Genomic DNA, 57,671 nt, shown 5'->3' with positions numbered 1-57,671 from the left:
GGGGTAGCGATGTACGTTGTAAGAATCCATTCTTTATCGGTACATTTACTGCACGTCCGGATGCTGCATGAAGCGATACGTCTTACACGCCCCTTTTAGTATTTATCATTTTGAGGCTACTACCTGGGCGCACGCTACCCATAAACACACCTACTTCGAAATTATTTTTATCCTCAAGGGCCGTGGGACACATTTTATCAACGGGAATGCGTTCGGTTACGAGGCTGGCGATGTGTTTTTATTGGGACCCGAAGATTACCACCATTTTACGATCGACACCCTGACCGAGTTCAGCTTTGTCCGCTTCAACGAATCGATCCACAGCGAAGCATCCGCTGGACAGGATGGCTCCTGGCAACCCGTGATCAGGGCGTTGCTGACCACCTCTTCGCAGAGTCGCGGGTCTATCGTAACCGATCCATTGGAAAAGCAGAAGCTGCATCACCTACGGGCGGTGCTGGAAGAAGAAAGCCTGCGGCAGCAATCTCCTTACTTTGACCCCATTCGCGACAGTTTGCTACGTAGCATGTTGCTGATTCTGGCCCGAAACCTGTTCCGGCATGTTCCGGCCAAACCGGTTGTGAGCGCTTCGCTAGAGGCAATCCTGCTGTATATCCGGCAGCACATTCACCAGCCCACGATCCTGAGTATCGACCATCTGGCCGATGCCTTCCACTATTCACCGGCCTACATTAGTCTGTTCTTCAAGAAACATACCGGGGAATCCCTCAAACAGTATATTACCAAATACAAAATTAAGCTGATTGAAGCCCGGTTGTTGTATAGTTCACGGACGCTGGCCCAGATTGCCGAGGAATTTGGCTACACGGACGAAAGCCATTTTTGTAAACAATTCAAGAAGTATACTGGTCATACACCCACCGCTTTCCGCCGGGGACTCTAACGTCAACTCTCCGAAGAGACTGAAGCCTGAGTAGGCTTTTTCGTTCATCGTCAACGATGTGCACATCGTTGACGATGAACGAAAAATCAGAATAGGTTCCGGTTATAAGTTCTGCCTTTTCAATTCGCTGACGGCGTAATCGGCCGCCCGGGCCGTCAGAGCCATGAGTGTGAGCGACGGGTTCTGACAAGCTACCGACGCAAATGAAGCGCCATCGGTAACGAAAACATTCTTGGCTGCCCAAAGCTGATTGTGCGCGTTGAGCATTGACGTTTTGGGATCACGGCCCATGCGGACCCCGCCCGTTTCATGAACTGCCATACCGGGTATCGAATGACGATCGTACGTAGCGATATTTTTCAGACCAGCCGCTTCAAGCATTTCGGCGGCATCATTCATCATGTCCTGACGCATACGCTCCTCGTTTTCCCGGAATTTTACGTCGAATACAATCGTTGGCAACCCCCACTTGTCAAGGCGGTTGTGATTAAGCGTGATCGTGTTGTCTTCGTAGGGTAGGCATTCGCCGAATCCCATGATCCCCATCGTCCAAGGACCTGGCTGCGTGGCGTTTTCCTTCAATGCGGCTCCAAAACCCTCATCAGGACCAGCGGCTTCTGCAATCAGTCGCTGCCAGCCAGACCGGGATGCTCCGCCCTGATAGCCAAAGCCTCGCAGGTACGTCCGTTTGTCGGTGCCGATATTCCGGTAGCGGGGAATGTAGATGCCGTTCGCCCGGCGCCCGTAGTAGTATTTATCGTCGAACCCCATACCATCAGCCTGGGCATTGGCGCCGACCTGAAAATGATGATCCATGATGTACTTCCCGAGGGTACCACTTTCATTACCCAATCCGTTCGGAAACCGAGTTGAAACCGAGTTGAGTAGAATGAAGTTTGTGGCCATCGCCGACGCATTCAGGAAGATAATCCGGGCGTAGTATTCGGTTGTCTGATTCGTTCGGGCGTCGATGACCCGAACGCCACTTGCTTTCCCTTTTTTCTCGTCAAACAACACCTCCGACACAATGCTATCAGTCCGAACCGTAAGCCGGCTAGTGCTGCGGGCGGCTGGTAATGTAGACGACAGGGAACTGAAATAGCCACCGTATGGGCAGCCTCTGGCGCAATGATTTCGGTACTGGCATGGAGCGCGACCAATTGAGGTGTGCACCGGGTTGGCTTTCGACAGGTTGGCGGTTCGGCCGATTGTCATCACGCGATTCATGGTACTTTTCAGTTTCCCGCGAACGTGCTCTTCCACGCAGTTCATATCCATAGGCGGTAAAAACTCACCGTCGGGTAACTGGTCCAGCCCTTCCTTATTGCCCGAAATCCCGGCGAACGATTCGACATAGCTGTACCAGGGAGCCAGATCCTTGTACCGGATCGGCCAGTCGGTACCGAACCCATCGCGGGCGTTGGCTTCGAAATCCATCTCACTAAATCGATAGCTCTGCCGCCCCCACATGACCGACTTACCACCCAGAATGTCAGGGCGGTACCAAAGAAACGGGTGGGTTTCTTTGTAGGGTGCGTTTCGGTTGTCGAACACAAAATGGCCGTTTTGCTCATTGTAGCCCATCACCCGAAAATCAGGGGCTGGATCATCTTTGGGCAAGATAGTACGATCGCGATGGGCAAACTCCCAAGGGGCCATCATTGCCGTGTCGTAGCCGGTAACGTGCTGAAGATCGCGCCCTCGTTCGAGCATCAGTACCCGCAATCCTTTCTGTGTAAGTTCTTTGGCGGCCCAGCCGCCACTGACGCCCGAACCAATCACAATGGCATCGAACGTGTGGTTAAGTTGTGCTTTACGAGTCAGGTTCATAAGGGTTTAGGAAGTTGGTGTACCTGTCGGTTGGCTGGCACACCGGCTTGTCTGTTTAGGAAACAGGTTACTTACTAAAAAGACGATGCGTGCGGATTATACCTGCCTGATAAAAAGACGAGACCGGTAAGCCGGTCTCTTTTCGGCTTCGTGCCGGTTTTATCAGAATAGTGTTCGTCAGGTAAGCCCGATGCTTCCCCAGGACGATCCGGGGAAGCGTTCCAACTCGCTGAAACCCAAACGAGGGTAGTGACTAATTCAACGATGACTCGTTTCGCAAAACAGTTCGCAATTGCATGCCGCCTTTAACAGGAAATACGAATGGGAATCGCTGGTTTAGGCTTTTATTCGTCTTCGCTGTTTTTGAGTTTGGCGAGCAGACTGTAAGCGCCATTGATCACAATCGGTGTCACGGCTGGATCTATACCAGCGGGCAGCGTTACAGCTACGTAGCCATTCTCCCGAACGGCTGTTTGAACCTCTACCTGCTGGAACTGGTAACGGGTTGGGTTACTGTATTTCTTCGCGAGAACATAAATTAGCGACTTGCCTCCGTACCGAACAACCGCCGATTCGGGCAGAGTGGGTAAGGGCTGCGTTTGTACTTCGATAAGGGCTGATACATAGCCTCCCGGAATAAAATCAGCTGCGTAGCCGTCCGGATGAGCCAGTACAGTAATAGTCCGGTCAGCTGCGATGGCTTTTCCGATCAGGAAAATTTCTCCCTGATGCACGTAGGAGGAGTCTCCGCCCAGGCTGAAACGGACCCGCTGGCCCGCGTGAATCCGGCTGATGTCTTTTTCGTAAATATTGAGCTGAACGTGCAGGTGGTCGACGTTGGTGATCTCAACCAATACGTCAGATGGATTCAAAAACCGACCGTTGTTGACGGGTACCTTGGTAACAAAACCGGATACGGGCGATGGGATCGTAACTACGCGGGTCAACTGGTTTGGACTGAGCTTTTTGGCCTCGATGTGCATCATCGCCAGGCGCTGGGACATACCTGCCAGTTGAGCTTGTAAGCTCTGTCGGCTGGCTCGTACCTGCTGAAAAACCTTTAACGCGTTTACGTTTTCGCGACTCAGTTCCTGCTGGCGGACGAAGTCAAGATCTGCAAATTCCAGCTTGGCTTTCGTATCCAGATAATCCTGCTGGAGCTGGATAAAATCGGGGTTTTCCAATTGGACCAGCGGCTGCCCTTTCCGTACCTTCATGCCCGGTTCCAGATCGATTTTCCGGATGTATCCGCCGAAGGGAATGGCAACAGAAACCAGGTTCGACGCAGGCACATCAATCGTTCCGGTCGCTTTCAACGTAGAATGAAGGGTGCGCACTGTAGGCTGGCCCAACTGAATGGCCGCTACGTTGTACTGAGCCTGCGTGAGCGACACCTGAATCGGGCCTGCGGTGGCGGAATCGTTCGTAGGCTCGGTCGCTGTCGCCTGATCCGTACGTTCTTTACTGCCCTGATTGTCAGTCGAGCGGCACCCGGCAGCAACAACTATAATCAGAACCGCCAGCAGGCTATACGCGTATAGTTTGTAAGTCATGTGGTTCATCAGGGATTACCCAGTAAATAATTGATGTATAGAACCGATTGGTTGTATTGATTGAGCAGGTCAAGGTAGTTTGACTGGATCGTGAAGGCTTGTTGAAGCGCCAGTGAAAATTCTACGTAACCGATATCGCCACGGCTGAAACTGCTGCGGGCATTTTGCTGCATCAGTTCGGCCTGGGGTAGTCCATTGGCTTCGTAATAGGCCAGTGCCTGCCGAAATAGCCCATATTGCTGAACCGCCTGGCTCAGTTGCTGACTAAGTGCGAACTGCTGATTCTTCAGTTCCGTCCGGGCAATTTGCTCGCCGATTCGGGCGGCATTGATGCGGGCTTTCTGCGGCTGACCGGGCAGGGGAAGTGTAATACCAATCTGTCCCCCATTGAACCGATAACCGGGTCCAAAAAAAAGCTCCTGTCCGTTAATCAACTGATTGCCAATCAGAGTCTGGCTAAACAAGCCCACTAGAAAATCTGGTTTCATCCGGGCCTGCTCGACAAGCCGGCTCTGTTCCGCAACTTGGATCTGCTCCTGCAACTGCAGGAGCAGCGGGTTGCGGGCCAGCGAAGCACTATCCTGGATGGCTTCAATGGCCGGTTTGGGCAGTGGCTCCGCCGAAATATCAATCGGCTGCTGGTTGTAAAGAAACGTTTGCAGCTGGACCCGGCTCGCCATTATGGACGCTTCGTGCTGCGCTAATCGTACCCGCTGCTCGGCCAATTGACTTTCGGCCGACGCTTTTTCCAGACTACCCGTTTCGCCTGTTTTAAAGCGTAGCCCGGCCGCCTTTACAAACTCCGTCAGGACGGTATCCTGCTGCTGAAAAAGTATTCGCTTCCGGTAGCGATAATTTAACTCGTAATACACTGATTTAACCCCGTACAGGATATCTTGCTGCGTTACGGCTACCCCAGCCTGCCGGGCGCTTACCAGCTGGTCGTTTAGCTGGGCCAGTCGACGCATCAGGGTTGGATTGGGAATAGTTTGCGTAAGGGTGAGGTTGTTGTCGAACCGGCGGCTGTTGTATTGGCCCAGCATAAGCGAGGCTGACAGGCGACCGGCATCGTAGGCTGTCCGGCGTAGGGCCTGCTGCTGGCTCACGCCCAGATTGGCCGTCTGCAACTGACCGTTCCGGTTCGTAGCCTGCTGGATTGCCTGCTGAATCGTAATTTGTTGCGGTCCTTGAGCCCGGCTGGTGGTAGTCAGCGCTACAAGCAGTATCACAACTAGTCCTGCCGCCGGGCCGGGCCCTGACGAACTGGCGGCTCTGGCTTCCTTAGCTACCGCTTTTCGTTCGATCAGCGAATAAAGAATGGGTAAAATAAGGAGTGTCAGCACAGTCGCCGTTAGTAGTCCGCCGATCACGACGGTGGCCAGTGGTTTCTGTACTTCGGCACCGGCTGAGTTCGAAACGGCCATCGGAATAAAACCAAATGAAGCGACCAGTGCCGTCATGATCACGGGCCGGAGTCGTACTTCGGTACCCAGCCGAATGATTTCGGCCATATCGGTCAGGCCCTCTTCGTGCCGCAGCCGGTTAAATTCAGCGATCAGCACGATGCCATTCAGAACCGCAACACCAGAGAGGGCAATGAATCCAACACCGGCCGATATGCTGAAAGGCATTCCCCGGATCAATAAGGCAAACACACCCCCAATGGCCGCCAGCGGAATTGCCATGAAAATAAGTAAACTCTGCCGGACGGAGTTGAAGGTAAAAAAGAGCAGGGCGAAAATCAGGGCCAGGGCAATCGGTACGGCAATGCTCAATCGTTTTTTTGCATCGACCAGATTCTGAAACTGCCCCCCGTACGTAATCGAATAACCGGGAGGAAATTTGATATGCTGTCCTACTTTCTGCTGCAATTCCGTAACGATGCTTTCCACATCGCGGCCTCCTGTGGATTCGCTCCGCGCAGATGCGTCTGGCGTGGACTCGCCCCGGACGTTGAATCCGAGTGTGATTCGTCGATGCGCGTTGTCCCGCTGAATCTGATTAGGTGCTTCCTGCATGGTTACCTGAGCAAGCTGACCGAGTGGAATCTGCTGCGCGGGTCTGGTAGCACTGGCGGCAACCGGTACGTATACGTTGCGAATGTCATCGATGCTCTGGCGTTTGTCAGCCGCCAACCGAACCACCAGATCAAAGCGTTTTTCACCTTCGAACACCTGGCCTGCCGATTGTCCGGCAAAGGCCGTATTGATGACCCGGTTTACATCCGCTACGTTCAGCCCAAACTTGGCAATCTGTGCCCGGTCGAGACGGATCAGGATTTGGGATAGCCCCCCTACCTGCTCGATATACAGGTCCTTGGCACCGTCAATTGTCCGGATCAAACTACCCACCTGGTCGGCCAGTTTAGTGAGCTGGGCTAAATCCTCCCCGTATATTTTCAGGGCTACGTCCTGCCGTGCGCCGGTCATCAATTCGTTAAAACGCATTTGCACGGGTTGCTGAAAACCAAAGGTTACGCCCGGAATAACGGCCAGTGCGTCCGCCATTTTCTCCGCCAGTTCGTCACGCGTGGAAGCCGATGTCCAATCAGCCTTCGGCTTGAGAATAACCATCAGATCAGCCGCTTCGATGGGCATCGGGTCGGTCGGGATTTCGCCAGAGCCGATCTTCCCCACTACCTGTTCGACCTCCGGAAACTGGTTGAGCAGAATGCGCTGGGCTTTCTGCGTCGCGTCAATCGTTTCGGAAAGTGAACTGCCCGTGAGCGTGCGCGTATCGACGGCAAAGTCGCCTTCATCAAGCTGCGGAATAAACTCACCGCCCATACGGGAAAATGCATAAACCGCTACGACCAGTAGCCCGGCGGCACCGCTCAGAATCAGCAGACGATGCGCAAGAGCCTTCACCAGAATCGGCTCATACACCCGATGAATGCGTTTGATGATGCGATCCGAAAACGAAGTTTTATGTGTGATTTTTTTGTTGAGCAACAAGGCCGAAACCATCGGTACGTAGGTAATCGAAAGAATAAACGCGCCCAGAATGGCAAACGCTACCGTCAGCGCCATGGGACGGAACATTTTTCCTTCGATACCCGACAGGGCCAGAATCGGCAGGTAAACGATTAAAATAATGATCTCGCCAAAAGCGGCAGATGACCGGATACGCCCTGCTGACAGAAATACTTCGTCGTCCATTTCACGCTGCGTGAGCAGCTTATCCTTGTTGCGAAGCGTGATGTGATGCAGCGTCGCTTCAACAATGATCACGGCTCCATCGACAATCAGACCGAAATCAATAGCGCCCAGACTCATCAGGTTGCCCGATACGCCGAATAGATTCATCAAGGAGATTGCGAATAGCAACGCTAGCGGAATGACCGAAGCAACGACGAAGCCCGCCCGGAAATTACCTAGCAGTAGAACCAGCACAACGATCACAATGGTAGCTCCTTCCAGCAGGTTACGCTCAACGGTTCCGATAGCGCTGTTCACCATTTTAGTACGATCCAGGAAAGGAATGATCTGAATACCAGGGGGCAGCGTCTGCTGAATCTGGGTAATCTTTTCCTTGACCCGCTGAATGACTGCCGAGGAGTTCTCGCCTTTAACCATCATTACAACAGCTCCCACGGTTTCGCCCTGTCCATTCCGCGTAACGGCCCCGTAGCGCACCGCCGATCCGATGCCTACCTGAGCAACATCCCGTACCCGCACGGGCAACCCCTGCGCGTTCAGCTGGACAACAATGTCGGCTACGTCATCAGGTGAATGAATAAGACCGTCCGACCGGATAAAAAACGCATTCGGCTTTTTGTCGATGTAAGCGCCACCGGTGTTCTGGTTGTTTTGCTGAAGGGCGGTAAAAAGATCGGTCATCGTGACCCCGGCACTGCGAAGTCGGTCGGGGTCGACAGCGATTTCGTACTGTTTCAGCAGACCACCAAAACCACTCACGTCGGCTACCCCGGGCGTACCCAGCAAAGATCGTCGGATGGTCCAGTCCTGAATAGTGCGGAGATCGCTCAAGGAGTAGCGGTTTTCGTAGCCTTTTTGGGGAACCACCGTATACTGAAATATTTCGCCCAGGCCCGTCGTTACAGGTGCCATTGTCGGTGAGCCAACGCCGGGGGGAATTTGCCCTACAACCGTCTGTAAGCGCTCGCTGATCTGTTGACGAGCCCAGTACACATCCGTCGCGTCGGTAAAGACTACGGTTACAATCGACAGGCCAAATCGGGAAAAGGAACGGAGTTCTGTAATGCCGGGAATGCTGCTCAGGCTTACTTCGATAGGAAACGTGACCAGTCGTTCGATATCTTCAGCCGCTAGCGACGGAGTGCTGGTGATGACCTGCACCTGATTGTTGGTGATATCAGGCACGGCATCGATCGGCAACTGCGAGGCCGACCAGATACCCCAGCCGATCAGCGCCAGCGTAAACAGACCAATGATTAATTTATTACGAATTGAAAAATAGATGATAGCGTTCAGCATCGTGACGACAACCAATGAGTCAGGATAAGATTAGGCGAGGATACAGACGCGCAGAGCGCTGTCTGGTGGCGTGCAACCGGCAGCTGTAAGCCGTCGGGCAAACAGGACATATAGCCGGATCGACCCGGCTGCTTAACAGGAATGTGTTATGGAAAAAACAGGAAACTGGTAGGAAAACCAGTCCGCATGGATACAATCCGGCCAAGAGGTACGCTTACATCAGCGTCGGGGCGGATTGATCAGCGTATTTACGCTGACGAAAGAGTATAGGTTGGCGTAACGAAAGCAGGCTGATCTAGCCAAGATCATCAGACATACGGGTGCTGATAAAAGCAGCACGACGGCAGGAGCGGTAAATACAGGCGCGGCATGACCGGCGGCTGGCAGATTATGGTGACTGTGGTTGGGGTGCTTCTGATGGGCGGAATCTGCGCCGTAATGCATCACCATAAAATCCAGGAAGCCAAGGTCAGGGTTTGTTGCCTGGTGTTGCTGAAAATGCTGGACCAGATCGATCAGCCGACTGGACTGATCGATACCGAAGCCTGGAAGCAAACTACTTCCCAGGAGTTGTATAGCCAGCAAAAAAGCAACAATTGACTTCATTGTCTCGATTCCCTTACCTGCTTTAGCGCAAAGGTCAGCAGAAAGTTCAAGAAAGCCCTGCACGGATCTTAATTTAGAAATAGACCAGAATCGACTTGGTAAACTTGTTTCAGGACAGATCATCCAAAACGATACGAACGAAATCCTGTCTGGGTGCGCCTTCGGCTTAGTATGGACCCGGTTGCTGTCATACGGTGCAGGTCGATTAGTGTGCTTGGTATAACCAAAAAAGACCGGTAGACCCTAGCTGGCAGCTGATTTGCTAATCCGGGCGTCCGAGGCAATCGCTTATCAGGTGTATGCTTGTTGATGGTATTGGTCGAAGCTAGGGGCTGATCCTGAAACCGGTGGACGAAACCGCTTTACAGAGGAATCATATTCTCAAAAAATCACAAAGCTAAGTACTATGAAAACCGTTGATTAAAAGAGAATAATATGTTGTATGTCACGATTTTAATGGTGGAAAAGCACAGGTTCATTGCGAGTCAAATACTGACTTTTGTAGTAAAGCAAACCGACTTTTGGGGGGAGTTAGCCGAAAGCCGGTACTCATCAATTAACCCTTGTAACTATAGCTTACTGTATTAATTTAGCATTATTATATACTATATTGCTTTGGAGCGCTATATTTTATTGGTTCTTATTTGCTTCGCAGCTGATTCAGACTCAATTTGAACGGACGATAGTCCTTGAAAAACCAACTTTCTGGAGTCTATATACGCAGAATCCTCCTAAAAGTCGGTTTATAACCGGAAATGCAGGATCACAGTTCGCATATGTGCCCTTCCATAAAGGATCTAAAGATGATCAATGGTCGGCTCTCTACTGAGAATGAGGGCTATTTATCAACTAAGCCGCATCCATCCGTTTTTGTGAAAAAAGAGTCGATCCTGTTCGGTCCATTTTTCTTTAAATCATCTTATCTTTAGAAGAAATCATTGTGTTTATTTAGCCTTCGCTTTCCGGATAAAGTGGATCAATCGAAACGGCTTTTTCTACTGGTTTTTAGAATACAGCCGGTAATGCTGCTAACCGTACTGCTGACTCACGTAAGCTGAGCCCAATTTACCATTCAGGGCCGGAAAGGATCAGCAATCGTTGCCCTTCGCCACGGTCTTTCTGCCTGGTACCACCAAAGGAACAGTTACCGATCAGGTGGGCTCTTTTACCTTATCGAACGCTCCCACCGGCAAGTTCGATCTGATCGTTTCCTACCTTGGATTCGCTACGCTGAAGACGACAATCGAGACTTAGGATCAGCATACGTACCGGTTTGAGCTTAAGCCCGTTGATAGTCAGCTGGACGCTATTACGGTCAAAGCACACCGGCGTCGCGGGCCTGACTGGCGAAAGCAACTCCTGTTGTTTACCAACAACTTTATTGGGCAAAGTCAGAATGCTGACCTGTGCCGGATCGTTAATCCAGACGTTCTGATGTTTAACCAAAGCGGGCAAACGCTGATTGTTTCCGCTCAGCAGCCACTGGTTATTGACAACAAGGCTCTAGGCTATCGACTACGGTTTCAATTAGATTATTTCCGCTACAGCTATGATTCCTTACTCGTTTCTTAGGAGGGCAATTCGGTCTTTGAGCCGTTGATCCCCAACGACACCCTTGAAGCACAGTGCTGGATGGTGAATCGGCGCAAAGCTTATTTTGGTTCGATAATGCATTTTGGCCGGGCCTTGTTTACCCGGCAGTTGACTCAGCAGGGATTTGTCATTCAGAAAGTGATTGAACGAAAAAATAGCTGGGGCGACGTTCGCCTGATCGGTTTACCCGGCGACAGCCTGCTGAAAATACGCTCGTTGACTAATCCCAAGAAGATACGCGCTTTGCCAATGGCCTCGAACAAAGTAATTCTGGATACCGTTCGCTCAACAGCGCTTGAACCCATTGTTTATTTCACCGATCTGATTCAGGTAACGTACACGAAAGAGCAGGAGCCTTATGCTTTTCAGCGCGCCCGCCGTTCGGCCAGCACGGCCAACGGATCTGGCTTCCAATATTCTTTGTTGCGAACGCTGGAAGCCAGTGTGACGGTCGATGCCACCGGTCAATTTTGGCGTCCGCATGGTATCCGCAGCGAAGGGTACTGGACTTGGGAATTAATAGCGCATGATCTGCCGCTGGACTATAATCCGGATGAGCAAATTCGTTTACCAGAATAGTATCACTGAAAAAGAAAGCCGTATCTATCCGTTTCTCTTTATACAGGGTAACGTTTATAACCGGGCGGATATGAAAATTTCGCTCACTAAGCCATATCCGATTAGCTGGTCGGCAATCCCTTTGCCAGATCGGCGCTGTTTCTAATGACTGGCATTGGTTGCTGACTACTAAGACGGAGCGCAAAATACCTGACAGAACACTAACCCTGATTCACCTTGCCGTTGTCCAATCATGATGGTCTGATAGGGACAGCCCGGCTTGTCGTTCAGGTTGATTGTGTTTCTCTGCGCTCAATGTACTTATGGCGTCAATAGTCTAATTACCCTGCTACGGAGGTAAGTAAGATCAAGATCAGAAGAGTATCGGGAGCGGGTTCAATAGAAAGACTTCGATGCTTTGCTGATAATTACTTCAAAATCGGTACGAAGGTCGAAAACCTGACTCGATCCGATTGATTGAAAGGTCCGGTTTTCTTGGGATCAATGCAGACAAACCGCCTGTTTTAACGGACCTTAGGTACAGCGGTATGTTTCTGATTTCAGAGTGTATGCTTGAGCGAATTTAGCCTGTGTTCGATATCGCCCAATGGTATAAACTACCCGGTTAAACCGCCTACTCAGACGAAATGTCATCTATTGGTGATAGCCGCCAACACTCGTCTGAGCGGGTGGCGATTTGGTCGAAAACTCCTTTTCATCGGTCGAAAAAAATAGATGATGGTCTATTAGGACGCTTTTTTTATACCTAAATGACAGGCAAAACATTGAACGGCTTTAGTTATGAACATTTTTAAACGGCTTTTTAGCGATAAAAAGAAAACCTCCCTCTCCGACCGGGATGGTTTTTTACGACTGCAAACCGAAGACATGGAAGCCATTCTGGGAGGACGACCGATTGGATCCGCAACCGTTTCGCTCGACATAGAAACCGAACGGACGAATGGACAACTTCCTCTTCCCCCATACTCACATTCTGAAAACAGTCATTAGTCGATACGGCTGGTGAAGTGGTCGAAATAAATTGATTGATGGGGTGGAGCTATGTTGCTTTGGTAGAGAAAGATGAAGAGACAATGGTAAATACATGACTACTTCTTGATCATTAATGCGTATGAAAAAGGCCTATAAACTATTATTTATCGGGTGTGTGCTAGCGTTAGCAGACATCAATGCAATGGGGCAGGGCAAAACCCGACTGGTTGGTTTGGTGCAGGGGCAAAATGCGGCTGTTGGGCCAGTGTCCTTTGCAACCGTTGCCGTAATGCAGGCCACCGATTCGGCATTCGTAAAAGGAGGAATTGCTGATGTAGATGGACATTTTAGCATTGATAACCTCGAGCCAGGCAGTTATCGGTTAAATGTCAGCTTTGTAGGTTACCAGAAATATACCGGCCAGTCATTCACGATCAGCAATGAAGCCGAATACAATGCGGGGACCATTCAACTTTTGTCCGAGGTTAAACAACTCACGGAGGTAAAGGTAGTAGGCAGTAAACCTTTCGTCGAAAAGAAGTCAGATGGGTTTGTTGTCAACGTCGAAAACAGTGTCGTCAGCTCGGGCAATTCGGTTTTAGATGTTCTCGAACGGTCGCCCGGAGTCCTTGTCTCAGACAACGGGAAGGTGTCAATGCAAGGAAAAGCGACGATGGTGATGATTGACGGCAAACAAGTTCAGGTATCCGGCGAAAGCCTGAACTCATTGCTTAAGAGTCTGAAGTCGGACAACATAGCCACTATTGAACTCATTACGCAGCCCTCGGCGAAGTATGACTCATTTGCTGGAGCCATTATCAACATTAAGACGAAAAAAAATACAAGACCGGGCTTTAACGGCAACCTGAATATAGGGATGACGCAGAGCGTCTACAACAAATACACAGCGGGCGGAAGTTTTAACTACAAAGCCGGTAAGTTGAATTTGTTTGGAAATTACAGCTATGGCAACAACCGCAGTTGGCGGCAAGGCGAAGAACGGAGTCAGTTTCAGAACCAGCAAGGGCCGATTCAATTGCTGACCAATTCTAAATCATCGGGGCAGGCGTTAAGCCATACGGGTAAGCTGGGCCTGGATTATTTCTTGTCGGACAAGCATGTAATGGGAGTAAGTGCTGACGGCAATTGGCTTCGGAGCAACGCAGATCAATTTTCCACAACAGATTTCAGCCATATGGCTTCTCAGGTCGATTCAAACCTGACCACAACAGGCAAACGCAATGCGCGACAGAATTTCCTGGCCTACAACTTTAATTACAAAGGAACTCTCGACACCAACGGGCGGAGCATCGAAGTAAACGTCGACTACGGGCGGGATTACTTTTCGAGCAATTCCTTCTATATCGGACGGTTGAAGTACATGAATCCTGACGTCTCGCTCTACCGCGACGGGTTACAGAACCTGCCTGCCTATACGACACAGTTTACGACTTACAAAGTCGATTACAGTATGCCGTTTCGGAACGGACTCACCGTAGAGATTGGGGCAAAGTCGGCTTTTGTCACGACCAGTAATGATGTGCGCTATAACGTACAACGAATTGATGGCGGCCCTTGGCTTAACGACCCCAGTCGAACTGATAATTTTGCTTACAAGGAAAATATCAACGCCGGCTACGTTACGTTCCGCAAAACCATCAACAAATGGCAAATCCAGAGTGGGCTTCGGGTTGAACAGACCAACGCTGACATTAACTCAATAACGACTAATACGCTGATTCGCCGGAACTACACCAACCTGTTTCCTAACGTATACATTGAGCGGGCTTTTGGCGAGAAAAACCAGTTGTCGTTCGGCTTTCGCCGGGAAATTGACCGACCCAGCTACAGCAACCTGAACCCGTTCATTTTATTCACGAATCAGTACTCCTACTTTCAGGGAAATCCGTACCTGAATCCGGCAAAAGCCTACGTGTTTACACTGACGCATACGCTAAACAACAGCATTACGACGACGCTCGATTACAGTTATCAGCAGGATGCATTCTACGAAACCTTCGAGCAATTTCAGGACACCAAGATTACGCGTCACTTTATCACTAACCTAGGCATAGCCAGTGGTATTGGTTTAAACATCAATTTCCCGGTACAGTTGGCGAAATGGTGGGAAAGCTCAAATAATATCTACGGTACATACGGAAAAGTGAAAGACCGTAATTTTCTGGGTAATAACCTGAACGTGGTTTCGTGGGGGTACTACGCGAGTTCGGTGCATACGTTTACGCTGAATAAAGGGTACAAAGCGGATGTATCCATTAATTACCAGGGGCCTTTCCAGTATGCGACGACCACGCAACTTAGCACATTCAACGTAAATCTGGGCTTGCAGAAAAGTCTGTGGAACAATAAAGCCAGCCTGAAAATAAACGCCAACGATATTTTCTGGACCCGTCGCTATGGGACAAAAACGCTGGCAAACAATCAGAACGTAAGCGATCTGGTATACCGTGACACCCGGCTTGTTCGAGCGACACTCACCTACAAGTTTGGCACAAAGGGGCTCAAGACGCGCCAGCGCAGCCTTGGTAGCGAAGCCGAACTGAACCGCATCAATCATTAAATCTGCAACAGGTACTTATGGGAGCTTTCATCGAAACAGATGTAACCACCACCATACATCGGATTGCGGACTGCCTTGCTCTGCCAACCAACCAGTTAACGGCCTTCGGGTATACCAATGGATTGCTGGGTAAGGTTCTATTCTGGGCATATTACGCCGATTTTGCCGGGGACGAAACCGCGAATAAGCATGCCCAAACGCTGCTGACGGAGGCTATCCACCGCGTAACACAGCCTTATCTGGGACGTAACTATCCCAAAGAGCTGGCAGAACTTGGCATTTTCTTGGAATATGCCCGGGCTAACAACGTCATTGAGATAGAAACCAATGAGTTACTGAGTGGATCAGATTTCCTGTTGACCAATGTTATGAAGAGTGCGCTCGAACGGCGGGACTTCGATCCGTACACCGGCGCATTGGGGCCAGGGTTTTACTTTCTGAGCCGGGTAGCTTCACAGGATTCGGTACGTCAGTCGATCGCTGACCTGGTGGTTGGGTTGCGCGCGATTGCCGTAACAGATCAAGTCGGCCATCTGTTCTGGCCGTCTAAACTGTTCGGGGATGATCGCATCTATCTCGGTCTTTCGCATGGTTCGGCTGCCCTGATTTTATTTTTGTGTCGTGCCGTCGAACTTGGTATTCAGGCCGATTTGGCTGCCGACACCATTCGTCGGGCTGTGGGCTTCCTGTTCGTGCAGAAGCAGAATTACCAGCAGGTAGGGTCATACTTCCCAGATATTCTGAGTGAAAAACCGGAGCGGTCGCGATTGGGATTGTGCTACGGCGATATGGGTACGGGCTACAGTTTGCTGCGGGCTGCTCAGGTATTGAAGGACACGCTGATCGAAGAGGAAGCACTGGAAGTGCTGACCTTTTCAGCGACCCGGCGCACAACCACCGAAAGCGGCATTCGGGATGCTGGCATTCTGTACGGCGCGTCGGGAACGGCGCTGATCTTCGACAAAGTCTACGAGCTGACCGGTCAGCCGGAGTTTGATGAAGCTGCCCGGTACTGGTATGAGCGAATTACTGACTTTGCTACGTACGACAACACGACGGCTGGTTTTCAGGGTGTTTTCAACCAGCATTTTTCTCATACAAACACTTCGTTTATTGAAGGAATTGCGGGCATCGGTGCTACCCTGATGAAATACAGCCAACGTGATAATTATTCTTTTGACGAATTAATCTGGTTATTATGATTGCCCCTGAGCGTACTTCCATGGTTGTTGAGAAAATCGCAATTGAGCGAAAACTGGCCCAACTCCGCTACCAGATCGAAACGTCGGTACCCAAAAACGATACACTGTTGTCGGGGCGCATTGGGCGGATGGTCTATTATTTCTACCTGTTCCGCTATTACCAGGATGAACTTTTTGGCGAACGGGCCGTGGCGATTCTGGAAGAAATCGTGTCGAACATTCAGGAAAAAACCTCCCCGTATCTACTCAAATACCCATTTTCGTTCGGGCTTTCGGGTTTCGGCTATGTAATGTCGTTGCTGATCGAAGAAGGCATTATCGATATTGACTTCGAAGATCAACTGGTCGAATTCGACGAACTGATTTACCAGGGGGCCTTACCCGAGTTGGCCAAAGGTAATACTGATTACCTGCATGGCGGCATGGGCGCGGTGCTGTATCTGACTCGTCGGCTGAAAAACCCGGCGGTTCGGCCTTACCTGGAGACGATGGTAAGCATTCTTGATCAACTGGCGATTCGCGACGAGCGGGGCCTGCGTTTTCCGAACACACATATTGCGCGCATGAACCAGTCCGATAACATAAATCTAGGTCTGGCACATGGTTTATGTGGTATCCTGCTGATTCTGATGCGAATACACGAGCAGGGCATTGCTCAGCCACTGATCGAAACGATGGTTAGTGAGGGCATTCGGTACCTGATGAGTTTCCGCACACCACCTGATCCACAGCAAGGAAAATATTCGCAGTTCCCGTTGACCATTGATGAAAACAGCCCCCTGGATTCGCCCGAAAACAGTAAAGAATATGGCGCCCGTTTAGGTTGGTGTTACGGGGATCTAAACGAGATGATGCTGCTCTATCAGGCGGGTAAACGGATGCATCGACCCGACTGGACGGCACTTGCCGATGATATCGGGGCTGTAGTCATTAAGCGGCACTCACCGCGCGAAACCATCATTCGGGATAGTCATTTTTGTCACGGCACTGCCGGAGTGTCTCAGTATTATAAACGATTTTATGATTTGACGGGCCAGACCGTCTATCTTGAGGCCTACCGGCACTGGATCGCCAAAACTGTAGATTTTCTCGAAGAGGAATTGACCAGTCCTGTCTATGCCAGCCACGCAGGCGAACTGCTTGAAGGATTTGTTGGCTCGTCGCTCGTGTTGCTCTCGTCGGTAAGCGACGAAGACTATGCCTGGGATCGTATTTTTCTGCTCTCCTAGCCTCATTGTCATGTGTTCCCACGCCGTGGGAGACCCCAGATAAACGTTGAACATAGCTACATCATAACTGCTTCAGCTTATGGAACCAATTCGCGTAGGCTTACTGGACTTTGGCCTTCGACATAGTAAACTTAATAGTCTCCGGGTCATCGAAGACCTGGTCGAATACGCGAATTACGCGGACCAGTTGGGCTTTAGCCGGTTCTGGATTGCTGAACACCACGTTCCGCAGGTGCGTTCGGCCTGGTCGAATCCGCAGGCATTGGTTCCGCTGCTGGCGGGCATGACCCAGCGGATTAAAGTGGGTGTAGCCGGTATTCTGCTCAGCCTCCATACGCCTTATCACGTTGCCAGTTCGTTTAAACTGTTGGCCAATCTTTTTCCCGGTCGAATCGATCTGGGCGTCGCCAACGGCGTAGTGAGCGAAACTGTAGCGCAGTACTCTATTCAGCAGAGCAACCAGACGCTACGCGGTATATTCGACGATAAACTGACTGAACTGGTTCATTATCTGCACGATGAAGAAGAATTGTTCCAGAACGGTAAAGGTGTGATTATACCGCCCTACAAAGGGTTGGTGCCAGCGGTCTGGACGCTGGGCGTTTCGTACGGTAGTCTGAACCGGGCGCTTAGTCTGAAAACGAACTTTGCCCGGTCTATTTTCCACAATGGCTCCGATATGACCTACGAAAAAGAAAAATTACAGGCATTTCGGGAAGAATATTACCAACGACACAAGGTGCAGCCGCAAATCACATTGGCTGTGGCAGGCTGCTGTCATCAGACATCGCAGAAAGCCCGGCGGATTGCTAATGCGCTGAATAAAAAAGCATCGGTAGGGAGAGGGGATGTATTTGGCAGCCCGGCAAAATTCTACGACGAAGTGATGACTCTGCGTGAGCGCTATGGCATCGACGAAGTCATTTTTATGAGTGCAGCTCTGCAACCCAAAGACCGCATGGTAGGGCTCGAACTAATCAGTGATACGTTTAAGCTGAACGCCAATTAACCATGCTGTTTCCTCACTACCGGCAACTTGATGCCATGGATTGCGGGCCGACCTGCCTTCGGATGATCTCACGGTTTTACGGCCGAACCTACACGCTAAATACCCTGCGTAACTTCACCAAATACAGCCGGGACGGAGTATCACTGCTCGGCATTAGTAAAGCGGCTGAGAGCATTGGTTTCCGAACCATGGGTACTGTACTCTCCATCGATAAGCTTGTTACCGAGGAGATACCATTACCTTGCATTGCGCACTGGGACCAGAACCATTTTGTGGTGGTGCACAAAGTCAAAAAAGATAAAATCTTCGTTGCTGATCCAGGTCGCTCGCTTATTACGTACAAGCAGCAGGAATTTGCTCAGCATTGGACTAGCACGCAGAAAAACGGCGTTGGACAGGGCGTCGTGCTACTGCTCGAACCGACGCCCCGGTTCTACGAACAGGACGGCGAATCGGAAACCAGGCTGGGCTTACAGAAGTTGTACAGCTATCTTCTGAGCTACAAAAAGCTGCTGCTCCAATTGCTGGTTGGACTCATTGTGGGGAGTTTACTGCAACTGATCTTTCCTTTCCTGACCAAATCAATCGTCGATGTCGGGATCAACACGCATAACCTGAGCTTTATTTATTTGGTGCTTGGGGGACAGCTAATGCTAGCGCTGGGGCAAACCTCCCTGGATTTTATCCGGGGCTGGATTCTACTTCATATCAGTACTCGAATACGACTGGCGATTCTGTCGGATTTTCTGGTCAAGCTCATGCGATTGCCGCTGTCGTTTTTCGACACCAAAATGACCGGCGACATTATGCAGCGCATGAGCGACCACAACCGCATTGAAGCCTTCCTGACGAATACCACGTTGAATACCCTGTTTTCGCTAGTTAACTTACTTGTCTTCGGCGGAGTGTTACTAGCGTACAGCGTGCCCATTTTCGCTGTATTCATCATCGGAAGTTTATTATACGCAGCCTGGGTCGTCATTTTCCTGCGGTACCGGAAAAAGCTAGACTACAAGCGGTTTGCGATCTCGACGCAGAACCAGAATCAAATTATGCAGCTTGTGAGTGGCATTCACGAAATCAAGCTCAATGATTGCGGGACCCAGAAAATATGGGAATGGGAGCGAGTTCAGGCCCGGTTCCTCCGACTTAATACACAGAGTCTGGCCCTGAATCAGAACCAACAGGTAGGGGCATTTTTTATAAACCAGGGTAAGAACATTGTCGTCATCTTTCTGGCTGCTAAAGCCGTTCTGCAGGGGCAACTGAGCCTGGGCGAAATGCTGGCGGTCCAGTACATCATCGGGCAGTTGAACTCGCCCATTGAGCAGCTCATCCAGTTGATGCAAGTCACGCAGGATGCTAAGCTAAGCATGGATCGTCTGAACGATATCCACATGGTGCCCGATGAAGAGCCCGACGGCAAACCGCTGATGCATTACTTGCCCGAACGACAGGATATCATCCTGCGAAATGTGTCTTTCGCCTATCCGGGTGCGGGTAATGTGCCGGTTCTGAAACATATTAACCTTACCATTCCGGAGGGACGTACCACCGCCATTGTGGGCACGAGCGGAAGCGGTAAAACGACTGTTCTTAAACTGCTGTTGCGGATGTACGAACCCGACGGGGGCGAAATTCGGGTAGGCGAGCAGCATTTCGGCTCGATCAGCCACCAGTTCTGGCGTCGGAAGTGCGGAGTCGTTATGCAGGAAGGCTTTATTTTCTCCGATACCATAGCCCGCAACATCGCTATCGGTGACGAAAGTATTGACCATTTACGACTGGCACACGCCATCAAAGTGGCTAACTTACAGCAGTTTATCGAAGATGCGCCACTTGGTTACAACGTAAAAATCGGTGCCGAAGGTAATGGTATTAGCCAGGGGCAGAAGCAACGCATTCTGATTGCTCGTTCGGTCTATAAACAGCCAGACTACATCTTCTTCGACGAAGCTACGAGCGCACTGGACGCCAATAACGAGAAAGTTATTATGGGTAATCTGGAGCAGTTTTTTCAGGGACGGACCGTCGTTGTGGTTGCACACCGACTCAGTACCGTTCGCCATGCCGACAAGATTGTGGTGCTGCACCGGGGCGAAGTCGTTGAAGAAGGTACCCATGAGGAACTGGTCGGGAACCGGGCTCACTACTACGAACTCGTCAAAAATCAACTCGAGCTAGGAAACTAATGTCGAACCCTTTATTTATTATACGCCATGACAACGAATTCCTCGCTGGCTTGGGAAGGACTGCTGGACGCTACCCGAACCTTAAAGGCGAAGGCCGACAGCCGCAAGCCTATCGTCTTTCCTCCCGATGCACTACGCTCGATTAACCAAGTAGCCCGACAGCGGTTAGGTGATACCGTGTTCGCGCTGCTCGACGAGCGCTGGAGCGACGGCGTCCGGGCACTCGCCCTCTGCAAAAAAGGCGACCTGTCGGCGGCAGGTGCTGCATTTGCTCATGCTTATCAGCGCCTGGATGATCTGACGGGCGAAGCACGCCAGCTGGCCGAAGTGCTCTACTGCTCAAAGGTGGCGTATTACCAGTATCGGATGGGCCAGTATAGTGCGGCAGAAGATAGTGTAGCCCGTGCGCTTAGCATTGACGATACGTTGCAATCTGTGTACTACGCCTTTCACGGCCACAAATTACACGTGCTACAAAACATGAGCCGAACGCTCGCCTTCCGCAAGCGTTTTGATGCTGCTGCTGATCTGGTGCTGAATATATTGCATTACATGATTATGCCTTGTCATAAACCCTTACACGTAGGCAACTGGGGAGCGGTTTACCTTCGTCAGTACAGCGAAATTCAGCCGATTGATACCATGTTTGAGTTTGCCTTCTTCGATTTTTGCCGGGACTGTTTTCGCTTTCCAGCACTTGAGACATCCGTTATTCAACGATCGAAAGCGTTTACAGAAGCACTCAAACGAGTTGCCAATTCTTCTGACGTATATACAGTAGCGTTAGATTGGTTTCAGACAAAGCGTAGTTTGTACGTACGCGACAGTGCGAACGCTTATCTGCGTCGGTCAACGACGTTTCTTAATGGCTATTCGGAGCGCTATGACGCGTTTAAACTGCTCTTGCTCTGGGATGCGGCCCGGGTAGCTGAATTGCTGAACCAACCTACCGAGAAGCAAGCTATTACGTCGTTCATTCATGACTATTACGAGTTAAGATTAGTCGGCTGAGAGCCTCAATTAGTCTAAAAGCAACCTCGTTTAGTCGATTTTTTTTCGACAAATTCAGTTTAATCGCGTGCTTCGTAACGAAAAGAAAAAATCAATAAAGTCTTAATAATCAGTTCTAAAACTATGAAAAAAAAGCCCGTTAAGATCGATCAACTAGATTTAGACAAGGAAACCATCTCGCGACTCAGTGACAACCAGCTTATGCAGATTGAAGGTGGCGAAGAACGCCAGACCCTTTCCTGTGCGGGGCGTGATGAAGCCGCGGAAATCGTTACGCAGTCCTGCTGTTACTTAACTTGTAATGATACAAACTGAGGACTGGTAGAGGAGCTACGAACGGATACTAAATAAGCTATGAAAAAGAAATCAATCAAAATTGAACAGTTGAGCCTGGATAAAGAGACGATCTCCCGGCTGAATGAAAAGCAGCTTGGTGCAGTTGCCGGCGGGCAGACGGTTCCACAATCCTTATCCTGTAACGCCGAAATGGAAGCTGAATTAGCCCTGGAGTTTCCGGAGTCGTGCTGCCGTGACAGCTGCAAAGGACCTAACTTGTAGATTGAAATTCTTCTGACGCTCATCATAGTTGCTTCAATTACCTCACTATTCAATAGTATTGTGCCGCTCAGGCATTGATCATCAACCGGATGAAGAAATTTAACGCATTCAGTAAACTGGGTAAACTATCGCTTGACAAAGAGACGATCCTGATCTTGAATGAGCAGCAGTTGAAACAGGTGATCGGTGGGCAAACGAACACCATGCAAAGCCTTTCCTGCCATGCAAATGACGCAGCCCCAGAGACAATGATTGATCAGAGTTGCTGCGGAAATACCTGCGATCGAACAGCTGACTATTAAACCGGGCTATCAAGCCTGCTCAATGCCTTTACCAATTACCTATTTTTTCACTTTTAATAATTAAGCACAATGAAAAAGAAAATTGATCTGATCGGCAAACTGTCACTGGACAAAGAAACCGTTTCACGGCTCGACGAAGCCCAACTTAAAGCCTTGGTAGGTGGCGCAACTGTTAAGTCAATCTCCTGTAATGGCGGAGCGGCCAACGTTGAATCGGATGAAGACGAGACGCTGGAAGTAGAATCCTGCTGTAATAATTCCTGCAATGGCGGAGTAGCGGCCTAATCGCCGTAAAAGGTAGTGTTACCAGAAGTATTTTTTTACTTTTAATAACTAAGCATAATGAAAAAGAAAATCGATCTTGGCAACAAGTTGTCACTGGACAAAGAAACCATTTCACGGCTTGACGAAGCCCAACTTAAAGCCTTGGTAGGTGGCGCAACCGTGCAGTCAATCTCCTGTAATGGCGGAGCGGTTGCGGAAAATGCTGACGATGAAGAAGTACTCGAAGCTGGCTCCTGCTGCGATAATTCCTGCAATACTAAAGCTGCATAGTCTCTAACTTATCTATCCTTTACTTTTAATAACTAAGCACAATGAAAAAGAAAATTGAACTCGGCAATAAATTAGCATTAGACAAAGAAACCATCTCACGGCTCGACGAAGCTCAACTCAAAGCCTTAGTCGGTGGCGCAACCGTGCAATCTGCTTCCTGTAACCAGCCTGCGGCTGTCGAAGGTGCATCCGACGAAGATGATAAGCTCGAGTGGGATTCATGTTGTAACAACTCCTGCAATACGAAAGCCGCGTAGTTGGTGACTGCCCTATAAGACGTACCGAGCGGTACGTCTTGTAAAAAAGTAAGCCGCACCGATTGGTGCGGCTTAACTAGTGAGCCATTCGTCTGAGCAGAAAAATAGCCTTCACTTTCAATAAATAAGCAATACAAATATCTGTAGGTAAATCTATTTTTCAATAATCAAACGCATTATTCTGCTTCGTAAATTATGAAAACAACGCTTACTATCGGTTCACATGATTTTTACCTACTGCGAAATCCGCTTTGCTCAATTGACGAATTGCTGGCCTTCAACGATACCGTCAATGCCGGCGACCGGGCCGCCTTTGAGGAGCGATTGCGCAGTCGCTTTGCCGACCCCCTGTTTCAGGAAGCCATTTACGTCGCTTCGCCGGAGCTGTATCGGGAATTTGAAAAGTGGTTGAATCAGGAAACAGCAGCCGGTAAGGATAGCGAACAGTTATTATTAACGCTTTATAAATATTACCATCGAATGGGAAGCCGCTGTACGCCCTACGGGTTGTTTGCGGGTTGCTCCGTTGGTACACTCACCGATGAACCGACGGCCGTTCGGTTCGACGAATCAGCCCGGTATCGGAAACACTCCCGGCTGGACATGAACTACGTAGCCGAGCTGGCAGAAGCGATCTGCCAGGACCCTGGTGTAAAAGCTCAGCTTCGCTATTTTCCGAATACAAGCCTGTATCGACTGGGCGACAAACTGCGTTACGTCGAGTTTCGATTGAAGAACAAACAGCGGTCCTATTTTTTATCGTCGCTGGTGCGTACGGACTACCTCGATACCATTCTGACGGCTGCCCAGCAGGGCGCTTACCGGCGGGACCTTGCTCAATCGCTGGTGTCGGCAACGATTACACTGGATGAAGCGCTGAACTTTGTGGACGATGTCATTGCCAGCCAGGTGCTGGTCAGCGAACTGGAGCCTACTGTAACCGGTCGGGAGTTTTACGAAGTACTGCTTGAGCGGCTTGGACAGTTTGATAACTGCGAATCCGTAACACAGAAACTGTTGGAAATTAAGACTTTGTTGCAGGATCAACGCGATGATCCACACAAATACATAAGCCTGAATAAACTCATCAACAGCAGCTTTACGCATACCAACGCGAAAGATCTGATTCAGACGGACCTGTTTTTCCAGACTACCCGAAATCAGATAAACGAATCCGTTACCAATGTACTTACCCGCGATTTCGACAAGCTGTTCGTGCTGAGTAGCCGAAACGCCAACCCAACTCTCGAATCGTTCAAGAAGCGGTTTTATGAGCGCTATGAAGAGCAGGAAATACCCTTGCTTCTGGTGCTGGATGCTGAAACTGGAATCGGCTATGGCGAGGTATCCGGTAGCCGGGCCGACCACCTGCCCCTGATCGATGATTTAATCTTTCCAACGAATGCTAAAAAAGCGACAGCTGCCTGGGAAAAAGCCGACCGGTTTAAATTTGAAGCCTTTAAAAAAACCATTGCCTGCGGTCGGCAGAGCCTCGAACTGACCGACGCCGACCTCGCTGCGCTGGCAACTACAACGGGCGAGGTGCGGATTCCAGATAGTTTTTTCCTCTTCGGTAGCTTACTAGCTAACTCGCCCGAAGCGCTGGACCAGGGACAGTTTCAGTTTAGCCTAATGTCGTGCAACGGCCCGTCGGCGGTGAATCTACTCGGTCGGTTCTGCCACGGGAGCGAGTCGCTAACCCGGCAGGTGAAAGAATGCATCGCTTACGAAGAGCAACACAACCCCGATGCGATCTACGCCGAAGTGGTTCATTTGCCAGAAGCCCGCATTGGCAATATTCTAATGCGGCCAACGCTGCGGCAATACGAAATTCCGTATCTGGGAACGGCTTCGGTCGAGGCAGAAAACGTGATTCCGCTCGATGACCTAATGGTGTCAGTACCATACGGTTCCCGGATTGTTCTGCGGTCGAAAAAACACAATAAGGAAGTAATTCCTCGGTTGACGTCGGCACATAATTTTCACCGGGGTCTTGCTATCTATAAGTTTCTGTGTGACCTGCAAGCATATGGTCTGAACAGTAGTGTTTTCTGGGACTGGGGTTTATTAAGCGATCAGTCGTTTCTGCCCCGCGTTACGTACAAGCATGTCATCCTGAGTAAAGCCCAATGGCGGTTCAGTCTGGATGAGATGCCGGAACTCGCGGATAAAAAAACGGACTTTTTTGCTCGCTTTCAGACGCTTCGGCAGGAGCGGCAGATGCCTCGCTACGTAACCCTGGTGGAAGCTGACAATGAGTTACTGATCGATCTGGAAAGTCAGTACGCCTGCCAGATCCTGCGGGATAAACTGCGGAAACGCCGAAAAGCGCTGCTGGCCGAGTTTTTGGGAACACCCGAGAACTGCTTTGTCAGTGATGCGGCCGGCCGTTACACGAACGAGCTGATCATTCCCTACCGTAAGTTTCATACTGCCAGTAGCCGAACGGCTACCAAACCTCCTCAGCCGATTCCGGTACGACGCGTGTTTGCGCCCGGCAGCGAATGGCTATATCTAAAATTGTATGCCGGCACGAAAACCGCCGAGCGGCTGCTGACATCGGCTATAAAGCCGCTGACCGAACAGCTCCTGACGGCGGGTGTGATCAATAAATGGTTTTTTATCCGCTACCGTGATACCGACGAACACCTGCGTCTACGATTGCACAGTGGTACAGATGAACGTTTCTATAAAAAAGCCATGGAAGCGGCCTACGATGTGCTTCAGCCTTATTTGCAGGATGGGCTTATTTATAAGCTGCAAACCGATACGTACCAGCGCGAAATCGAGCGGTATGGCGTGGGAACAATAGCCCTGACCGAGGATCTGTTCTTTAACGACAGTGTTGCAATCGTCAACGTGCTGGATATGCTTGAAGGTGATGCGGGTGAAAGTTATCGCTGGCGGCTTGCCCTACGCGGTATCCATATGCTGCTGGAAGACTGTCAGTATGCGTTACCCGATAAACACCGACTGATCACACAGATGCGCGATAATTTTTACCGCGAATTTGGCGGAGGGACCCCGCTCATGGTTCAGCTGAACGATAAATACCGGGCGCATTCAAAAGAGATTCAACGTTTTATGAATCCCGAACACGACGAAGAAAATGGTATTACTGAAGCGATTGATATGTTCCAGGTTCGGTCGGTGCAAAACCAACGGGTAGTGCGGGATATTTTTGCCGTACAGCACAGCCACGCCGATGCCCTGCGCCCCGACGACCTGATGCCTAGCTACATCCATATGTTTGTCAACCGCATGTTTATCTCCAACCAGCGGGCGCACGAACTGGTGATCTACCATTATCTGAGTAAATACTACGAATCGATGATTGCCCGGAGCAAAGCTAAACCTGTTCGTCAGGTTGCGCTTGCTCAGGCCGAGCTTATCGTTAACTCTTGACAACCATGCCTATACAGCCCGAAATCAGAAGTGAGGAGATGCAGGACATTATGCATCGGACCCCCAGCTGGCTCACTCGCTGGGGCATTACGATCCTGCTCACGATCGTTGTTGCTCTCCTTTTAGGCGCTTCCTACATTGCTTACCCGGATACGGTTACGGCTAAAGTGGTCATCGAGTCCTATGCTAAACCGGTAACAATCACCGCACCTGCTCATGCGCAGGTCAGGCAGATGATCATTCAGGATCGGACACGGGTGAACCCGCACGCAGCCCTCTGGGTCTGGACGACGGGTGATACCCTTCGGGCACCCATTGCGGGAACGATCCACCTGATGGGTCGGCTAGATAGCAAAAATCAGGTTGTCGCGGGAGAAACACTGGCGATTATTGTTCCGATCGACGCACCGTACCGGATTCGAGGAGACTTACCTGTTGAGGGATCAGGGAAAGTGGGTGTGGGGCAGCCGGTGGTTATCCAGCTAGATGCTTATCCACATCGGGAGTTTGGTTCGCTGCTGGCTTCTGTGGAGACAATCTCCCCCCTGGAAGTAAACGGCTATTACGATATCCGCTTTTCATTGCAGAACGGTCTGGTTACGCAGCAGGGAAAGCCAATCAATAGCCGGACGTACCTCCGGGGGAAGGCCAGTATTCTGACCAGTCAACGAAGCCTGTTAAGTCGGATTTTTGACATCATCTAAGCTACGCTCTATGATAACGCATGCTACCTCGCCGAAACGAGTGGGCTTTCTGATCGGATTGTTCATGCTATCAGCGATCGCCCGGGGACAGGAAGGACCAACCTACCAGACACCGCCGGCCGAAATGACTGACCTGTTACTGGCTCCGCCCACTCCCAGCGTGAAACTGTCGCCTAAGAACGATTACATGCTTTTGCTGGAACGGTCAGCAATGGCTGGCATCGCTGACCTGGCCGAGCCAGAGTTGCGGTTAGGGGGCTTGCGGATTAACCCAGTCAATAACGGACAGAGTCGGGTTGGGAGCTACATAAAACTAACCCTCAAACGGACAAAAACCTCGGAGTTAGTTCCTATTCGGGCGTTTCCGGCGGGGCGGTTCACCGATTTGAGTTGGTCGCCCGACGGAACGAAGTTTGCTTTCGTATTGCTTAAGCCCGCGCAGCTCGAACTATGGATGGTCGATGTCGTTCGGCAGCAGGCGCGTCGGCTGATCGGTGGTTTGAATGACGTGATTGGTGGCGAACCGTTTCAATGGGCTCCCGACAGCCGTTCATTGGCCGTCAAAGTCATCAATCATCAGCGAAAAGCGCCCCCGCAACCTACCAACGTTCCGAAAGGGCCCATTGTGCAGGAAAGCCTTGGGAAAAAAGCACCAGCCCGGACGTACCAGGATCTGCTGAAAAATCCGTACGACGAAGCGTTGTTTGATTATTATCTGTCGGCCCAGTTGGTCAGCGTAACCCTAACGGGGGAGGTGCATGAGCTTTTACCAACCAGCATCCTGACTAGCTTCAGCTATTCTCCCAATGGGCGGTACCTGCTAACCGTACAACTACACAAGCCATATTCGTACTTAACTCCTTATGCCAACTTTCCAAAAAATATTGACATAGTAAGCGCAGCTGGAAAACCCGTCAAACGACTTACAGCCATTCCGCTTATGGAAACTCTGCCGCTTGGCTTCGACGCTGTTCGGCAGGGCATGCGTGCCATCAGCTGGCGAGCCGATGCGCCGGCTACGTTGGTCTATGCCGAAGCGCAGGACGGCGGTGATCCGGCGAAAAAGACGACAATCCGTGACCAAGTGTATCTCTTACCGGCCCCTTTTACAAACCCTCGACGGCTGGCAACGTTGAACGGTCGCTTTCAGTGGGTCAGCTGGGGAACCGATAGTCTGGCAATGATCGCCGAAGGTTGGTGGAAGACCCGGAACCAGAAAATGTGGCTGCTGAATCCGGCAGACACCAGTGCCCAGGCCCGGCTGCTGTTTGATCTGAATACCGAAGATGTATACAAACATCCAGGCTACCCGCTGGCAAAATACAATCAGGCAGGACGCGAGGTGTTGCTGACAACCCCCGACAATCGCTGGCTTTATTTTGTCGGCGACGGCGCGTCGCCGGATGGGAAGCGGCCATTTGTCAATCAGGTAAGTATTGGGGGTAAAGAACAGCGTGAACTCTGGCGGTCGCAGGCACCGTACTACGAAACCCTTGTCGACGTGCTGGACCCCGTAACCAATCAACTGCTGATCCGGCGAGAATCGGTCAGCTCGCCCGCCAATTATGTGCTACGGAACCTGAGCCAGCAAACCGAATCGGTGCTGACAAACTTCCCGCACCCGTACCCGGCACTAAAGGACATCCGCAAGGAGTTGCTGACCTACGAGCGCAACGATGGTGTAAAGCTCACTGCGAAAGTGTATCTGCCTGCGGGCTATTCGCTTGAAAAAGGGCCTTTGCCAACTCTAATCTGGGCTTATCCACGCGAATATAAAAATGCCGAGGCTGCCGGACAAGTAAAAGATTCACCTTATCAGTTTACGCGGCTGGGCTGGGCTGGTCCGCTGTATTGGCTGACGCAGGGATACGCCATCGTGGATGACCCCGACCTTCCCATTATCGGCCAGGGTGATACTCAGCCGAACGATTCGTACGTCGAGCAACTAACTGCTGGTGCTGAAGCGCTGGTACGGGAACTGGTCAAACGGAATATCGCCGACAAAAACCGGATTGCAATTGGTGGCCATTCGTACGGGGCGTTTATGACGGTCAATTTGCTGGCTCACACCAATTTGTTTGCGGCTGGTATTGCCCGGAGTGGTGCGTATAATCGAACACTAACGCCTTTCGGATTTCAGACTGAAGAACGAACGATCTGGGGTGCGCCGGATGTATATATGCGTATGTCGCCATTTATGTACGCAAACAAGATTAAAACGCCTTTGCTGATTTTACATGGAGAAGCCGATAATAATGCAGGAACATTTCCCCTACAGAGCGAACGCTTGTTTAATGCTGTTAAAGGCAATGGTGGAACGGTACGGTATGTGCAGTTACCACTTGAAAGCCACAGCTACTCCGCTAAAGAATCGGTTTTACACACGCTTTACGAAATGAATAATTGGCTGGACAAGTACGTCAAGAATCGTCCCATCCTGGAGGCTGCTCTAAACTGATTTTATCAAAAACTACACTTCTCTCAGTTACCAGATCACTCTCGTAGTAAACGTAGGGGTTATGTAGTCTTCATTCAGTGCCCGTTCCGGCCTCCGAGTCATTCGGTACCCTCCGCGACTGCGGTTGGTTCGCTGAGTGAACTGTGAGGCCGAAGGTTTTTACTATTTGTGTTATCTATTAAATAATGAGATGGCTACTTCCGCAGCGCTGGTTTGCTTTGACGCATTTGCCTGTCGAGGTTCGGATCCGCAACCAACAGGATTAGCTAATTTTTTTTCTCCATCTGGCGTAACAGACGAAGTTTAAGGGACACGCACTTCAATGTTGCTTATGCTGTAGCGCTTCAGTTCCAATTGTAGACTCGGCCTTGCTTCTGATTTACTTCGGCAACTTGTGCACATGGCTCGCGTTGTTGAAGCGAAAAAATGGTGGCAGCAGCCAACCGTCTAGGTTTCGGCCGATTTAACGGCCCTCGTTGCGCCCGTCTTTAAGACACTGAAAGAGCGCGGTATCGATCGTCAGACCGAACTTTCTGCGTTGGATTGGCTTCGTTTTCCGGGGAAGGGTTGACTACAGTAAGGTTTGAGGTTAAGATCCTTTTCCCTAGAGCTTATCGCTTAGAAAGCTATAAATTGCGGTTATCCAATGTATTCTGCTGGTGAAATCGAATGATTACTTAGCAAAGGCTTCTCGAGAAATCAATCGATTTATATCATTCTGAACCTTGTTGTTACATGTCAACTGCCCCACAAACGCTGGAGAAGAAGCTTTACGAAAAAGACACCTTTTACCCCAATGGCTGGTGGCGTTTAGGGGCTCATCTGCTCTTATGGCTTGTTTTGTTTTTGTTTATTTTCGCTCAGTATGAATGGGTGAATCAAAGCTCAACGACTGGAGGATCTGCTGTTTTATGGCTAACGGTAGGTAATCTAAGCCTTATGTGCATGATCTTTTACTGGGTGGCTAACTATGTGCTACCTCAGATATACCAGAAACAATGGTTGATTTTGTTGATAAATGTCCTTTTCGTATATGTGATCAACTCGTTCGGCAATTACTTTATATTTGTTGAAACCGATCGGTTATTAGGCACATCTTCAGGTATCCATCGAGTAGCAGAAATATATCGTAACACTGGGCTCATTGGTGGATTAGTTAGCCGGACAGTTTTTGTTCTGAACTGGTCTTTTATGCTAAATACGATTATACCCATTAGTATTAAGTTCATGAAAGACGTCTTGGCTACCCGAAATCAAACAACCCAACTTGAACGAGACAATCTAATACTGGAGCTCAATTTTCTACGCTCTCAAGTTAATCCACATTTTTTTTTTAATGCGATCAATAACGTTTATGCTTTGATTGTTGACAAGGATGAGCAGGCGTCTACCATCTTGCTTAAGCTTTCCAGTCTCATGCGGTATGTGTTGTACGAAGCAGGAACGGCCTATGTGACCCTTCAGCAGGAAATAGATTTTTTAAAAGATTACGTAGATTTAGAAAAAATCCGACATGGTGACAGTGCATCCATTTTATTGCAGATAGAAGGCGATGCCGAGAACCTACTGATTCCACCGCTTGTGCTGATCACGTTTGTTGAAAACGCCTTTAAACACGGCATCAATGCTACCATCCGTGAATCGTGGGTAACCATTGATTTACGGATCAAAGACAATTCTCTTAATTTTCTTATCCGGAACAGTAAGCCAGCTGTCCGGCAACAGGCACGATCGAGTTCGTTACCAAAGGTAGGGGGAATCGGTCTGACGAACACCCAACGCCGTCTAGAACTGCTCTATCCAGACAGGCACCAATTGCAGATTCAGCAAACGCCAATCACTTATACCGTTGATCTAACCCTATTACTTGATGGAACGCGAACTAACATGCCTTATCGTGGATGATGAACCGTTAGCCCGGGAGTTGATTAAAAAATTTGTGGCCCGCGTACCAACGTTGTCACTGCTAGGCGAAAGCAGCAATGCCATTGAAGCAATTGCTGTCATTCATAATCAGCAGCCAGATATCATTTTCTTGGATGTCGATATGCCCGAAATGACAGGCATCGAATTGTTAAAATCGTTTACTGCAGCCCGTCCGCAGGTGATTATGACAACTGCTTACCCTGGTTATGCTTTAGAAGGTTTTGAATATGATGTGACCGATTATTTACTGAAACCGATTCCCTTTGACCGTTTTCTAAAAGCCATAAATCGTGTACGAGACCGAATAAATAACGCAACGCCATTTGCGCAGCCTGCTCCTGTAAACGAGCCTGCCGCTGGTGTCAAAAAAGATAATCCCGCACGTAACAATAAATTTCTGTGGGTAAAAGAAGATAAGAAAATGGTCAACGTAAACACAGATGACATTCTTTATGTAGAAGGAATGAAAGACTACGTGAAGATTTTCCTATCTGATAAATTGGTAATTACTCATATAACGATGAGTCGGATGGAGCGGCTTCTTCCTGAAAATGAATTTATCCGAGTGAACCGATCCTATATCGTTCGACGATCAGCTATCCGAGCCGTCAATGGGAATACAATTGAAACCATCAACAAGAAAGAAATTCCAATCGGTATCAGTTACCGGGATTCCATTAAAGATATAACAAAAGATTAGCTGCTCTTGATAGTTGACTACATAGCGGCTTATTATACATCTATCTATCAAAATAGGTAATTGGTCGAATTTATTTTCTTTTACTATTTATTAACCCAATCTTTAACCTGTTATTTATATAAAGACTTAAAACTTCTTCTTATTATGAAAACCACATCTGTACTTTCTTCCTTACAACTTAAAAAAGAAACAATCAGCTTATTGGACAACAAAAGTGCCAGCAACAATCAGCGAACAGGAACAATGTTAACGACAGGTTATTAGGTAAGGCTGACGTTCCAAGGTTAGCTTAAATAAAAACTCGGTTTGAGAAGAGTAGTCGCTCTTTTTAAACCGAGTTTTTATTTAAGTGGATTCGTCGACAATGGGTAATTCGAAGATATCAGTTGATACCTAGTTGGTCGAAGAATGGGTTGCCTTAGTCGAAAAAAATTTCGGTTCCAGTTAAGTCATCTTACCTTTCTCTTGTCCTAAAAACTACTTATGAAAACGATAATAGACTTCTGGAAACGACGCTTCGAAACGGGCAAACGAGCAGAGTTGGAAAATACGTTTGGCGATGTGATTAGTATGCAGGAAGCGCAGCAAATACGCGGAGGAGACAAAGAGTACACGCCATTGTATGACACAGAACAGGAATCTCAACTCCGAAATCCGTCCATCTTACTTGATTTCATGTAAAAACTAATGACTTATAAAGCCATGAACAATAAACGATTTTCAATAGCTCCAAAAAACGAAGAAGTGGTCAAAAAAGCACTGGATCATTTCGATCAGGAAGACCAGAAGATCAATGGTGATGACGTTCGGGGTGGTAACTGGACCGAATATGGGGGCGGACAGGATAAAGATGATCCAACAACTACTTCTAACCGTCTGCTAAAACCTTGATCGTTAAAGGGGCCATCGTTAAAGTAGTGAGTCTTTGTAATCTGAATTGTACCTATTGTTATATGTACAATGCTGGTGATGACTCATACCGACGCCAACCAAAGCGTATGGATGACTTCGTTCGTGATGCATTGCTACAGCGGGTAAAAGCCCACGGTACTAACTATGGAATCACAACCTTTGATTTTATCTTTCATGGGGGGGAGCCGCTTTTGGCGGGAAAACAATTCTTTGAGCAGTTCGTTCGACAGGCCAGTGTAGTATTGCCACCACAGGTAGAACCTCGCTTTTTCATGCAGACGAATGGTGTCTTACTGGACGAAGCCTGGTGTCGGCATTTGGGTAGTTTAGGGATTCGGCTGGGTATCAGCCTGGATGGACCAGCTCCGATAAATGATCGGTACCGGTTGGATCATCAGGGAAATAGCTCTTTTCGAGCAGCCGAACGAGGGCTGCGATACGCCCTGGAGTCCGACTCGTTGATAAACCAGCCTGGTGTGCTGATAGTCATTGATCCAACAACCGATCCCATTGAGGTCTACGACTATTTTCAATCCATTGGGGTCGATGTACTTGATTTCCTGCTTCCCGATGCCACATTCGATCACCCTCCCCTACGCATCTCACCTGGCGATACGTCGTACGCTGATTGGTTAATTCAGATCTTCGACCGCTGGTTTATGGTCAGCAAGCGACCTCGAATCCGGATGTTCGATCAGCTGATTTCGTTGATTATAGGTCGTGAAGTAACGTCGGAACGGTGGGGCACGGGCAATAATGAGTACATAGTAGTAGAAACGAACGGCGGGATCGAACCATCCGATATGCTAAAGATCTGTGGCCCGAACTTTACGAAAACCAACGTCAATGTCCATACGCATGAGCTGATTGACGCATTGGGAGAAGAACTTCTGTCACTACATCGAAACAGCCACCAGAAGCTAAGTCCAGTTTGTCAGAAATGTCCTATTGTGGCTGTTTGCGGAGGAGGCTTTCTTTCTCACCGCTACAGTCAGCAAAGTGGCTTTAATAACCCATCTGTGTACTGCTGGGATCTACTTAAACTCATTACCCATATTCAGAACCGCGTCTACACGTTTTTACCGGACGAGATTTGTCAGGAAGCGGATCTGGCACCAATCTCATACGAGGAAGCGCTTCTGGTGCTTGCTGACAAGTAACTAATCTGCCTGGCTGAAATAACGATTTTACTGCTCAACCAATGAAAGCACGCTCGTATAAGTATTACCGGCAGTTGGACTACATGGATTGTGGGCCAACCTGCCTGAAGATGATAGCGGCTCACTACGGGAAAGATTATTCCATGGATTTTTTGCGAGCGAATTCGTATATCACTCGACAAGGAGTCAGTATGTTAGGCATTAGTGAAGCCGCTGAAAAGATTGGTTTCAAGACGTTAATGGTAAAGTTAACGTATGACCAGGTAATTAATGAAGCGCCATTGCCCTGCATTCTGCACTGGAATCAGGAGCATTTCGTCGTGCTTTACGAAGCGGGAACGTCTTGGTTGGGTTTGATACCTTTTCTTAAAACACAAACCCAATTTCTGGTAGCGGACCCCGGCCACGCCCTGATTCGAGTCGATCGCGATACGTTTCGTAAGTGCTGGATTTCATCCCACGACCAGAAAGGCGTGGCCCTGCTGCTTGAACCGACACCCCACTTTTACGAGCAGCAAGAGCCGGAGACTCAGAAAACACAAGGATTCCGGTTTTTGCTCAACTACCTGACGCCTTACCGTCGCTATCTGGTGCAGATTATGCTTGGTATGTTGTTCAGCAGTTTGTTGGCGATGCTATTCCCTTTCCTGACGCAAGGTTTAGTTGATTATGGTATTCACCGCCATAATTTAGACTTTGTTCACCTCATCTTATTGTCTCAACTGTTGCTGTTTGTAGGTAGTACAGTCATTGATATTATTCGAAACTGGATTCTACTTCATATTAATACGCGAATCAGCGTTACGATCATTTCTCATTTCCTGATCAAGCTGATGCGGCTGCCCATCAGCTTTTTCGATACAAAAAACATTGGTGACATTTCTCAGCGTATTAACGATCACCATCGCATTGAATCCTTTTTAACGGGGTCTACTCTGAATACACTGTTCTCTCTGGTAAACCTCATTATTTTTTCTGTTGTCTTTGCCCTTTACGACACTAGTCTTCTGGTTGTTTTTCTGGTGGGTAGTGGCTTATCCATTGCCTGGGTGTTACTTTTCTTGAAGCATCGGAAAGAGCTGGATTACAGACGGTTTCAACGATTGCGTGATAATCAGAATAGCCTGTATGAATTAATCACGGGGATGCAGGAAATCAAATTACACAACAGCGAACGGTCGAAACGCTGGGAGTGGGAGCGAATTCAGGCAAAACTATTTAAGATCAACATCCGGGGACTGGTTCTGGAGCAATATCAGGAAATAGGATCTACGTTTTTCACGCAACTCAAAAACATTCTCATTTCCTACATGGCCGCTTCGGCTGTCATTCAAAATGATATGACGCTCGGAATGATGCTTAGCATTTCCTACATCGTGGGGCAGATGAACGGACCGCTTAGCCAGATTTTACAGTTCTTACGAAGCATTCAGGATGCGAAAATCAGTCTGGAACGACTAAGTGAAATTCACAATCGACCCGATGAAGAGATTGATGAAGAATTAACGATTGGGAAATTATCTATTCGGCGCCCTCATGATACCGGACCTACTCCGGTAAGTGTGTATGCTCAATCTGAAGAAGCAGGTATCTCCTTGAACAATGTTTCGTTTCGGTACGGTGGACCCCATTCGGCCTATGTGCTGAAAGACATTAGTCTACACATCCCAAAAGGAAAAGTCACCGCTATCGTCGGTAGTAGTGGTAGTGGCAAAACAACGTTATTGAAACTGTTACTTAAGTTTTATCCTCCAACAGAGGGGGAAATTCGGGTTGATGGTAACGATCTGAACGACGTATCCGCTAAGATGTGGCGTAACAATTGCGGATCGGTGATGCAGGATGGATACGTTTTTTCTGACTCTATTGCCCGCAACATTGCGGTTGATGGCGAACGGATTGACGAACTTAAGCTTGTTGAAGCTGCTTCGGTAGCGGCAATTCACGATTTTGTCAAGCGATTACCACTAGGTTTCATGACGAAAATCGGGAATACGGGTGCTGGATTGAGTGGGGGCCAACGCCAGCGGATTTTTGTCGCCCGGGCGGTTTACAAAGATCCGAAGTATCTCTTTTTCGATGAGGCTACCAGTGCGTTGGACGCCAACAATGAACGCGCTATTATGGCTAATCTCGAACAATTTTTTGAAAATCGCACCGTGCTGGTTATTGCGCACCGACTAAGTACGGTACGCAAGGCGGATCAAATCATCGTACTCGATAACGGCATGATTCGAGAACGAGGAACTCATCTGGAACTAGTTGCCAAGCGAGGCTACTACTACGAATTAGTAAAGAACCAACTTGAACTGGCGGAAGCTTGAGAATTCTATGCCGCAACAGCCATCTCACATCGTCCTAAGCGACGAAATTCAGGAAATTATTGGCTATGTTCCCCACTGGGTTGTGCGATGGGGAATCTCGGCCATGTTTATTGTCTTCCTGATTCTGCTAGCATGTTCATATCTGATTCGGTTTCCCGACACCATCTCGGCACCCGTAACTGTTAGCGCAACCGTTCAACCTTTCAGGATAAGCTGGTATAAGTCGGATGTAAATGTTGACTACCGTTGTATGGTTCGAAACGGGCAGTCTGTTCAGATTGGTGATACCGTTTTACTGGAGGAGAATATTACAAATCACAGTCAGGTCGCCTACCGAAGCACGGTGAAAGGAAAGGTGCACATCTTGCGGGGCAGTAAGAAGGAAATAAAATTGTCAACCATTCTAATTATGCCGCAAGAGGTGTCGGGTTATGAAGTGCAAATCCGGTTACCAATTCGTGGCTCTGGTAAAATAAAGGCGGGGCAGCACGTCTTGATTCGACTCGACGAATATCCAACGAATGAATTTGGGTATCTGGAAGGTTTTATTACCTCTTTCATTCCTGTTTCCATTGACCAACATTATCGAGTAAACGTGCAGTTGAGTAAAGGGTTAATGACAACACTAAATAAAAAATTACCCCTTCAGCCAGAGCTCAGGGGGACTGCTGAAGTCATGCTCGATGAGAAAAAGCTTCTTCAACGGATGATTGATTTGCGTTAACTTTTTCGGAATAATAAGATTTCCACCATCAACACCCCATTTGCTGTCTCCTCATTTGGCAGCCAGCAGCGTAGTACTAGCTAATGCGGGCTACGCTACACATTGACAATTGGTGCGACACATACACATCGTATCCGTACTAGCTGTGATACGGCAATTGCTAGTGTTTTATTAGTGGGAATGAATGTTTCTCGACAGCCGCACGGTTGTTGTGCAGAAAACAGGTGGGTAACCTGTTAATTGATCAATCGATAATTGTCTTGTTAGGTTAAGACATAGTCAGCCCCCAAAGCGAACAATGGATAAACTCAACCAGTAACCCATATTTTACAGAATCGAATGAAATACGGATTAAGCCGGGTCACCTGATCTTGGCCAATATACCGGCACAGTGTGCCTCCATCTCAAGATGAATGGTATTTCGTTGATAAATATGTGTTGCGTAATCCGAAAGATTATAGCAATAAGGTTATCAAAAAAAGTTTTGTACTTCGCTTAAAATATTGATTTGTAGTGGGTATCGATGTGTAAAGAAATGCACAAATAAAGAAATGCTTTTTTACAGATTTCTTTATTTGTGCATTTCTTTATTTCTTTAAATCATCGCTGACTAGCTTGATGATGTGATCGCGAACCGAACTCTCGCCCAGAATTTTTATCCTCATTGCTTTGTACAAATCCATCGGCAGATCAATGGTTAGTCGATGCACCTCCGGCTTCTTCGAATGAATTTCCTTCACCGCCTTTTCTGTCTGCTCAACGTCAATCTCCGACTTCTTGATCTCAACCTTGGGACTGAGACCCAGGCTGTTCTTTAATCCTAATTTCTCCTTAGCCATTGCTGTATCGATTAAAGATTTTGAATGATATTCGTTAGCTCATTAAATAACGTCACTGTTTCCTGCTTTGCTTTCTCATCTTTGTACTCGATCACTCCTAACCCTTTAACTACGGCTTCCCGATAGGCCGTACGCGTTTTGATGGTTGTACACAAAACTGGAATCGGCTCGTCCTGCAAGACCTCCATTACCTCCTTGCTCATATTGGTAGCAGGCTGGAACTGATTCATCAGAAAATAAGCCGGTATCTTTTTTTCTTTCTCAGCCTCGGCATCCTGATAGCGTTCCAGAAACTGTCGGGTTGCCCATATGTCCAAGCCACTGGGCAGAATCGGTATCAGCAATAGGTCAGCTAATAGAATGATCTTGCTAGTAAGCTTATTCAGCGACGGGGTCCCATCGATGAGAATGATCTCGTAATCTTTACTGATGAGCTTAACGTTTTTGGAAAGCTCAATACCGTCTGGCCAGCCAAAGACGGGGATAGCGGGGGCGTCTTCCGGTCGTAAGCCTGACCAGTGAATGGCACTCTGGTTTGTATCGACGTCACAGATGCATGTTTTGTAGCCAGCGTGGGCAAAACAAACGGCAAGGTTTTGTGTGATCGTTGACTTCCCTACTCCCCCTTTAAGACTGGTTACTGAAAGAATCATGTTGTATTTAGTTGCTGGGTGGGCAAAGGTATTCTATTACAGAAATAAAGAAAAGCGTACTTCTGTATTTAAAGAAGTAAAGAAACACGATTATACGACAATGTGTAAATACAGAAATAAAGAAAGACAGGAAACCACGTTTCATTATTTCTGTATTTCTTTAAAGGCAAGTCACTGGCTATTAGAATTTTATTTACAATATGGATAAGGAATGCATTTTTACAAGGCTACGCTATGATCGTAACGTAGTCTTGAATAGGATGATCTGCTGCGCGTATAGCCTGTCGCTTTGTACGTAAAAGACAGTATTATTATAGAGCTTCCAACCACTATGAGGATCTAGTCAGTACTAAATAATTTGTAAATCTGAAACTAACAAACTTAGGCTATCAGTCCGGGTTGTGAAAAGAAATAGGGGGTAGTCTTCCTCCTTCGTTTTCAGCGTTAAATGGCCAAAAAATCAGTTGAGTGGCTTACTGGCAACAAAAGCTTATCGGTTGTGCTTTTTTGATCAAGCCCCTATACTTATGCAAACTCATGCTGACTTAAACCGCTTTCTCGACGCTCAGCAGTCAACCTACACAGATGCTCTGGCCGAGATCTGCCGGGGGCGTAAGCAAACCCATTGGATGTGGTACATCTTCCCACAAATAGCTGGCTTAGGTTTTAGTCAGACTGCACATTATTACGCTATACAAGATTTGGCGGAAGCCAAAGCCTACGTAAACCATCCCGTCCTGGGCAGCCGTCTGGTGGAAATTACCCGGGTACTGCTTGACCTCGAAGGAAAAACGGCTTATCAAATCATGGGTAGTCCTGACGATCTAAAACTGAGATCAAGCATGACGCTGTTTAGTCTGGCCAAGCCCACGGAATCTGTTTTTCAAGAGGTGCTAGATAAATACTTTGAGGGAGAGTCGGATGAGAGAACCCTTGCTTTGATAAATAAGAACACTGACGGCTAAGGAATGTCAATTAGGTGCACGGTTTAGAGAGTCAGCCTTCTCAAGTGTGCCAGCCAGCTAGCCGCTTGACGCTCATAGCCAGAAATTCCTGACCGCGTCGGGTTCGATACCCCATCTGATTCAGTCGCTCGGCAATGGCCCGGTAGGTCAACCCTTCTTTGCGGTAGAGACGGACCAACTCAGCTGCTTGCCGATTGGCCAGATTCGTCTGGGCATTCTGCTGGCGGGCGGCTAGACCTCGCTGGGTAATCTCGGGTGTAATGTTGGACGTGCCCAATTTGTACCCCTGTGCCTTCTTTGCTGCCAAAGCAGCTCGGGTGCGCTCACCGATCAGTTCCCGCTCGTGCTGAGCCAGCACCGCCATAATACCGACTGTTAGTGTATTGGCATCCGGAATGTCACAGGCCACAAAATCCACCTCGGAATTGCGGAGTGAAAAGATAAACGATACGTTTCGACTTAGACGATCCAGCTTAGCGATGAGAAGACGTGCTTTATGGAGTTTGGCATGGGCAATGGCTGCGGCTAGTTGGGGCCGATCCGCTCGTTTACCCGATTCAACTTCAATAAATTCGTCAAGCAGTTCATCGCCTGCTTTGAGGAAACGTTGTACGATGTCCTGTTGAGCCGAGAGGCCTAGTCCACTTTTGCCCTGGCTTGCGGTCGACACTCGATAATAGGGGACATACTTCATCTTGTTTTACTGCGTATGGAAGTGCTCGTCAAGAAGAGGACAAAAGATGAAACTTCTTTCCTCTCTACCATAAAATTTTCTTTTGTAGGTGTTCCACGGGCGAATATAGGAAAAATAGAGTGTCTGTAACATTTTCACGACGGTCATTGTGAAAATGTTACAAAAGGTGATGACTGAATAGGACATAGTATGTCCAGCGTTAGTACAATCTCGGCGAGGTTAGATTGATGGTGTTTCTAGCGTTCTCACAACGAATTAAGCTTGCTTGCTCGTGATATCGTACTCAACTGTTAGCATATGACTAGCGTTCAAATATCCTTGACCTGGTACTGCCTAAGTCTAATCTAACTATAACAGCAGGTCCGGACTTCTTAGCTTAGCTGTTCTACGGAAAAAAAGGAACTGGTTATGCCAGCTGAACCAGACTCGCATCGTTGGTAAAAAACTTCTATAGCAGACGCCATACTGCTTTCCTCAACTGTGTAAGCGTTAAAGGGCAAAATTTAGTTGGAGTCTGTCAGTGCTTTCAATTTGCTGGCTAAAGCCGAACCGTGAAGATCTCGTGCTACAATGATACCCTGTGGGTCGATGAGTATAGAACTAGGAAAGCTGTTAACTCGGTAATGCTCAACTAACGGGTTGTTTTCGTCCGACAACACCTGAGGCCAACCGAGTGGATGATCATTCAGAAATCGTTGCAGATGCTTCGCTGAATCGTGACAAGCGATACTAACAAACTCAACCCGCTGATGGTCAACTTCTTTATAGAGTTGCTGCAAGTGAGGTATTTCGGCAATACAACCTTTACACCAGGTACCCCAAAAGTCGACGTAGACGTATTTTCCCTTTAGAGTAGCGGTTGAAAAAGGCTTGCCTGTAACAAAATCGTTAGCCACCAAAGGCTGAAATTCTACACCTGTCCGTAAATTATGAGTGGCCGGTAGAGGGGCTGTGCTCCCTTCCAGTTCCAGCCAGTCATGGTATCGATCCAAACCCTTATTGATGTAGCTCATACCACCTATCTCGATTGTTTCACCAAGTTTCACCAATTGCTGAGGGTCTGTTTTTCCTGACTTTAAACAGGACGTAGCGTCGATAAGCGTTGTGGCTTTGAAGTCAGGTCGGCAAAACCCCGAGGAGATGAACAGTTTATGCGTATCGTTTCCGACTTGTAGGGTAGCCACCCCATACTGCGCGAAATGGTAGACAAAGCTATCGCCCATACGCTTGATTACCAACGGCAACTCTAAGCGTTTGATTGCTCTTTTCTGATAGATTTCGTACTGAATAAGTTGGAAGTCAGTCAGCTTTTCCAGCACTGTGCCGGGCTTGATCGACTGCGGGTAAATAGGTTTTTCATTACCCAGATCAAGGTCATTGTTGGTATCGATTAGAACTGCCCATTGTCCCCGATCTTCGTCAAAACCACTGACGGCATTAAGAAAGCAGTGAATGGGCGTATTTGTCAACGTGGTTGTATCGGGTACCCATTTCCAATCCCGTTGAAGACGCTTAAAATTAGCGGGGGTTATTCGGCCCTGTTTATAATTTTGATAGACTAATTGACGGGCATTAAGCCAGATCATGGACTTCATTCGACTCGACCAATTCGTTGGAATCCCTCGAAGGGGTTGGCACATCTTACCCCATAAAGGGTCCTGTGGATCCTCAGGATGGAGGATATCAAAGTTGGGGTAGAAGGGCCCATATCCCGTTTTGAGCTGGTAGGGTATTCGGGCGAGGTATGTGGTTTGCTCCTCCTGGGAGTGGCAGCCAATTAGCAGAAAGAACAAACCAAGCGTGAGCAGATGCGGCTTCATATCCTTTAAAAGTGGATGGCTATATCAGCTATGAATGATGTGTGATACGGCGGATGATCATCCAGTTTTATTTGTCTGTAAGTAAGCTAATTTTCTGGAACAGTTCATTACTACAATTTATAGTACGCATTACTACTTAAGCCTTACTAATTAATAAGTTACCCGCGCAAAGACCTGGCTATGGCTACGGGCATGAATCGGTCAGCGAGGTAACTGTGCCCCTAATCAGGCAACCACTTAAAGGACGGCTGTTTCTCGTGTTCTAAAATTAGGTGCACGAATATTGCGTTTCAATCAGGGGAGAGCGCCCCCAGAAAAAAGCCACTTTGGTCGAACAAGACGTTAGCCTGGTGTGTATGGGCTTAGAAAAAAACGATGGTTAAACAGATTGAGATCGACGGAAACGCAATCCACGATATTGCCTCTTTTTATGAGCAGATCAACCGGGTGTTTATGATCGGGGAAAACTGGCGGATCGGCCCTAGTCTCGACGCGTTTGATGATTTACTGTACGGGGGCTATGGTGCTCTACAAGGAGCCCAATCGGTAGAACTTATCTGGCGCAATATGGACCATAGCCGCGAGGCCTTAGGCTATCAGGCCACCCGTGCGTATTATCTGGAAAAGCTGCGTCCCGGATCGCCTTACAATCAAACGTTATTTAACGAAAAGCTGAGCGCACTTGAGCGTGGCTGTGGCGAAACGTATTTTGACACTATCCTGGCAATCATTGCCGACCATCCAACCATCCGATTGATTGGTCAGTAGATAAACACGTACTTTTCATGGTTTGTACCATACAATCAGCGGGCGCTGCGTCGGGGTTCGTAGATGAGTCGGATAAACCAGCTGCTTACGGTCGACTGGTTAAGTGGCATGTTGCCAACAAGGCCAAGGAGTACGTTATTTTTCAGGGCGATACGCACTTGAGGACGGATCATCAGTGCGTCTGAGGCAGGCCAGGACTGATACAGTTCTACCCCCATAAACGCCTTGGAATGAGGGATGACGTAGTGCACCGCTATGTTCAGTTCATGGCCACCCGCCTGGATAGACCCCTGCTTAGATATTTCCCCTGCCCAGGACGCATAAACCAGGGTATGCCAATGCGCTCCCCACTTTTTGGCAGCTACCAAAAAAGGATGGCCCGCTTCGATGGCCGAAAAGCCAGCGGTGTTGGCTGCCGGGGGAAGCATTAACTCATTGGTATACCCTACCGCCAAGGAGGTTTGCCAGCGCTCCAGCACAGCATAGGTCCACTGGATAGACGTTTTAATGCTGTGCAGACGCCATGAAGCCGATCTGGGTTGGCCCTGATCCGGGTCAGCCAGGCTTACCTGCCCCGGCAATTCGATCTCCAGGCCGAGCCGGTTGACGGGGGCAAACTCGTATTCAATGAACGGATGCCAGCTTGTCGCACCTTTCTGCTGGCTGAACTCGGTGCCTACGTTCCATTCTCGTTCGCCCCGGCGAGCCCCCAGATCCCGCACCAGGTCCAGATACAAAGGTTCGGCGTGGGAAATCTTGGCCAGTCGAACCTTCTCCTCAGTTGGTTTAACGAGTGTATCGAAGGACGCACTCGGGCGCTGGGCCCAGCTTGGTCCGTAACTCAGCAACCACATTCCTATCCAGCCTAAAAACACCTTATTCATACCCTTTGCTGTTTTGTTGGGTCAAAGCTCCGGGGTGTTTCTGGAACGAATCTGGAATTTTAGAAAGAGACGGAGAAAATAAACTGGTTTCCCTCCGAAGCGATGGATGGGGTAAACTGATAGGTATCGCAGATAGACTTCACGATTGCTAAGCCCAGTCCCAGCGATTGCGGTTTATCACTTTGCTTGACAAATCGGCCGAACAACGTTTCGGGTTGTGCGATGGGCGTAGCAGCCGTGTTTTCAACGCGCAGAGATTGGTCAGCCAGTTGGATCGTAATCAGGCTCTCGCTAGCGGAATGAACCAGCGCATTGCGAATCAGGTTGCCGACCAGCATCGCCATCAAATGATGATTAGCCGCAACAACGATCTCGTTCTGGAAATCCAGTTCGACACGAAGAGATTTCTGCTCAGCCAGAAACGAGTACTCATCGACCGTCTGACGAATTAAATCACCTACGTTGACCGACTGCGTTTCGCCAAACTGCTGATTGTCAATTTTACTGATTAGCAACAGCGCCTTATTCATAGCCGATAATCGTTCCAGCTGCTGGGTTAGTATGTCCAGAGCCTGCGCATCATTGGCGGTCAGATCTGGGTTCTGAATCAGTTGCTCGGTTTGGTGCAGGGCAATTGCCAGGGGCGTTTGAATTTCGTGCGAAGCATTTTCAACAAATTGTTTTTGTTGTTGATAGACTCGCTGGTTAATGGCTGTCAGCTTCGCAATCGTCTCATTTAACTGATTAAATTCCTTGATGGAGCTACCGGGCAGTTGTAATGGCGTCACCTGATCCAGCCGAAAAGCGTTTAACTGAAGAAGCGTTCCGTAAAAGGGTTTCCAGAGTTTGCGCTGAAGAAGGCTATTGACCAGAAAGGCAATCAGAAGCAAGCCCACCATGACGTCCAGTGTACTATAGGCGATTATTTCACCCATGTCCTCCAGGTCAAGCAATGACGTCTCAATGCGCAGGCAATAATAAGTATCGGCTCGTTTAAACTTGGTCACCAGCTGCCGGTGAAGTTCGTTTTCTCCTTCGACCAACTCGTACCGGGAAATGTCCTCAAAATGCTCGTTCAGGGCGTTGTAATCCTGAGCGCTAATTGAGTCCAGGCGAAAATCGGTCGCTATGGGTATCGGGCGGATAGCTCTTTCCCAGGAGCGGAGACTGACCAGAATTTCAAGCTTGCGGTTGAGCAGCTTCTCGTCAATTTCGTCCCGCACTTCCTGGCTAACCTGGTCGTAAATATACAATCCGCTGATAAGCAGGGCCACCAGCAGAATAGCGGAACTGATCAGCGTACTTCGCGTCAATAGTCTCATGAGGGTATCGCTGGCTGATCGGTGGGCGTGAACTTATAGCCGATTCCGTAAACCGTTTGAATCGCTAACTCATACCCAACCTGACTGAATCGTCTGCGCAGATTTTTGATCTGCGAATAAATGAAATCATAGGAATCGACCTGATCAGACTGGTCACCCCATATATGCTCAGCTAAGGCTGATTTTTTGATGACCCGATTTGGATTGGTGGCGAACAACAGCAGCAGGTCATACTCTTTTCGGTTCAGCTCTAGGGCATGTTCATGTACATACACCACCCGCGCGTCCGTATCGATTTGCAGGGCACCGATTTCTAGCCTGGCTGTTCCTTTAAATTTCAGGCGTCGCAACAGCGAGTTGATCCGTGAGTTGAGTTCGGATAAATGGAACGGCTTGGGTAAATAATCATCGGCTCCCAGGTCTAAGCCCAGCAGTTTGTCGTCCAGTGAATCTTTGGCCGAAAGAATGATGGCTCCGGTATGATTATGGTCTTTCTTGAGCAATCTGAGCAGATCAATACCACTTCCTCCGGGCAACATAAGGTCGATCAAAACGCAGTCATAGGTGTAAACGCCAATTTTTTCCTGCCCCTGCTGATAGGTCGTGGCCAGCTCACAGACGTGTCCCTGTTGACTCAGGAATCGAATAATCGTCTGGCTGAGAGCCTGCTCATCTTCAATAAGTAATAATTTCATGGCTTGCCTGGCTATGCACAAATCAAGGCATAAAATCTGGAATGAATCTGGAATCTTGCTTCTGCCAACGTCATTTGTCGCCTATTTTCCTGGAGATGTGATGAGCCTTAGTTCGTAAAAGCGGCTTCCCAGATGGGAAGATAATAGCGCGTATGGCGTAGCTTTCCCTGCTTTGTCAGCGCCCCCAGTTCGACCATCTCGGCCAGATCACGGGTCGTGGTAGCTCTGGAGGTTTTGGCAATCCGGATGTAATTTTCAGCACTTAAACCTCCTTTGAAACCAGCGAGTCCTTCCCCAAACATACGCAACGCTACCTTGGTCTGCCGATCATTTAACCGGCCACGGTACGTGTCAAAATACCGAGCCTTGTAGACAATAAAGACGATCATTTTCTGAACGTAGACCTGGGTTTCCAAAATCATTCCAGAGAAATAGATCAACCATTCGGTGATATCCAACGAGAAATCGGCCCGCTCCAAAGCCTGATAGTAAGCTTTTTTGTCCCGTTCGATCGTAGTGGACAAGGCGGTAATCAATGATTGTCGGGCTCCGATGGCCAGTGCCTTTTCGGCAAGAGTACGTCCGATCCGCCCGTTGCCATCCTCAAAGGGGTGGATCAATTCGAAATACAAATGGGCCATGCCCGCGTGAACAACCGTTGGCATCTGCGCTTCAATGGCTCGATTGAACCAGTCGATGTATTGGCTCATCTGCGTTTCCACCTGGTCAGATGGAGGAGCTTCGTAGAACAAGATGGGCCTGTCTAACCGACCGGATACAATCTGCATGGGGTCAGTATGAGTCCGGTAGCCACCAATCGTTTCCAGATCAATTCGACCATTCATGATCATCTTATGCCACAAAAAAAGGTGTTCCTGAGTAAGAGGCTCCTGATAACTTCTGACTAAGTCGACCATCATCAGAGCAACACCTGTTTCTTTTGGCCCTGACCTCCTGCCGTCCGTTTGCAGGCCTAACTGGTGGCGGATTGACGACTGAACGGAATCGCGATCCAGGATCTCACCTTCGATTTTCGAGGTGTCCAGCGCTTCATTGCTGAGTAACGTAACCCGTAATTCATTGACCTCGTCGGCAGAAACGGCGGCCAGCGACCCAATGATGACCCCCGCATTTCGATGAAATTCCCGTTCAAAATGAACAAACTGAGCGGGATCGAATGTAAACTGTGGCCAGTTCGGTAGCTGCCAAATCCATTTCATGCGTTGTCAATTCGTGTTCTATAGCTCAATATTACTGAAAAAGTGAGTTAAGGGAACGAATTCTATACCTCATTTTCAGTAGTACCCGGGTGAGCTAGCCATAATTCGTTGCGGTGAACTGGATAAGGGCATTAGCCGACGAACAAGCGAAAAACCCTGATCAAACGAATATTGACAAGCCCGCAGAATACGTTTACTCGTTAACAAACTGAATAATGAAGCTCCCTTTGGGCGCAAACGTGTGTTGCCAGATAGAGGTGATCGGATAGGTCTCTGTTTTAAAGTCCATTAATGGATCTTCACCTTCCACAATGACTTTAAATTTTGAAAAACCCTTTGTGTATTTGGATAGGTTCAGTTTGACGGGCACTGCCTTATTTGTTCCATTGATGCCGACAAGGTAAGAAAGACCTTCCTTCTGACGGGCGAGAATAAGCTGTTCCCCCGGTTCAGCTACGATACTTTCCGTGTTGTCCCAACTGGCAGGCATGTCTTTCAGTAGTTGGCAGACGGGTACAGGCAATGAATCAAATACCTCCTTTGAATCCGCAAAGTGAATAATTCCCGATGTATAGATCATCGCAGTAGCCAACTCGTGAACGGCCGTGTTCAACCGGGGATATTTTCGAATGGTTAAGGCAAACGGAGTGTAGTCGGTAGGGCCTGCAACGTTTCGAGTAAAAGGCAATACGGTATTCTGCTCGGCGGCCAGATCTGGATATCTAGGTTCGTAAAAATAATGTTCCGCTCCTAAAACAGCCTCGGCGGTCATAAAATTAGGCCAGGTTCGATGCCAGCCTCTTGGAACGGTAGTACCATGAAGATTGATAAGTAGATGCTCTTTGGCGGCATCGTTAAAAAGCGAATCAAAGCAGCCCATCACCTCCTGCCGATCCGAACACCAGAAATCGATTTTAACTCCTTTGACGCCCATTGCTGCCAACTCTTTGAATCGTTTTTTTCGTTTTTCTGCGTCGAAATACGCTGCTGAATAGCCCCACACCATGGGCTTGATACCCCTGGCAGTGGCCTTGGCAATGATTCCCCCTTCGGTGTTGGCTTTTTCCCAGCCCGCATCAAACAGCGTATAACGAAAACCGAACGAAGCGGCCAAATCCGTGAACTGATTATACATTTCGGGGGAATGATCCTCGGGATGGGACCACCAGGACCAAGTAGCTTTTCCTGGCTCTATCCAGGACGTATCCTCAAGTTTAGAGGCTGGGGCCAGATCTGTAATCATGCTTGACAGTAGAATGTCCCCCGCCTGATCGCCAACGATAATGACCCGCCAGGGCATTGCCCAGGGAAGAGTGGATGTCGGATGATTGTCAGCGCCGAGGGGAAGGGTATATTTTTCGTCTTTTTCAGCGAAGGCAATTTTATACAGTCCACCTTTTGAATCGGCTTGCAGATGACACCCTGGAAACGAACCGTCCGTTCCCGACTCAGCCAGTAAGATCCAACTTTTGCCTTCATTTACTTGAAATAGGGCAGGCATACACCACCCTACAGATGGGTTACGGGGATTGTTGATTGAGTCGCCGGGATGTACGCTAAAATAAAAATCCTCATAGCCCGGCGTAACTTTTCCGGCTTTGTTATACGGCTGCAACCAGCCCTTCGCCTTTTTTTCAATCTGAAACCCTGTACGTTCCGCATTGATCACCCGCATTGTCGATGTCTGATCCGGAAATCGATAGCGGAAAGCTACGCCCTCGTTATCGGTCAGCAAATCAATGATCATCCGAGCACCCAACTTATTTTTAACCGTTATGCTCTTTGTTTCAAACGCGTGGTTTATCGTTTTGAAATGACCTGTTTTCAATTCATAATTCTCCCGTCTTACGTCAACGGGTGAAACATGAACGACTGAAAGTCCAGCCGTAAAGTTCTGGTCATTACAGTCCAGTCCGAGCGGAGAGTCGGCAATAATCATTTTACCCCGGCGGGTTACATTGTAACGTAATTCGCCGGTTTTAGTCAAAGACAAGGTGATTTTAGTTGATTCAGGCTTCGAACCCAGGCTCATCGACTGGCTTGCTGCGTCAAAGCCGCTGAAAAGGACGATGGCTCCCGCTAAACAGAAAAGAACGTTGAAAAAATGCAGCGGGTAGGCTAAAGGACTTATTTTCATAGAAGTGGGTTTACGAATCCTATGTAGGCGGACTGTTTTATTCACGGCGTATATTGCGATCTGGCAATCAACTACGTTCAGCGACTTCGTCCCGTGTCACCCTATATGCCGAATTGCAATGAAGCGCTAATGCTTGAGTGCCAGCGTAATAAAACACGCATCAGCACAGCTAGTAGTGGCTGATTCCTAGCCCTGGGCAGAAGCTGGTATCGGATTGAAAGTCAACTCTGGAAGGCAGGATGACCGGATTTATACTGATAAAGGTTACGGCTTGACCCGGTGGGTCGATCCAAAATCGGAGCGTTTACGGTCTGCCGCAACCCTTATAACACTTACGAGGGCATCAAGAAAGCGATGAGACTAATTTACGGTAATGAGATGATTGATAGCTTAATCAATTTCGGAAGCATTTGACAACATAAATTAATCCAGATAATAAAAAGGGAGCGGCTACGCTCTGCCGTATGGTTACAAAAGTATAAGAGCGTTCATGGTATTGATATTCAGTAAGTTAAATATTATTAAGCGAGTAAAACAAGCTGTTCTTAATGCTACTACTTTAGTGCTCTTTGTTTGGTTATCTGTCATAGCCAATTGCCTAAGCCAATCAGCATGAGCATAGCCCACACCGCGAAAGGTTGTGTAAGATTATCGAATAGGCAAAAGGAGCTACGCGTTACGCTTTGGTTTATCAATCGCATCAGTCAGCAGATTCTTCACCACCTTCGGTTTGCCTTTCCGGCCTGTTGCTGCTTTGGTGAGGGATTCCGATTTGGTGTCCGCTTTACCGAAGCCAAGGGCCTGAGCCATGTAGGCGGTGGGGTTCTTGGCCACCCGCTTCCCGTGATGGAACTCGGTGTGCAGCCGGATAAAGGTGTTCATCAACTCGATGTCTTCCAGAATCTGATTCTGCTGTTTTTTGGTGAACTTGTAATCATGGATGAGGTTACGAGCAATGACTACAACTTCGTGAGGCTGCATAGTCTGAGCTGTGAGCAGATCAACTTCCACATCATTGTTGATCAGGTCTTGATCTGACTGCACTACAAAGCGCAACTCGGTGACCGCTTTGCCATTTTTGAGGGAAGGTGTAAAGTCGAATTGTAAACCAATCTTCTGAGACAGTTCCGATTGAGCAACGGTCAGGGCTTTTCGCTTGAAATCGTAGTAATCGTGTTCGGGGGGGTAGTTGAGCGCGGTACGTAGTTTCGATACTTCATAGGTAAACTCTTTCTGTCCTCGTCCGTAGAACATCATGATAATTTCGTACATACGCTGGGCGTAGATGGAGGAGAGCGACAGCATGAGCTTGAGGCTATAGCTGGTGTAGCGTTTTCCTAATTCGATGAAACTCGGAACAACTTCAGACAGCATCAACAGCTCTAGGTGTCGCTTCCCGTTTAGTATCATACTGCGTACGCGGGGAAAAGGCACTATGTAATCAAATTCTGGCTCGAAAGGATCAGAGAAGTTCTGATAAACAATGCGTTTTGTGTTAAGCGTGTTGGCTGCCGCAGATATTTTGCCGTGGTGACTGTCAGTCAGTTCTGTATAAGGGATTAGCAAGGTAACGTTCTGCCCTTTCTGCCATGACTGAGCAATTTGTCGAAGCTGATTAATAGCTAGAACTACAATCTTCTTTTCCATCTCCGTAAACTCCTGCCTGCTTTCAGTAATGATATTAGGCTGATAGTTATTGGGTCGGGGATAGAAAGCGATCTGTAACTGTTCCGTCTGCGAGCTCATGGGATAGGAGGGCATCTAAGGGACGAAAGATAAGAATATATACCGACTTCAGAAAGAATGACGTCGGTATTATCAATGAATATACATAATAAAAACTCCCCCCAAAAGTCGGTTTTCTAAGGGTGTGTATTTTATGTGTGATAAGCTAGAAAATAGAAGGAGCTAGAAGTAAAAAGTAAAGTATGGTGTATAAAGAATACAGTTAGTGTACAAAAACTGTACATAGCTACACTAAATTGTAGCCATTGAGAGAGATTACCAGGCGTTACGTTATCCTGTAACTAAAAACCGACTTTTAATTGTGGAAAGTCGGTTTTCTTACTACAAAAACTCCCCCCAAAAGTCGGTTTTACTCCCCCCAAAAGTCGGTTTTCTTACTACAAAACTCCCCCCAAAAGTCGGTTTTACTCCCCCCAAAAGTCGGTTTTACTCCCCCCAAAAGTCGGTTTTCTCCTTGTAGCAAGTTGACTATCAATTAGTTGCAGGCCCCTTAATCAATACAAATCAATCAAAAGAAAAATATTTGATAACTTTTTCAAAATTTGATCACCTCACCACAATCTGCATCGAGAGAAAAAAATCAAAAAAAATCAAAAGAGCGGAGGAGAAAGAAAAGAAACAGGCTAGAGCAGATATTTACTTTTTAGGTAAATAAAGCAAACTCTTCTGTCTACACAGATCACGCTGAAAGTAACCGTCTGCGTAGCCATGAAGAGCCTGCTTTTAGGCGGGTGATTAGTCAGAACAATTTTGTGAACTGGCACTAGACGTCTTTCTTCTTAAGAATTCCTTTATCAACACTATCGTTGATCAGCTGCTCGGCATATTGCCAGATGACTTTGGACCCTCGTTGTATAACCTGCTTTTTAGCGTACACTTTTTCGTAGTCCACATCGAACTCAGTCCAAGTGCCCCCGTTATTCGATGTGTTCTGAAGTAGGGGTTCCAGTCGGTCCATAGCGCGGGCAAACTTCGCTTCGTCGGTTTGCCCTTCTTCAAACTCTTCCCAGACAGCCATCAGCTCTTGGGCTTGGTGATTGGGCAATAAACCAAAGATCCGGTGCGCGGCTTTTCGTTCCTCCTCGGTATTGTCGTGGCTTTTCTGTGTGTCGTAAATAAACGTGTCTCCAGCGTCTATCTCGACAAGGTCGTGAATTAGCAACATCTTAATAACCTTGAGCAGATCAACCGCAACATTCGCATGTTCGGCCAAGACCAGCGCCATCAGGGCCAAGTGCCAGCTGTGCTCGGCGTCGTTCTCGTTTCGATCACTGTTGAAAAGTTTCGTCCTGCGGAGAATGTACTTAAGCTTGTCCACTTCCTTGATGAAGGCAATTTGCCGGAAGAGATCTGTCGATTCCATCGGTGTTTTTTTAGTGATGGGACAAAATTGAGCCGCACGGGTGTAAACTCAATTGCCAAATGACAGGAAATAGCTTATCGGTTTCTTCGTATCCGGCTTAGCGAGGAAGGAGTGATACCCAGGTAGGACGCCAGCATCGTGAGCGGAACCCGGTTGGCCAACCCCGGATAATGGTCAAGAAAGTTCTGATACCGCTGCTGGGCATCCTGTACGAGCATGTTGCTGGTAAATTTCAGCTTGTTTTCCAGCGCGTGCAGTGTAATGTTGGCGAACATGCCGGGCCATTCGGGGATGAGTGTGGAAAGCTGGTTGAAATCTTCCCGGGAAAATACCCAGAGTTCACAATCCGTGATGGCTTCGATGTATTCTGCAGAAGGTAGCTCATCGCGAAAACTGTTAATGTCGACGACGAACCGGTTTTCATAAACGAAATAGCGGGTGAAGCTGTCGCCCCGTTTGTCGTAGTAACAGACCCTGAAAATACCGTCTGTAACGTAGCCTATCTGGTTAGAAATTTTTCCAGCTTCGGCAAAATAGGCCCCTTTGGCAATGGTCCGGCGTTTAGCCCTGATCCGGATGAGTTCGCGCTGCTGCGCATTGAGGTAGCCGAATTGGGCCAGATAGGTGAAGAGTTCTTCCATTGGCCAAAGCCGGGGTTGATCGGTAGTTGTGTCGGTAAAAATGATGAACAGGTTCTCCTGCTGAACAACGAAGCGGATAAAGTCGTGCCGTTTACTTGGATTCATGCCCGATAGGTATCATTAGGCTGGCACGACTTTATCCGCCGAGCAACGGTCTAGCCAAGAAAATCGCTGATGAATCTAGCGGTTTCGACTGGCTTCTCTTCCTGGACGAAGTGGCCTGACCCCGCTACTTTCTGGAGTGTCAGGGTATCGACGTAAGGAGGGAGCACTGAAGTAAGCATCGCGTAACCGGCCGGGCTGGCGATGTCAAGCGTTGTTGCTTCGATCTTCTGGCCTCTGATAGCCTGAATGTCTTCAGCAAAGGCCTGATACCAGCCATTGGATGCTCGTATCGCGTCCCGGCTGTTGTAAGCCCGTGCGTAGACCTGCCGGTCGAAAGGGCTGATGGCTGTCTTATCTTCCAGCAATTGGTCAAACAGCCAATTTTGCACCAGATCAAACTGGCCTTCTAGTGGTTGTTCCGGCAAATCCCTGATCTGGTTGAAGGCTAGCCACCACGGATAAACACCCGCTCCGACTGGAAGCACAGGAAGTTTGTACAGATTGTCGTCGGGATGTGGACTGTCCAGCAGAATAAGCGTGCTGGTCTGCCGGGGAAAGTGAGCCGCGAAGCTGAAAGCCACGGCAGCACCGATGTCGTGACCAGCAATATTCGCCTGCCCGATGCCCAACTGATCCAGCAAGCCCGCCACATCGCCCGCCATCGCTTTTTTTGTATAACCCGTCGGAGGTTTGGCTGAACTACCTATTCCTCATAGTTCAACCACGATGACCTGGTAATTTTCGGCCAACAGGAGCATACTTTTGTGGTAACTCCACCAAGTCTGGGGTCAGTCGGGCAACAGAACCAGTGGTTTACCCTGGCCACCCATAACGTAGTGGAGCCGAACGCCATCGACGGTCAGGTAGCTGCTCGTGAAACCGGGTAACTGTTTTACTAATTCTTCGTCAGCCATAAGATCGGCGGTGTTAATTGTCTACATGCCTTATTTGTCTTTTACGGCGTTTATTATTGTAAATGAACTAGGGCTCATAAAAAGTTTTTGATGGCATTAGAGGTGATTTATGGCGCTCTGGGAGGATTATCAACCATGCACTGGGTAATTTTCCAGCTGGCCTGAGTGATTTTATGATTTGTTGGGCATGACAAGCACCATCTTGACAGAAGATGTTCGATAGTGAATATTGTAATCTTGACAAGGCTCATTTGCACAAACGTTATGCGAGAGCATGCTGGGTTCTATTCTACCAGATTTCATTATATTGTACACAGTTTAGTCAATCGACTAACCCATAGGCTCCTATACGACTTCAGAAATCATGAAACAGATAGAATTTCAGGCATAAAGAACATAGCTAGTCAACTGAAAACGTTTTTCTGGGATGTGATCCGGGGAAAAGTTAAGATTGATATACATAGCTTTTCGTAAGGTCACTTATAGAACTTCTAAATCGTTTTTAATCATGAAAATGAACTATATAGATCTTCTTGCATCTGGTCTTGTCTGTGTGATAGTCATTGCTATGACGGGTAATTATCTGTTTGCATATCCCGCTGACTTTTTCTTTCTGGCTGCTGGCCTGTCTTATCGTCGGCAGAGACGATTGATCGGCAAGTAGGCGGGTTTAAAAGGTAAGCATCATGCATATCAGGCCTATTTCTTGGCTTTTCGAACGAATGTCTAGATTATGTTTTTGTTCGGGCTTACTACCTCATTACTAGCTGTAAGACATACTGTTTCATCTTTCGGCGAAAGGTGTCGTTGCGCTGAAACCTCTTTTATATGAAGCCGCACATTCAGACATACAAGTAACCTATAATACCCAATGACGTTGAAACAAATCCTTTTTGTCTGGCTGTTACTACTGACCGTGAATGCCCATGCGCAATTAATCGATACACTTGTTAACGCTCGGCCTTATCGACTTCATGTTAGGATGCTAAAAGGTAAGAAGGCCCCCATCCTTTTCGAATCGGGGGGCGGACAGGATGCTTCCCAGTGGGACTCGATTGCCGCAGTTGTGCACCAGCGTCTTGGGGCAACTGTCATTACCTATGATCGGGCGGGCTTTGGCCAGAGTAGTTTTGATACGGCGGGTTACACGATCCTCCAGGAAATCAAAAGTTTAGAGAAGGCGTTGCACCAGTTTGGCTACCGCAATACCCCTCTGTTACTGGTTGGTTAGGCGCCTTTTACAATTGGGTTTACGCGGTCCGGCATCCGACTCAGGTGAAAGGTATTATTCTGGTCGATCCGCGCATACCCTCCTACGCCGACATGCGCCTGGCCAGAACCTATTTTCAGCGTCTGGATCGAAAAGACTATGAAGCGGGGTACATGAGCTTGTACTATCTGCTGGCTCGCATGGAGCGGACCAGTGACTATGTCAGGCAACTGACGCTGCCCGCCAGTATTCCTTTGCTGGATATCATGGCTGAGCGGGGACCGTTTTCAGAAGCTAGCGAAAACGAGCGATTTAAGGCTGACCAGCGTAACCTGGTGAAAGGACATGGTAACCGGCATCTGGTTTATGCAGCAGGCACTTCTCACAACATTCCTCAAGATAAGCCAGCCTTGTTGATCGAAGAAATTGTCCATTTCTACAAGCAACACTTGTAATCTATCAGATCTACTGGATACAAAGGAACCGTGCGATTCAAAATTGATCCTACGACAGATTACCGCAACCATCTTTACCAGAAGACATTAAAAATTCGGTTGTTCTCATTCTCGGGCGCATAGTTATGGAAATCTCGATTACTACCGCAGCGTTCACCCGGATAATAGTGTGTTCGACTGCTCCGATAGCATGACTGATCATAGACTGAAAAGAGTTAATCCTGTTGCTAACAACTCTCCAGGTTCAAAAACAGAGAAACTTTAGCTCATACGTAAGGACAAACGGCTAGGCGAGTACCTTTGCTCGCTGAACCGCGCAACCTTATGCTCAAGTATCTATCTGGTTTTCTTTTTTTTCTGATCTCTCTCAACGTAACTGCCCAGTCAGCGGCTTCGCCCAAGATAAAAGTGTTGCTGGTGGGAAGTATTCACTTCACCCCATCCACTCAAGACGCCTATCAAAACAAGGTGGTTGATGTTCGGGATAAGGAACGCCAGAAGAAGCTTGATCAGATGCTCACGCAGTTGAGCCAGTTTTTGCCAAACCAAATCTGTATTGAGGTTCCTACGAAGGGACAAAGCAAGGTCGACAGTGAATACCATCAGTATTTGAAAGGTCAATTCAAACCTGGCACGGATGAAGTTGACCAGATCGCCTATCCGCTGGCGAAGCGGCTCAAACTACCAACCCTAACCTGCGTCAACTACCGGGGCTCATTCGACTTGGAGCCTGTTAATGCGTATGCAAAGGCGAACGGGCAGACAGCGATACTGAAAGCACTCGATCAGTTTGCCAGTCGTACCATGACCGGTGTGGTAGACGTTCAGGAAAAGCAATCGATAACAGACTTGTACCGGTTTATCAACTCGAAGGAGGAGCTGCGGAAAAATGCCTCAATCTATACGGAATTTGCAACACGGATTGGACAGGGATCAAACTATCCGGGTACCGATCTGGTAGCCAACTGGTACAGTACAAATCTCCATATCTATACCAACATCCTGCGAGCGATTCGCCCCGGTGATAAAGCCATTATGGTGTTGTTTGGTTATGGTCACATTCCTATTCTGAAACACCTCTTCGAGTCAAACACCCAATTTGAGGTAGTTGACGTAAGCGATGTACTCAAGAAATAAGTAACCGCATCCGCCAGACTACAGAAACGCTTCTGACGAACGGAGCGATTCACTTCCGTACGTTTATTCTTTGTGGGCGAGTAGCTGGAAATGAGCATCAATGACGAATAACCTCTTACTAGTCAGCGTCTTGCTGAACGCTCATGGCCGTTGTAAGAATACAGTGGAGTTAAGACTTACGTACTTACTACACCTAATTCGACTACACTGGGTAACCTCGATATTCTGATCGGCCTTTAGGCGGGCAACCCAACAATGACCGGGAGCGCCAATCTAATGCTCGGTTACCAGGCCGGTAAGGTAAATAAATACGATGGGGAGTGGTAATGTGTTTATAGTCCATACCTCGGGCCTCAAAACATAATGTGGAAGCACAGCCTGAAAGCCAAGGCAAGTAATG

The 57,671-nt window shown here is 48.4% G+C and carries 50 protein-coding genes; 32 read left to right on the top strand and 18 right to left on the bottom strand.

From position 1 onward, the window contains the following. The first annotated feature begins 67 nt into the window (after window positions 1–67). The gene (locus LQ777_RS30000) at window positions 68–904 is read left to right on the top strand and encodes a helix-turn-helix domain-containing protein (RefSeq protein ID WP_232564029.1); all 837 of its coding nucleotides are present in this window, start codon (window positions 68–70) and stop codon (window positions 902–904) included. Window positions 905–1,006: 102 nt separating this feature from the next. Here LQ777_RS30000 and LQ777_RS29995 read toward each other — a convergent pair whose 3' ends face one another. From LQ777_RS29995 to LQ777_RS29980, 4 genes are all read right to left on the bottom strand, one after another. Continuing rightward, window positions 1,007–2,734, bottom strand: a complete 1,728-nt coding sequence (locus tag LQ777_RS29995) for an FAD-dependent oxidoreductase (protein ID WP_232564028.1) — start codon at window positions 2,732–2,734, stop codon at window positions 1,007–1,009. A gap of 344 nt (window positions 2,735–3,078) precedes the next feature. After that, window positions 3,079–4,287, bottom strand: a complete 1,209-nt coding sequence (locus LQ777_RS29990; RefSeq protein ID WP_232564027.1) for an efflux RND transporter periplasmic adaptor subunit — start codon at window positions 4,285–4,287, stop codon at window positions 3,079–3,081. 8 nt (window positions 4,288–4,295) lie between these two features. After that, window positions 4,296–8,744 (bottom strand): CusA/CzcA family heavy metal efflux RND transporter, encoded by a 4,449-nt coding sequence (locus tag LQ777_RS29985; RefSeq protein WP_232564111.1) that lies wholly within the window; start codon window positions 8,742–8,744, stop codon window positions 4,296–4,298. Between the two features lie 219 nt (window positions 8,745–8,963). After that, window positions 8,964–9,350 carry a hypothetical protein gene (locus LQ777_RS29980; protein WP_232564110.1) on the bottom strand — a complete coding sequence of 129 codons (387 nt, stop codon included), beginning with the start codon at window positions 9,348–9,350 and terminating at the stop codon, window positions 8,964–8,966. A gap of 1,098 nt (window positions 9,351–10,448) precedes the next feature. Between LQ777_RS29980 and LQ777_RS30730 the strand changes: the two genes are divergently transcribed. From LQ777_RS30730 to LQ777_RS29855, 26 genes are all read left to right on the top strand, one after another. Then, the gene (locus tag LQ777_RS30730) at window positions 10,449–10,604 is read left to right on the top strand and encodes a carboxypeptidase-like regulatory domain-containing protein (protein WP_425276975.1); all 156 of its coding nucleotides are present in this window, start codon (window positions 10,449–10,451) and stop codon (window positions 10,602–10,604) included. A 108-nt stretch (window positions 10,605–10,712) separates the two neighbouring features. Beyond that, window positions 10,713–10,922 carry a hypothetical protein gene (locus tag LQ777_RS30725; RefSeq protein WP_425276974.1) on the top strand — a complete coding sequence of 70 codons (210 nt, stop codon included), beginning with the start codon at window positions 10,713–10,715 and terminating at the stop codon, window positions 10,920–10,922. A gap of 24 nt (window positions 10,923–10,946) precedes the next feature. Next, window positions 10,947–11,522: a hypothetical protein gene (locus LQ777_RS29970; protein WP_232564108.1), complete on the top strand. Its 576-nt coding sequence runs from the start codon at window positions 10,947–10,949 to the stop codon at window positions 11,520–11,522. Window positions 11,523–12,302: 780 nt separating this feature from the next. Then, window positions 12,303–12,512, top strand: coding sequence for a hypothetical protein (locus LQ777_RS29965; protein ID WP_232564107.1), 210 nt, complete (start codon window positions 12,303–12,305; stop codon window positions 12,510–12,512). Between the two features lie 121 nt (window positions 12,513–12,633). Next, on the top strand, window positions 12,634–15,075 hold the full coding sequence (locus LQ777_RS29960; protein WP_232564106.1) for a TonB-dependent receptor: 2,442 nt from the start codon (window positions 12,634–12,636) through the stop codon (window positions 15,073–15,075). A gap of 17 nt (window positions 15,076–15,092) precedes the next feature. After that, a complete protein-coding gene (locus LQ777_RS29955; RefSeq protein ID WP_232564105.1) occupies window positions 15,093–16,277 on the top strand; it encodes a lanthionine synthetase LanC family protein in 1,185 nt (394 codons plus the stop codon). Further along, on the top strand, window positions 16,274–17,506 hold the full coding sequence (locus LQ777_RS29950; RefSeq protein ID WP_232564104.1) for a lanthionine synthetase LanC family protein: 1,233 nt from the start codon (window positions 16,274–16,276) through the stop codon (window positions 17,504–17,506). Before LQ777_RS29955 ends, LQ777_RS29950 begins: the two co-directional genes overlap by 4 nt. Before the next feature lie 79 nt (window positions 17,507–17,585). Further along, a complete protein-coding gene (locus tag LQ777_RS29945; protein ID WP_232564103.1) occupies window positions 17,586–18,515 on the top strand; it encodes an LLM class flavin-dependent oxidoreductase in 930 nt (309 codons plus the stop codon). 2 nt (window positions 18,516–18,517) lie between these two features. After that, window positions 18,518–20,707 (top strand): peptidase domain-containing ABC transporter, encoded by a 2,190-nt coding sequence (locus LQ777_RS29940; RefSeq protein WP_232564102.1) that lies wholly within the window; start codon window positions 18,518–18,520, stop codon window positions 20,705–20,707. A 27-nt stretch (window positions 20,708–20,734) separates the two neighbouring features. Then, a complete protein-coding gene (locus LQ777_RS29935; protein WP_232564101.1) occupies window positions 20,735–21,718 on the top strand; it encodes a hypothetical protein in 984 nt (327 codons plus the stop codon). A gap of 123 nt (window positions 21,719–21,841) precedes the next feature. Then, window positions 21,842–22,033, top strand: coding sequence for a class I lanthipeptide (locus LQ777_RS29930; RefSeq protein WP_232564100.1), 192 nt, complete (start codon window positions 21,842–21,844; stop codon window positions 22,031–22,033). Window positions 22,034–22,072: 39 nt separating this feature from the next. Continuing rightward, window positions 22,073–22,276: a class I lanthipeptide gene (locus LQ777_RS29925; protein ID WP_232564099.1), complete on the top strand. Its 204-nt coding sequence runs from the start codon at window positions 22,073–22,075 to the stop codon at window positions 22,274–22,276. A gap of 89 nt (window positions 22,277–22,365) precedes the next feature. Beyond that, the gene (locus LQ777_RS29920) at window positions 22,366–22,578 is read left to right on the top strand and encodes a class I lanthipeptide (RefSeq protein WP_232564098.1); all 213 of its coding nucleotides are present in this window, start codon (window positions 22,366–22,368) and stop codon (window positions 22,576–22,578) included. A gap of 69 nt (window positions 22,579–22,647) precedes the next feature. Then, a complete protein-coding gene (locus LQ777_RS29915; protein ID WP_232564097.1) occupies window positions 22,648–22,863 on the top strand; it encodes a class I lanthipeptide in 216 nt (71 codons plus the stop codon). Window positions 22,864–22,920: 57 nt separating this feature from the next. Next, window positions 22,921–23,133, top strand: coding sequence for a class I lanthipeptide (locus LQ777_RS29910; RefSeq protein ID WP_232564096.1), 213 nt, complete (start codon window positions 22,921–22,923; stop codon window positions 23,131–23,133). 41 nt (window positions 23,134–23,174) lie between these two features. Beyond that, window positions 23,175–23,390 (top strand): class I lanthipeptide, encoded by a 216-nt coding sequence (locus tag LQ777_RS29905; protein WP_232564095.1) that lies wholly within the window; start codon window positions 23,175–23,177, stop codon window positions 23,388–23,390. Between the two features lie 195 nt (window positions 23,391–23,585). Then, complete coding sequence (locus LQ777_RS29900) at window positions 23,586–26,795, top strand: lantibiotic dehydratase (protein WP_232564094.1); 3,210 nt, start codon at window positions 23,586–23,588, stop codon at window positions 26,793–26,795. Between the two features lie 5 nt (window positions 26,796–26,800). Then, window positions 26,801–27,499 carry a putative HlyD family type I secretion protein gene (locus LQ777_RS29895; protein ID WP_232564093.1) on the top strand — a complete coding sequence of 233 codons (699 nt, stop codon included), beginning with the start codon at window positions 26,801–26,803 and terminating at the stop codon, window positions 27,497–27,499. Window positions 27,500–27,509: 10 nt separating this feature from the next. After that, window positions 27,510–29,957, top strand: a complete 2,448-nt coding sequence (locus tag LQ777_RS29890) for a S9 family peptidase (RefSeq protein WP_232564092.1) — start codon at window positions 27,510–27,512, stop codon at window positions 29,955–29,957. A gap of 735 nt (window positions 29,958–30,692) precedes the next feature. Continuing rightward, complete coding sequence (locus LQ777_RS29885; RefSeq protein WP_232564091.1) at window positions 30,693–31,862, top strand: sensor histidine kinase; 1,170 nt, start codon at window positions 30,693–30,695, stop codon at window positions 31,860–31,862. After that, on the top strand, window positions 31,828–32,583 hold the full coding sequence (locus LQ777_RS29880) for a LytR/AlgR family response regulator transcription factor (RefSeq protein WP_232564090.1): 756 nt from the start codon (window positions 31,828–31,830) through the stop codon (window positions 32,581–32,583). The genes LQ777_RS29885 and LQ777_RS29880 overlap by 35 nt, the downstream gene beginning before the upstream one ends. Window positions 32,584–33,066: 483 nt before the next feature. Beyond that, window positions 33,067–33,264, top strand: a complete 198-nt coding sequence (locus LQ777_RS29875) for a hypothetical protein (RefSeq protein ID WP_232564089.1) — start codon at window positions 33,067–33,069, stop codon at window positions 33,262–33,264. A 21-nt stretch (window positions 33,265–33,285) separates the two neighbouring features. After that, complete coding sequence (locus LQ777_RS29870; RefSeq protein WP_232564088.1) at window positions 33,286–33,474, top strand: hypothetical protein; 189 nt, start codon at window positions 33,286–33,288, stop codon at window positions 33,472–33,474. 26 nt (window positions 33,475–33,500) lie between these two features. Next, entirely contained in the window at window positions 33,501–34,655 is a 1,155-nt protein-coding gene (locus LQ777_RS29865) for a radical SAM protein (RefSeq protein WP_255720968.1), read from the top strand. Window positions 34,656–34,696: 41 nt separating this feature from the next. After that, on the top strand, window positions 34,697–36,979 hold the full coding sequence (locus LQ777_RS29860; RefSeq protein ID WP_232564086.1) for a peptidase domain-containing ABC transporter: 2,283 nt from the start codon (window positions 34,697–34,699) through the stop codon (window positions 36,977–36,979). 7 nt (window positions 36,980–36,986) lie between these two features. Beyond that, window positions 36,987–37,703, top strand: coding sequence for an HlyD family secretion protein (locus LQ777_RS29855; protein WP_232564085.1), 717 nt, complete (start codon window positions 36,987–36,989; stop codon window positions 37,701–37,703). 587 nt (window positions 37,704–38,290) lie between these two features. Here LQ777_RS29855 and LQ777_RS29850 read toward each other — a convergent pair. Both LQ777_RS29850 and LQ777_RS29845 read right to left on the bottom strand, forming a co-directional pair. Next, on the bottom strand, window positions 38,291–38,542 hold the full coding sequence (locus tag LQ777_RS29850; RefSeq protein WP_232564084.1) for a hypothetical protein: 252 nt from the start codon (window positions 38,540–38,542) through the stop codon (window positions 38,291–38,293). An 11-nt stretch (window positions 38,543–38,553) separates the two neighbouring features. Next, a complete protein-coding gene (locus LQ777_RS29845; protein ID WP_232564083.1) occupies window positions 38,554–39,195 on the bottom strand; it encodes an AAA family ATPase in 642 nt (213 codons plus the stop codon). A 527-nt stretch (window positions 39,196–39,722) separates the two neighbouring features. Here LQ777_RS29845 and LQ777_RS29840 point away from each other — a divergent pair. Beyond that, complete coding sequence (locus LQ777_RS29840; protein WP_232564082.1) at window positions 39,723–40,160, top strand: DUF1810 domain-containing protein; 438 nt, start codon at window positions 39,723–39,725, stop codon at window positions 40,158–40,160. Window positions 40,161–40,200: 40 nt separating this feature from the next. Here LQ777_RS29840 and LQ777_RS29835 read toward each other — a convergent pair whose 3' ends face one another. After that, window positions 40,201–40,854, bottom strand: a complete 654-nt coding sequence (locus LQ777_RS29835) for a recombinase family protein (RefSeq protein ID WP_232564081.1) — start codon at window positions 40,852–40,854, stop codon at window positions 40,201–40,203. Window positions 40,855–41,357: 503 nt separating this feature from the next. Further along, the gene (locus tag LQ777_RS29830) at window positions 41,358–42,674 is read right to left on the bottom strand and encodes a TlpA family protein disulfide reductase (RefSeq protein ID WP_232564080.1); all 1,317 of its coding nucleotides are present in this window, start codon (window positions 42,672–42,674) and stop codon (window positions 41,358–41,360) included. Window positions 42,675–43,049: 375 nt separating this feature from the next. Between LQ777_RS29830 and LQ777_RS29825 the strand changes: the two genes are divergently transcribed. Beyond that, complete coding sequence (locus tag LQ777_RS29825; RefSeq protein ID WP_232564079.1) at window positions 43,050–43,442, top strand: barstar family protein; 393 nt, start codon at window positions 43,050–43,052, stop codon at window positions 43,440–43,442. Between the two features lie 35 nt (window positions 43,443–43,477). On the opposite strand, the gene LQ777_RS29820 is transcribed toward LQ777_RS29825, so the two are convergent. The 10 genes from LQ777_RS29820 to LQ777_RS30575 form a co-directional block, all read right to left on the bottom strand. After that, on the bottom strand, window positions 43,478–44,326 hold the full coding sequence (locus tag LQ777_RS29820; RefSeq protein WP_232564078.1) for an HAEPLYID family protein: 849 nt from the start codon (window positions 44,324–44,326) through the stop codon (window positions 43,478–43,480). 59 nt (window positions 44,327–44,385) lie between these two features. Beyond that, window positions 44,386–45,648, bottom strand: coding sequence for a sensor histidine kinase (locus tag LQ777_RS29815; protein ID WP_232564077.1), 1,263 nt, complete (start codon window positions 45,646–45,648; stop codon window positions 44,386–44,388). Further along, window positions 45,645–46,343, bottom strand: coding sequence for a response regulator transcription factor (locus LQ777_RS29810; protein WP_232564076.1), 699 nt, complete (start codon window positions 46,341–46,343; stop codon window positions 45,645–45,647). Before LQ777_RS29810 ends, LQ777_RS29815 begins: the two co-directional genes overlap by 4 nt. 107 nt (window positions 46,344–46,450) lie before the next feature. Continuing rightward, on the bottom strand, window positions 46,451–47,563 hold the full coding sequence (locus LQ777_RS29805) for a Fic family protein (protein ID WP_232564075.1): 1,113 nt from the start codon (window positions 47,561–47,563) through the stop codon (window positions 46,451–46,453). 193 nt (window positions 47,564–47,756) lie between these two features. Then, a complete protein-coding gene (locus LQ777_RS29800) occupies window positions 47,757–49,700 on the bottom strand; it encodes a glycoside hydrolase family 97 protein (RefSeq protein ID WP_232564074.1) in 1,944 nt (647 codons plus the stop codon). A gap of 669 nt (window positions 49,701–50,369) precedes the next feature. Next, complete coding sequence (locus LQ777_RS29795; protein ID WP_232564073.1) at window positions 50,370–51,446, bottom strand: replication initiation protein; 1,077 nt, start codon at window positions 51,444–51,446, stop codon at window positions 50,370–50,372. A 763-nt stretch (window positions 51,447–52,209) separates the two neighbouring features. Further along, a complete protein-coding gene (locus LQ777_RS29790) occupies window positions 52,210–52,809 on the bottom strand; it encodes an HD domain-containing protein (RefSeq protein ID WP_232564072.1) in 600 nt (199 codons plus the stop codon). Window positions 52,810–52,883: 74 nt separating this feature from the next. Next, a complete protein-coding gene (locus LQ777_RS29785; RefSeq protein WP_341871396.1) occupies window positions 52,884–53,555 on the bottom strand; it encodes a Crp/Fnr family transcriptional regulator in 672 nt (223 codons plus the stop codon). Window positions 53,556–53,605: 50 nt separating this feature from the next. Beyond that, window positions 53,606–54,262, bottom strand: coding sequence for an alpha/beta fold hydrolase (locus LQ777_RS29780; protein ID WP_255720967.1), 657 nt, complete (start codon window positions 54,260–54,262; stop codon window positions 53,606–53,608). 81 nt (window positions 54,263–54,343) lie between these two features. Continuing rightward, the gene (locus LQ777_RS30575; RefSeq protein WP_255720966.1) at window positions 54,344–54,469 is read right to left on the bottom strand and encodes a hypothetical protein; all 126 of its coding nucleotides are present in this window, start codon (window positions 54,467–54,469) and stop codon (window positions 54,344–54,346) included. An 877-nt stretch (window positions 54,470–55,346) separates the two neighbouring features. Here LQ777_RS30575 and LQ777_RS29775 point away from each other — a divergent pair. The 3 genes from LQ777_RS29775 (at window position 55,347) to LQ777_RS29765 (ending at window position 57,271) form a co-directional block, all read left to right on the top strand. Then, window positions 55,347–55,700, top strand: coding sequence for an alpha/beta fold hydrolase (locus LQ777_RS29775; RefSeq protein WP_232564070.1), 354 nt, complete (start codon window positions 55,347–55,349; stop codon window positions 55,698–55,700). Between the two features lie 44 nt (window positions 55,701–55,744). Beyond that, a complete protein-coding gene (locus LQ777_RS29770; protein ID WP_232564069.1) occupies window positions 55,745–56,134 on the top strand; it encodes a hypothetical protein in 390 nt (129 codons plus the stop codon). A 324-nt stretch (window positions 56,135–56,458) separates the two neighbouring features. Further along, window positions 56,459–57,271 (top strand): DUF5694 domain-containing protein, encoded by an 813-nt coding sequence (locus LQ777_RS29765; protein ID WP_232564068.1) that lies wholly within the window; start codon window positions 56,459–56,461, stop codon window positions 57,269–57,271. The last annotated feature ends 400 nt before the right edge of the window (window positions 57,272–57,671 follow it).

Source organism: Spirosoma oryzicola, assembly GCF_021233055.1.
Taxonomy (GTDB): domain Bacteria; phylum Bacteroidota; class Bacteroidia; order Cytophagales; family Spirosomataceae; genus Spirosoma; species Spirosoma oryzicola.
Note: the sequence above shows the minus strand (reverse complement) of the source record. Positions and strands in the feature narration are given on the sequence as shown.

Excerpts from the sequence above, each read along its gene's own strand:
- LQ777_RS29995 (WP_232564028.1), bottom strand. The coding sequence starts at position 2,734 with ATGAACCTGACTCGTAAAGCACAACTTAACCACACGTTCGATGCCATT.
- LQ777_RS29925 (WP_232564099.1), top strand. The coding sequence starts at position 22,073 with ATGAAAAAGAAATCAATCAAAATTGAACAGTTGAGCCTGGATAAAGAG.
- LQ777_RS29910 (WP_232564096.1), top strand. The coding sequence starts at position 22,921 with ATGAAAAAGAAAATCGATCTTGGCAACAAGTTGTCACTGGACAAAGAA.
- LQ777_RS29985 (WP_232564111.1), bottom strand. The coding sequence starts at position 8,744 with ATGCTGAACGCTATCATCTATTTTTCAATTCGTAATAAATTAATCATT.
- LQ777_RS30000 (WP_232564029.1), top strand. The coding sequence starts at position 68 with ATGAAGCGATACGTCTTACACGCCCCTTTTAGTATTTATCATTTTGAG.
- LQ777_RS29930 (WP_232564100.1), top strand. The coding sequence starts at position 21,842 with ATGAAAAAAAAGCCCGTTAAGATCGATCAACTAGATTTAGACAAGGAA.
- LQ777_RS29890 (WP_232564092.1), top strand. The coding sequence starts at position 27,510 with ATGATAACGCATGCTACCTCGCCGAAACGAGTGGGCTTTCTGATCGGA.
- LQ777_RS29990 (WP_232564027.1), bottom strand. The coding sequence starts at position 4,287 with ATGACTTACAAACTATACGCGTATAGCCTGCTGGCGGTTCTGATTATA.
- LQ777_RS29965 (WP_232564107.1), top strand. The coding sequence starts at position 12,303 with ATGAACATTTTTAAACGGCTTTTTAGCGATAAAAAGAAAACCTCCCTC.
- LQ777_RS29870 (WP_232564088.1), top strand. The coding sequence starts at position 33,286 with ATGAACAATAAACGATTTTCAATAGCTCCAAAAAACGAAGAAGTGGTC.
- LQ777_RS29895 (WP_232564093.1), top strand. The coding sequence starts at position 26,801 with ATGCCTATACAGCCCGAAATCAGAAGTGAGGAGATGCAGGACATTATG.
- LQ777_RS29940 (WP_232564102.1), top strand. The coding sequence starts at position 18,518 with ATGCTGTTTCCTCACTACCGGCAACTTGATGCCATGGATTGCGGGCCG.
- LQ777_RS29900 (WP_232564094.1), top strand. The coding sequence starts at position 23,586 with ATGAAAACAACGCTTACTATCGGTTCACATGATTTTTACCTACTGCGA.
- LQ777_RS29945 (WP_232564103.1), top strand. The coding sequence starts at position 17,586 with ATGGAACCAATTCGCGTAGGCTTACTGGACTTTGGCCTTCGACATAGT.
- LQ777_RS29840 (WP_232564082.1), top strand. The coding sequence starts at position 39,723 with ATGCAAACTCATGCTGACTTAAACCGCTTTCTCGACGCTCAGCAGTCA.
- LQ777_RS29815 (WP_232564077.1), bottom strand. The coding sequence starts at position 45,648 with ATGAGACTATTGACGCGAAGTACGCTGATCAGTTCCGCTATTCTGCTG.
- LQ777_RS29805 (WP_232564075.1), bottom strand. The coding sequence starts at position 47,563 with ATGAAATGGATTTGGCAGCTACCGAACTGGCCACAGTTTACATTCGAT.
- LQ777_RS29950 (WP_232564104.1), top strand. The coding sequence starts at position 16,274 with ATGATTGCCCCTGAGCGTACTTCCATGGTTGTTGAGAAAATCGCAATT.
- LQ777_RS29850 (WP_232564084.1), bottom strand. The coding sequence starts at position 38,542 with ATGGCTAAGGAGAAATTAGGATTAAAGAACAGCCTGGGTCTCAGTCCC.
- LQ777_RS29905 (WP_232564095.1), top strand. The coding sequence starts at position 23,175 with ATGAAAAAGAAAATTGAACTCGGCAATAAATTAGCATTAGACAAAGAA.
- LQ777_RS29845 (WP_232564083.1), bottom strand. The coding sequence starts at position 39,195 with ATGATTCTTTCAGTAACCAGTCTTAAAGGGGGAGTAGGGAAGTCAACG.
- LQ777_RS29855 (WP_232564085.1), top strand. The coding sequence starts at position 36,987 with ATGCCGCAACAGCCATCTCACATCGTCCTAAGCGACGAAATTCAGGAA.
- LQ777_RS29825 (WP_232564079.1), top strand. The coding sequence starts at position 43,050 with ATGGTTAAACAGATTGAGATCGACGGAAACGCAATCCACGATATTGCC.
- LQ777_RS29820 (WP_232564078.1), bottom strand. The coding sequence starts at position 44,326 with ATGAATAAGGTGTTTTTAGGCTGGATAGGAATGTGGTTGCTGAGTTAC.
- LQ777_RS29955 (WP_232564105.1), top strand. The coding sequence starts at position 15,093 with ATGGGAGCTTTCATCGAAACAGATGTAACCACCACCATACATCGGATT.
- LQ777_RS29810 (WP_232564076.1), bottom strand. The coding sequence starts at position 46,343 with ATGAAATTATTACTTATTGAAGATGAGCAGGCTCTCAGCCAGACGATT.
- LQ777_RS29785 (WP_341871396.1), bottom strand. The coding sequence starts at position 53,555 with ATGAATCCAAGTAAACGGCACGACTTTATCCGCTTCGTTGTTCAGCAG.
- LQ777_RS29935 (WP_232564101.1), top strand. The coding sequence starts at position 20,735 with ATGACAACGAATTCCTCGCTGGCTTGGGAAGGACTGCTGGACGCTACC.
- LQ777_RS29800 (WP_232564074.1), bottom strand. The coding sequence starts at position 49,700 with ATGAAAATAAGTCCTTTAGCCTACCCGCTGCATTTTTTCAACGTTCTT.
- LQ777_RS29915 (WP_232564097.1), top strand. The coding sequence starts at position 22,648 with ATGAAAAAGAAAATTGATCTGATCGGCAAACTGTCACTGGACAAAGAA.
- LQ777_RS29860 (WP_232564086.1), top strand. The coding sequence starts at position 34,697 with ATGAAAGCACGCTCGTATAAGTATTACCGGCAGTTGGACTACATGGAT.
- LQ777_RS29790 (WP_232564072.1), bottom strand. The coding sequence starts at position 52,809 with ATGGAATCGACAGATCTCTTCCGGCAAATTGCCTTCATCAAGGAAGTG.
- LQ777_RS29875 (WP_232564089.1), top strand. The coding sequence starts at position 33,067 with ATGAAAACGATAATAGACTTCTGGAAACGACGCTTCGAAACGGGCAAA.
- LQ777_RS29830 (WP_232564080.1), bottom strand. The coding sequence starts at position 42,674 with ATGAAGCCGCATCTGCTCACGCTTGGTTTGTTCTTTCTGCTAATTGGC.
- LQ777_RS29885 (WP_232564091.1), top strand. The coding sequence starts at position 30,693 with ATGTCAACTGCCCCACAAACGCTGGAGAAGAAGCTTTACGAAAAAGAC.
- LQ777_RS29920 (WP_232564098.1), top strand. The coding sequence starts at position 22,366 with ATGAAGAAATTTAACGCATTCAGTAAACTGGGTAAACTATCGCTTGAC.
- LQ777_RS29980 (WP_232564110.1), bottom strand. The coding sequence starts at position 9,350 with ATGAAGTCAATTGTTGCTTTTTTGCTGGCTATACAACTCCTGGGAAGT.
- LQ777_RS29880 (WP_232564090.1), top strand. The coding sequence starts at position 31,828 with ATGGAACGCGAACTAACATGCCTTATCGTGGATGATGAACCGTTAGCC.
- LQ777_RS29765 (WP_232564068.1), top strand. The coding sequence starts at position 56,459 with ATGCTCAAGTATCTATCTGGTTTTCTTTTTTTTCTGATCTCTCTCAAC.
- LQ777_RS30575 (WP_255720966.1), bottom strand. The coding sequence starts at position 54,469 with ATGGCTGACGAAGAATTAGTAAAACAGTTACCCGGTTTCACGAGCAGC.
- LQ777_RS29960 (WP_232564106.1), top strand. The coding sequence starts at position 12,634 with ATGAAAAAGGCCTATAAACTATTATTTATCGGGTGTGTGCTAGCGTTA.
- LQ777_RS29795 (WP_232564073.1), bottom strand. The coding sequence starts at position 51,446 with ATGAGCTCGCAGACGGAACAGTTACAGATCGCTTTCTATCCCCGACCC.
- LQ777_RS29835 (WP_232564081.1), bottom strand. The coding sequence starts at position 40,854 with ATGAAGTATGTCCCCTATTATCGAGTGTCGACCGCAAGCCAGGGCAAA.